Source organism: Nocardia puris, assembly GCF_003315035.1.
Classification (GTDB): domain Bacteria; phylum Actinomycetota; class Actinomycetes; order Mycobacteriales; family Mycobacteriaceae; genus Nocardia; species Nocardia puris.
In genome coordinates, this window is sequence record NZ_QNRE01000018.1 from 56,857 (window position 1) to 100,151 (window position 43,295).

40 protein-coding genes, 1 other RNA gene and 1 pseudogene (1 of these 42 running past the window's edge) are annotated in these 43,295 nt (G+C 69.8%); 16 read left to right on the plus strand and 26 right to left on the minus strand.

Annotated features, from left to right (window positions below):
- A protein-coding gene (locus DFR74_RS31030; RefSeq protein ID WP_067510869.1) for a hypothetical protein crosses the window boundary here: on the minus strand, positions 1 to 396 show its 5' end (the start). The gene continues 747 nt to the left of window position 1, outside the view; the window shows 396 of its 1,143 coding nt (coding positions 1-396); the start codon lies at positions 394 to 396; its stop codon lies off the left edge, out of view.
- Between the two features lie 115 nt (positions 397 to 511).
- Here DFR74_RS31030 and DFR74_RS31035 point away from each other — a divergent pair, with 115 nt between their 5' ends.
- Positions 512 to 1,936: an amidase gene (locus tag DFR74_RS31035; protein ID WP_067510870.1), complete on the plus strand. Its 1,425-nt coding sequence runs from the start codon at positions 512 to 514 to the stop codon at positions 1,934 to 1,936.
- A gap of 123 nt (positions 1,937 to 2,059) precedes the next feature.
- On the opposite strand, the gene DFR74_RS31040 is transcribed toward DFR74_RS31035, so the two are convergent.
- Both DFR74_RS31040 and DFR74_RS31045 read right to left on the minus strand, forming a co-directional pair.
- Positions 2,060 to 3,331 (minus strand): glycosyltransferase 87 family protein, encoded by a 1,272-nt coding sequence (locus DFR74_RS31040; protein ID WP_067510871.1) that lies wholly within the window; start codon positions 3,329 to 3,331, stop codon positions 2,060 to 2,062.
- Positions 3,332 to 3,415: 84 nt separating this feature from the next.
- A complete protein-coding gene (locus DFR74_RS31045) occupies positions 3,416 to 4,297 on the minus strand; it encodes an ADP-ribosylglycohydrolase family protein (protein WP_067510872.1) in 882 nt (293 codons plus the stop codon).
- 124 nt (positions 4,298 to 4,421) lie between these two features.
- Between DFR74_RS31045 and DFR74_RS31050 the strand changes: the two genes are divergently transcribed.
- A complete protein-coding gene (locus DFR74_RS31050; RefSeq protein ID WP_067510873.1) occupies positions 4,422 to 5,231 on the plus strand; it encodes a cyclase family protein in 810 nt (269 codons plus the stop codon).
- Between the two features lie 77 nt (positions 5,232 to 5,308).
- Here the strand turns inward: DFR74_RS31050 and DFR74_RS31055 are convergent, their stop codons facing one another.
- From DFR74_RS31055 to ssrA, 7 genes are all read right to left on the minus strand, one after another.
- On the minus strand, positions 5,309 to 6,871 hold the full coding sequence (locus tag DFR74_RS31055) for an FAD-binding oxidoreductase (protein WP_067510874.1): 1,563 nt from the start codon (positions 6,869 to 6,871) through the stop codon (positions 5,309 to 5,311).
- A 75-nt stretch (positions 6,872 to 6,946) separates the two neighbouring features.
- Entirely contained in the window at positions 6,947 to 7,267 is a 321-nt protein-coding gene (locus DFR74_RS31060) for a hypothetical protein (protein ID WP_067510875.1), read from the minus strand.
- A gap of 144 nt (positions 7,268 to 7,411) precedes the next feature.
- Positions 7,412 to 7,864: an ArsR/SmtB family transcription factor gene (locus DFR74_RS31065; protein WP_067510876.1), complete on the minus strand. Its 453-nt coding sequence runs from the start codon at positions 7,862 to 7,864 to the stop codon at positions 7,412 to 7,414.
- Positions 7,861 to 8,883: a serine hydrolase gene (locus DFR74_RS31070; RefSeq protein WP_067510877.1), complete on the minus strand. Its 1,023-nt coding sequence runs from the start codon at positions 8,881 to 8,883 to the stop codon at positions 7,861 to 7,863. Before DFR74_RS31070 ends, DFR74_RS31065 begins: the two co-directional genes overlap by 4 nt.
- 384 nt (positions 8,884 to 9,267) lie before the next feature.
- The gene (locus tag DFR74_RS31075; RefSeq protein ID WP_198161773.1) at positions 9,268 to 10,335 is read right to left on the minus strand and encodes an alpha/beta hydrolase; all 1,068 of its coding nucleotides are present in this window, start codon (positions 10,333 to 10,335) and stop codon (positions 9,268 to 9,270) included.
- Positions 10,336 to 10,418: 83 nt separating this feature from the next.
- Positions 10,419 to 10,550 (minus strand): hypothetical protein, encoded by a 132-nt coding sequence (locus DFR74_RS37695; protein ID WP_267465315.1) that lies wholly within the window; start codon positions 10,548 to 10,550, stop codon positions 10,419 to 10,421.
- Between the two features lie 683 nt (positions 10,551 to 11,233).
- Positions 11,234 to 11,602: a transfer-messenger RNA gene (gene ssrA / locus DFR74_RS31080) on the minus strand.
- Between the two features lie 574 nt (positions 11,603 to 12,176).
- On the opposite strand from ssrA, the gene DFR74_RS31085 reads away from it, so the two are divergent.
- A complete protein-coding gene (locus DFR74_RS31085; protein WP_067510879.1) occupies positions 12,177 to 13,478 on the plus strand; it encodes an ABC transporter substrate-binding protein in 1,302 nt (433 codons plus the stop codon).
- A gap of 38 nt (positions 13,479 to 13,516) precedes the next feature.
- Positions 13,517 to 14,809 (plus strand): ABC transporter substrate-binding protein, encoded by a 1,293-nt coding sequence (locus DFR74_RS31090; RefSeq protein ID WP_067510880.1) that lies wholly within the window; start codon positions 13,517 to 13,519, stop codon positions 14,807 to 14,809.
- Between the two features lie 43 nt (positions 14,810 to 14,852).
- Here DFR74_RS31090 and smpB read toward each other — a convergent pair whose 3' ends face one another.
- The 9 genes from smpB to DFR74_RS31140 form a co-directional block, all read right to left on the minus strand.
- Complete coding sequence (gene smpB / locus DFR74_RS31095; RefSeq protein ID WP_067510881.1) at positions 14,853 to 15,326, minus strand: SsrA-binding protein SmpB; 474 nt, start codon at positions 15,324 to 15,326, stop codon at positions 14,853 to 14,855.
- A gap of 58 nt (positions 15,327 to 15,384) precedes the next feature.
- Positions 15,385 to 15,615, minus strand: a complete 231-nt coding sequence (locus DFR74_RS31100; RefSeq protein WP_147266002.1) for a hypothetical protein — start codon at positions 15,613 to 15,615, stop codon at positions 15,385 to 15,387.
- A gap of 74 nt (positions 15,616 to 15,689) precedes the next feature.
- On the minus strand, positions 15,690 to 16,763 hold the full coding sequence (locus DFR74_RS31105; protein WP_067510911.1) for a metallophosphoesterase: 1,074 nt from the start codon (positions 16,761 to 16,763) through the stop codon (positions 15,690 to 15,692).
- Between the two features lie 119 nt (positions 16,764 to 16,882).
- Complete coding sequence (gene recQ, locus DFR74_RS31110) at positions 16,883 to 18,748, minus strand: DNA helicase RecQ (protein ID WP_232331791.1); 1,866 nt, start codon at positions 18,746 to 18,748, stop codon at positions 16,883 to 16,885.
- A 150-nt stretch (positions 18,749 to 18,898) separates the two neighbouring features.
- On the minus strand, positions 18,899 to 19,801 hold the full coding sequence (gene ftsX / locus DFR74_RS31115; RefSeq protein WP_067510883.1) for a permease-like cell division protein FtsX: 903 nt from the start codon (positions 19,799 to 19,801) through the stop codon (positions 18,899 to 18,901).
- Positions 19,801 to 20,481, minus strand: coding sequence for a cell division ATP-binding protein FtsE (gene ftsE / locus DFR74_RS31120; RefSeq protein ID WP_228791748.1), 681 nt, complete (start codon positions 20,479 to 20,481; stop codon positions 19,801 to 19,803). Before ftsE ends, ftsX begins: the two co-directional genes overlap by 1 nt.
- A 250-nt stretch (positions 20,482 to 20,731) precedes the next feature.
- Entirely contained in the window at positions 20,732 to 21,577 is an 846-nt protein-coding gene (locus DFR74_RS31130; protein WP_067510886.1) for a mechanosensitive ion channel family protein, read from the minus strand.
- A gap of 48 nt (positions 21,578 to 21,625) precedes the next feature.
- Positions 21,626 to 22,753 (minus strand): peptide chain release factor 2, encoded by a 1,128-nt coding sequence (gene prfB, locus DFR74_RS31135; RefSeq protein ID WP_067510913.1) that lies wholly within the window; start codon positions 22,751 to 22,753, stop codon positions 21,626 to 21,628.
- Positions 22,754 to 22,803: 50 nt separating this feature from the next.
- Positions 22,804 to 23,658 (minus strand): helix-turn-helix transcriptional regulator, encoded by an 855-nt coding sequence (locus DFR74_RS31140; protein ID WP_067510887.1) that lies wholly within the window; start codon positions 23,656 to 23,658, stop codon positions 22,804 to 22,806.
- A gap of 142 nt (positions 23,659 to 23,800) precedes the next feature.
- Between DFR74_RS31140 and DFR74_RS31145 the strand changes: the two genes are divergently transcribed.
- Complete coding sequence (locus DFR74_RS31145) at positions 23,801 to 24,391, plus strand: NADPH-dependent FMN reductase (protein WP_067510888.1); 591 nt, start codon at positions 23,801 to 23,803, stop codon at positions 24,389 to 24,391.
- Between the two features lie 50 nt (positions 24,392 to 24,441).
- Positions 24,442 to 25,230 (plus strand): histidinol-phosphatase, encoded by a 789-nt coding sequence (hisN, locus tag DFR74_RS31150; protein WP_067510889.1) that lies wholly within the window; start codon positions 24,442 to 24,444, stop codon positions 25,228 to 25,230.
- Positions 25,231 to 25,513: 283 nt separating this feature from the next.
- Here hisN and DFR74_RS31155 read toward each other — a convergent pair whose 3' ends face one another.
- The 6 genes from DFR74_RS31155 to DFR74_RS31175 all read right to left on the minus strand — a co-directional run bounded on the left by DFR74_RS31155 (position 25,514) and on the right by DFR74_RS31175 (position 29,479).
- A complete protein-coding gene (locus DFR74_RS31155; protein WP_067510890.1) occupies positions 25,514 to 26,476 on the minus strand; it encodes an SMP-30/gluconolactonase/LRE family protein in 963 nt (320 codons plus the stop codon).
- Between the two features lie 243 nt (positions 26,477 to 26,719).
- Positions 26,720 to 26,842 carry a hypothetical protein gene (locus DFR74_RS37700; RefSeq protein WP_267466148.1) on the minus strand — a complete coding sequence of 41 codons (123 nt, stop codon included), beginning with the start codon at positions 26,840 to 26,842 and terminating at the stop codon, positions 26,720 to 26,722.
- A gap of 5 nt (positions 26,843 to 26,847) precedes the next feature.
- Complete coding sequence (locus DFR74_RS31160) at positions 26,848 to 27,096, minus strand: MerR family transcriptional regulator (RefSeq protein ID WP_067510891.1); 249 nt, start codon at positions 27,094 to 27,096, stop codon at positions 26,848 to 26,850.
- Between the two features lie 140 nt (positions 27,097 to 27,236).
- A complete protein-coding gene (locus DFR74_RS36350; protein ID WP_157115849.1) occupies positions 27,237 to 27,428 on the minus strand; it encodes a hypothetical protein in 192 nt (63 codons plus the stop codon).
- A 248-nt stretch (positions 27,429 to 27,676) separates the two neighbouring features.
- Positions 27,677 to 29,110 (minus strand): glycosyltransferase family 39 protein, encoded by a 1,434-nt coding sequence (locus DFR74_RS31170; RefSeq protein ID WP_067510893.1) that lies wholly within the window; start codon positions 29,108 to 29,110, stop codon positions 27,677 to 27,679.
- 87 nt (positions 29,111 to 29,197) lie between these two features.
- Entirely contained in the window at positions 29,198 to 29,479 is a 282-nt protein-coding gene (locus DFR74_RS31175; protein WP_147266003.1) for a hypothetical protein, read from the minus strand.
- Positions 29,480 to 29,771: 292 nt separating this feature from the next.
- Between DFR74_RS31175 and DFR74_RS31180 the strand changes: the two genes are divergently transcribed.
- The 3 genes from DFR74_RS31180 (at position 29,772) to DFR74_RS36355 (ending at position 32,959) form a co-directional block, all read left to right on the plus strand.
- Complete coding sequence (locus DFR74_RS31180) at positions 29,772 to 31,163, plus strand: acyl-CoA dehydrogenase family protein (protein ID WP_067510895.1); 1,392 nt, start codon at positions 29,772 to 29,774, stop codon at positions 31,161 to 31,163.
- Positions 31,164 to 31,197: 34 nt separating this feature from the next.
- Positions 31,198 to 32,430 (plus strand): acyl-CoA dehydrogenase family protein, encoded by a 1,233-nt coding sequence (locus DFR74_RS31185; protein WP_067510896.1) that lies wholly within the window; start codon positions 31,198 to 31,200, stop codon positions 32,428 to 32,430.
- Positions 32,431 to 32,800: 370 nt separating this feature from the next.
- Positions 32,801 to 32,959, plus strand: a complete 159-nt coding sequence (locus DFR74_RS36355) for a hypothetical protein (protein WP_170160834.1) — start codon at positions 32,801 to 32,803, stop codon at positions 32,957 to 32,959.
- 10 nt (positions 32,960 to 32,969) lie between these two features.
- On the opposite strand, the gene DFR74_RS31190 is transcribed toward DFR74_RS36355, so the two are convergent.
- Positions 32,970 to 34,247 (minus strand): zinc-dependent alcohol dehydrogenase, encoded by a 1,278-nt coding sequence (locus tag DFR74_RS31190; RefSeq protein ID WP_084537835.1) that lies wholly within the window; start codon positions 34,245 to 34,247, stop codon positions 32,970 to 32,972.
- Between the two features lie 225 nt (positions 34,248 to 34,472).
- Between DFR74_RS31190 and DFR74_RS31195 the strand changes: the two genes are divergently transcribed.
- From DFR74_RS31195 to DFR74_RS31225, 7 genes and pseudogenes are all read left to right on the plus strand, one after another.
- Complete coding sequence (locus DFR74_RS31195) at positions 34,473 to 35,108, plus strand: hypothetical protein (protein ID WP_067510897.1); 636 nt, start codon at positions 34,473 to 34,475, stop codon at positions 35,106 to 35,108.
- A gap of 280 nt (positions 35,109 to 35,388) precedes the next feature.
- Positions 35,389 to 37,008 (plus strand): acyl-CoA synthetase, encoded by a 1,620-nt coding sequence (locus tag DFR74_RS31200; RefSeq protein ID WP_067510898.1) that lies wholly within the window; start codon positions 35,389 to 35,391, stop codon positions 37,006 to 37,008.
- Between the two features lie 230 nt (positions 37,009 to 37,238).
- On the plus strand, positions 37,239 to 38,894 hold the full coding sequence (locus tag DFR74_RS31205; protein ID WP_067510899.1) for an acyl-CoA synthetase: 1,656 nt from the start codon (positions 37,239 to 37,241) through the stop codon (positions 38,892 to 38,894).
- A gap of 100 nt (positions 38,895 to 38,994) precedes the next feature.
- Positions 38,995 to 40,560, plus strand: coding sequence for a TerD family protein (locus DFR74_RS31210; RefSeq protein WP_067510900.1), 1,566 nt, complete (start codon positions 38,995 to 38,997; stop codon positions 40,558 to 40,560).
- Between the two features lie 52 nt (positions 40,561 to 40,612).
- Positions 40,613 to 41,176 carry a hypothetical protein gene (locus DFR74_RS31215; protein WP_233444465.1) on the plus strand — a complete coding sequence of 188 codons (564 nt, stop codon included), beginning with the start codon at positions 40,613 to 40,615 and terminating at the stop codon, positions 41,174 to 41,176.
- A 361-nt stretch (positions 41,177 to 41,537) separates the two neighbouring features.
- A complete protein-coding gene (locus DFR74_RS31220; protein ID WP_067514864.1) occupies positions 41,538 to 43,007 on the plus strand; it encodes a PepSY-associated TM helix domain-containing protein in 1,470 nt (489 codons plus the stop codon).
- Between the two features lie 100 nt (positions 43,008 to 43,107).
- Positions 43,108 to 43,295 (plus strand): annotated as a pseudogene (locus DFR74_RS31225) (hypothetical protein); the annotation flags it as partial.

Sequence of the window (43,295 nt, forward strand, 5' to 3'; positions counted from 1 at the left end):
CGGACCGGGCAGCACGCGCACGGTGTACGAGCGGTCGGTGGCGGTGCGATCGGCGCCCGGAAGGAAGGGATTGACGCTGCCCGGGTCCGGCGCGATGCGCAGGTCGTCGAGCCCGTCGAACGTCTGCGCACCGCGATAGCTGGTGAACGAGATGTAGCGGCCGTGCGGGAACCGCCCGCGCAAGGTGACACCCTCCGGCGGCAGCGCGGGGACGGCGGCCACCCAGTAGTTGGCGAACGTGTCGGGCAGCGCGACGTTGAGGGTGTCGGCCCCGACCCGCCCGCTCCACCCGCACTCCGACAGCGGTGCCGCCTGCGCGGACGTCATCGGCAGCACGCCCAGCGTCACGAAGGTCAACACGGCGAGCGCGCGGCGCAGCGCGGAAGAGGCGATCACGCACCGAGTATCGCCGATCGATCGGGGGTGCGCGCCCTTGACACCATCCGGCGGGGCGGCATGTAATCAGGACCCCTGATCAGGCGTCCACTTCGGGCGCGGGAGAGGAGCGCGCATGACCTCGCACGGCGACCGGCCCCGGTTCACCGGGGTGATCGGCCAGGCCGACGCCGTGCGCGAGGGCTTGATCTCGGCGCGCGAACTCACCGAGCAGACCCTCGCCCGCATCGAGCGAATCCAGCCGCGCCTCAACGCCTTCACCACGGTCCTCGGCGAGGAGGCGCTCGCCGAGGCCGACGCGCGCGACGCCGCGGACGCTCCGCTGGGCCCACTGCACGGCGTCCCGATCGCGATCAAGGACGAGGCCGACGTGGCGGGCGCGCGCACCACCTACGGCGGCGCGGCCGTCACCACGCCGGCCGCCGCGGACTCCGAGATCGTGCGGCGGCTGCGGGCGGCGGGCGCGATCATCGTCGGCAAGACCGCGATGCCCGAGTTCGGCGCCTGGCCCTACACCGAATCCGCCGCGCACGGCTACACCCGCAACCCGTGGGACCCCACGCGCGGCACCGGCGGCTCCAGCGGTGGTTCGGCGGCCGCGGTCGCCTCGGGCGCGGTGGCCGCGGCGACCGGTGGCGACGGCGGCGGCTCCTTGCGCATCCCGGCGGCGAGCTGCGGCCTCTTCGCGGTCAAACCCCAGCGCGGGCGCGTGAGCACGGCGCCGCACCGCGATCTGTGGCGCGCGCTCGGCGTGCTGGGCGTGCTCACCCGGTCGGTGGCCGATAGCGCGCTGCTCCTCGACGTGATCAGCGGCAACCAGCAGACCGACCGCTGGCGGCCCGCACCACCCGCCACGCCGTTCGCGGACGCCCCCGAATCCGGCCCGCTGCGCATCGCGGTTTCCGTGCGGCCCGCCGTCCGGTTCGTCCGGCCCGATCCGGAATGCGTGTCGGCCGTGCACTCGATCGCCGACACGCTCGCCGGCCTCGGCCACCACGTCGAGGAGTTCGAGCTCCCCTATCCCGAGGCCGCCCCCGCGTTCCTGCCGCAATTCGTCGGCGGGCTCGCGGAGGAAGCCGCGCGTGTGGACCGGCCCGACCTGCTCGAGCGGCGCACCCGTCGTATCGCGACGGCGGCTCGACTGTTCACCCCGGAGCGGGTGCTGCGCGCGGCCGAGGCGCGGGGCGACCGCATCGCGGAGCGCGTCAACACCGTGTTCGACCGGTTCGACCTCGTCCTCACCCCGGTGCTGCCCACGCTGGCGCCGACGCTCGGCAAGCTCGACGGCGCGGGCGTACTGCGCGCCGCCCTTCGCGGCCTGCCGTTCACCGCGTACACGGCGATGTGGAATCTGTGCGGCAATCCGGCGGCGGCGGTGCCCGCGGGCTGGTCGCGCGACGGTCTTCCGCTGAGCGTGCAGCTCGTCGGCCGCCCCGGTGACGAACTCGGAATCCTGGGCGTCGCACGGCAACTCGAAACGGCGCGGCCGTGGGCGGACCGTTGGCCGGACGAATCAGTCATTTCCGGCGCGCCGCACTGATCCTCAGGCGACTCTCAGACAACAACGGGTGCGCGGCTCAGGTAGACGCCGTTGAATCCAGGGTGGCTGCCCCGCCCGGTTCCCTCTACATCGGGCGGTAGGCAGCGCCAAATCCCTTGGCCGTCAGTGCGGCACCAGCTCCGCGCGCTCGGGCACGCTGACCTTCTCGACAGCGGTCGAGCGCCGCGCCGTCACCAGGTACGCCACCACCAGCAGCACGCTCAACCACACGTAGGTGTTGCCGATGAAGTGCTGCCACGGCGTCCACAGCGACTCCTTGTCCTCACCGCTCGGCAGCCAGTTCTGCGGCCCGTAGACGAACACCGCCGCCGTCGCCGTGGCCACCGTGAGCCAGACCAGCGCCGTGCGCCACGGCATCCGCACCGCGTAACCGACCATCGCGAACAGCGCGGGCGCGATCCAGATCCAGTGGTGCGACCACGAGATCGGCGAAACCAGCAGCGTGAACACCGCGTTGATGGACAGCGCCAGCGCGGGCAGGTGCTGCGCCTGGCGCATCGCGGCCACCACCAGCACCAGCAACGCCGCGCCGGCCGCCAGCCAGATCAGGGTGAACGCGGGCTCGGGCACCCGCAATCGCGCCAGCACCGCCTGGATGGACTGATTGGTGTGGAAGGCCGAGCCGCTGAGCCCGTCCACGTTGAGGCCGCCGAACCAGTACTTCATCGACATGCTCGGCAGCACGGCGAAACTCAGGCCTGTCGCGACCGCCCCGGTGACGGCGGCCGTCGCCGCGGCCTTGTAGTCCTTGCGCACCAGGAAATAGAGAACGAACGCGGCGGGCGTGAGCTTGATGGCCGCCGCGATGCCGACCAGCATGCCGCGCCGCCACTTCGGTTTCTCGGTGAGGCAGTCGGCCGCCACCAACGCCATCAGCAGCAGGTTGACCTGCCCGAAGTCCAGCGTGGAGCGGGTCGGTTCGAGCAGCATCGCCAGCGGTGCGGCGCACGCGGTGGCGAACAGCGCGGTGCGGCGCACGTTCTCCTCCGGCCAGACGCGGCGCGCCACCAGGTAGAGCGTGAGCGTCAGCGCGGCGGTCGAGGTGATGAAGAAGGCGAACGCGGCGACATCCCACGGCAGCAGCGCGAACGGCGCCAGCACCAGCGCGGCGAACGGCGGATAGATGAAGGGCAGTCCGATGCCCAGCGTGGTCTGCGGGAGCTGGCCGTACATATCGCCGCCGTGGCGCAGCGTCTCCACCCCGAGCCGATACACCTGCAGGTCGATGAAACCGCCGCTGATCTCCTTGAACGGCCACAGCGGGGTCCGTAGACAGACGGTGGTGAAGACGACGAGCAGCGCGGGCACGAGCCACACCACGCGCTGCATGCGGCGGCTCGACGACTTCGGCACATCACGGACGGAACTACTCATCCGCGGCGACTATACCGATCGAGTCGCCCGCGTTCGAACCACAGGCGGAGGATCGGCGCAGATCAGCACGTTGCCTAGCGATTGCTAGGCGCCGGTCAGGCGCACTCCGGACCAGTCGGGCAGCTCTTCGCAAGAGGCCCGCCACGCGGCGGGCACCAGCGACTCGCCGAGGATGCCGCCGACGATCGCGCAGGTGGTGTCGACGTCGCCGCCCACGCTCGCGGTGACCCAGTTCGCGGTCGCGAAGTCGAGGTGGTGCGCGGCCACCCACAGGCAGAACGGGACGGTGTCGGGCGCCGACACGTCGCGTCCGTTCCCGAGGGCCGCGGCGGCCGCTTCGGGGTCTCCCGCCAACGCGCGCGCCGCCAGGATGCCCTCGTGCACCGCGCCCGCCGGCGTGCGTGCGGCGACCGCATCCAGGAACTCGGGTCCGCGCAGCTCGGGTTCGGCCGCACGCAGGGCGGTGGCGAGGCCGACCGCGACGGCGCCCGCCACGCCTTCCGGATGCGCGTGCGTCACCTCCGCCGACGCCGCCGATTCGGCGACTACCCGGTCGAGATCGTCGGCGAAGTACGCCCCGATCGGCGCCACCCGCATGGCCGCGCCGTTGCCCCAGGACCCCTGCCCGCCGAACGCGGCGGTGGCCAGCGTCCGCCAGTCCCCGCCCTCCTGGCGGATGAGCCGCAGCATCCGGTTGACGCCCGGCCCGTATCCGCGATCGAAGTCGTGGCGCTCGGCGAACGACGCGGCCAGCGCGTCCTGCTCGATCGTGCCGAGCCGCGCCAGCACCGTGACGACCGAGCACGCCATCTCGGTGTCGTCGGTCCACGGCCACACCGGCGGCGGGAGGGTGCGCTCCCGCAGCGCGGGGAGATTGGCGGGAACGAAGAAGTTGGCGCCGAACGCGTCGCCCACGGCAAGGCCGCGGAGGGACGCGACGGCGCGGGCGAGGCGGTCGGTGGTCATGGCCGCGATTCTGCCGGGAGGTGTCGGATTTCGCCATGAGCCGACGTGGTCGCGCGATCACCGGGCTGCGGAGTCCCGGAAAGGTATTGTCGCAGCGCACTGTTCCACCCACGGGAGGCATGACATGTGCGCACCGAGAATCGTTCAGGTCGCCCACGAGCGGGCGCGGCCGAATCGGCGGGCCGTGCTCGCGGCGGCGGGGGTGGCGGCGCTGGCCGCGACAGCCGCGCCCGCGCGGGCGGTCCCGACGGCCACGGGGGTCGTGGATCTCACGCACACGCTGCATCCCGGGTTGCCGACGTGGCCGGGCAGTCCGCCGTTCACGTCGATTCCGGTGTCGTGGCACGCGATCAGCGGGTTCGACCAGAACGCGCTGGCGTACTGGGAGCATTCCGGCACGCACGTCGACGCGCCCGTGCACCGCATCCCGGGCGGGGCGACGGTCGACGCGCTGCCCGTCGCGGATCTCGTCGCGCCGCTGGTGGTCATCGATATCAGCGCGAAGGCCGAGACCGACGCCGACGCCGCGCTCACCGTCGACGACATCGACCGCTGGGAGGACGAGCACGGCCGCGTCCCCGACCGCGCGCTGGTCACCCTGTACTCCGGCTGGGAGCGCCGCCTCGCCGACCCGGCCGCCTTCCTCAACCTGCGCGACGGCGTCCCGCACGCACCCGGCATCGACCCGGCGGCGGCGGAACACCTTGTCGCCCATCGGAATGTGGTCGGCGTGGGCGTCGACACGCTCAGTCTCGACACCGGACGCAGCCGCGACTACGGCGCCCACACCACCATCCTCGGCGCGGGCCGCTACGGGGTGGAGATGCTGGCCAACCTCGCCGCCGTGCCGCCGTCGGGTGCGACCGTGGTGGTGGGGGCGCCGAAACATGCGGGCGGCACGGGTGGTCCGTGCCGCGTGCTGGCGCTGGTGTGACCTGATATCGCGGACGCCGTCCCGGACGAATCCGCAACCGCCCGGCTTCTCGGTGGAGCGGGCGAACAGCGGCTCGCTCAGCCGGGCCGGCCGATCGACAGCGCGTGCCGGAAGACTCCTCGTGGGTCCCAGGTCTCTTTGGCGCGCAACAACTTCGGATAGTTGTCGCCGTAGTAGAAGTGGTGCCACGGCAGGCCGGACCGGTTCCACCGGGGGTCCGCCAGATCGGGGTCCGGGTAGTTGATGTAGCTGCCGCCGTTGCGCTCGTTCGGCACGGGAACCCCGCCCGTCTCGGCGTAGACATCGCTGTAAAGCTCACGCGCCCAAGCGATATGGCGCTCATCGCCCTCGGGCAACCGCCACGCCGTGTGGATGAGCATCTTCATGAAGGAGTCCCGCACGGGCATGGCGGTGGCGTCGGGCGCGACGGCGTTGATCGCGCCGCCGAACGGCAGGAACTCCAATTCGGTCTCGCCCAGCACCGACAGGTCCGTGATGTGGCGGTAGAAGGTACGCAGCTGGCCCTCGGTGTAGGCGCGGCGCAGATAGCCCGTCTTCACCTTCACGCGCGGCGGCAGCGGCGCCTTCGCGTAGTAGACCTGGGACACCGTGTCGGCGTAGGAGGTTGTGGTGATGGGCTGGGTGACCGGCAGCGCGTCGACACCGTCCAGCACGGCCGCGACGAACTCGTCGTAGCGGGTGCGGGCATCCGGTGCGTCGGCGTCGAGCAGTATCAGCAGTTGCGCGAAACCGGTGCCCGTGGTTCGAAAGCTCAGCGGCGCATACAAACCCGCAAACCTGTTGCCGGGTGCGCTGTACCGCTCGAAGAAGGCGATGTAGTTGCCGAGCAACCGCACGAACGCTGATTCGCTCAGCGCGGGGACGACCAAGCGCGAATGCATCACGAGGCCGGGCGGTTTGGGCAAGGCCGTCGCGGGGTGGGCACCGTCCGAATCCGGCGAGCGGAACAGGAACCGCGTCACCACACCGAAATTGCCGCCACCCCCGCCGGTGTGCGCCCACCACAGGTCGGCGTGCGGGCCGTCCTTCGTCGCCAAGACGATGCGAGGTTCGCCGTCGGCGCCGACGATGACCACCTCCACTCCGTACAGGTAGTCGGCCACCAACCCGAATCGCCGTGACAGCGCGCCGTATCCGCCGCCGGGCACATGCCCGCCCATCCCCACCCCGAGGCAGATCCCGGCGGGCAAAGTCACTCCCCAACGATGCAGCGCCTCGTACACGCCCTTCAATTCGGCTCCGGCGTCCACGGAGAACGCGCGGTGCTCGGCGTCCCACCGCACCCCGTTCAGTTGGCCGAGGTCGATGATCGACCGCGTTCCAGCGTTGTCGACGAAATCCTCGAAGCAGTGCCCACCGGACCGAACCGCGAACCCCTTCCCCGTCGACAGCGCTCGCGCCAACGCCTCCCGCACTTGCTCCCCGGCGCTCGGCAGGAACACATTGTCCGGCCGCACCCCGTAGCGCCGGTTGTAGCCCCGCAACACCAGCGGCAGGTATTCCGACTCCCCCGCCCCAACGACTCTCAACCCCTCGGCCCGCGCGACCGGCATCCCGGCGATCGCCGCCGCACCACCCAGCGCCGACACACCGATGAACCGCCGACGCGTAACTCCCATGTGATTCCCTCGAATTGGCTGACGCAAAACAGGGTCACCGTAGCCGGATGCGCGCGGCCGGCCAAGCTTATGGCGTCATCCGCGCGTGAGCTGTCGAACCGCCACCGCACCGGCGGCGACGCCGATGATCAGGAACGCGCCGGCCATGATCATCGATGTCTGCCGCTTCTCGGCACGGGTGTGACCACGGTAGGGCCCCACCGATTCGTCGGACGGGCGCACCAATTCCTCGCCGGGATCGGTGTCCAGGAGGCAGATGTCCTGTTCGCCCATCACCTCACCACCGCATCGATCGGCGGTGAACATCACGTAGGCCGCCGCGAGGAACAGGAACACCATGAGCGCGAGCGGCACCACCACGGCGGAACGCCAGACGTCGCGCCAGCCGAACCACATGAATCCGATTGTCCCAGCGCGGTGCTCGTCCGTCAGCCCGCAAGAACTGGTGTCCCCGGCCGAATCCAGCGGCGCTGTCGAGACCGGTGCGATGCGGGCGAGGCCGGGTGGTGGCACCGCGGAGCGAATCGGAGAAAACTACCGCTACCGCAGGACTTCGGCGATATCGGCGGCGGCGGTCATGATGATCAGCAGCGGCACGAGCTTCTGAGCCGGGATCCGGTACGCCCCACGCCCGTGCTGTTCGACGATCTTGGCCGAACTCAGCGCCCGCACATGGTGGTACAGCTGCCCCTGCGAGGTGAGCCCCACGGCCTCGGCCAGCTCCGCACCGGTGTGCGGGCCGTCGAGCAGCACCTCGACCAGCGCCCTGCGCACCGGATGACCGAGGGCCGCAAGCACATCCACGCGCGCCTGGGCGGGCAGGTCCACGACGGCGGCGGCGCTGTAGCGGATGGTCCAGTCCACCGGTCCGCCGAAATCGACGCTGCCGCCGTACTCCACGAAACCGCGTTCGGCCGGGGCGGTCTCGGGCCGTCCCTCCAACGCCTCGATCCGCGCCTCCAGTTCGGCCAGTTTGGCCGCCACATCGGTCATACGACGCAGGCTAGCCGCCGGAACATCTCCGGCTCCATCATGGCCCGGACCAGCACCCCCTGTTCACTGAGCGTCGTGACAGCCTCGGCCCAGGTCTCGACGGGCATGCGGCGATTCAGCAGGACCGCCGTCGCGACCGTACCGTCGGCACCGCGCAGGTAGATCGCGTCGGCGAGCACGCCGGGCAATGCGCCTCCCTTGAATCCGATCGCCTCGTAGCCGGGGGGCGCGGGCTGCCATTCCAGGTGCGCGCGGGCGATATCCACGCCCGAACCGAAGCTGCCGTCCGCGATCGAGCGGTGCATGTCGGACAGCTGCCGCGCCGACGCCGTCCCGGTCTTCTCGGCCCATTCGGACTGAATCTCCAACGGGGGCAATGCTTTCGACTGGACCGAGGCGCGATATCCGGGATCGTTCGCGTAGCGCCGCGCCGTCTCCCATTCGTCGCCACCGGGCTCGATCAACCGGATGAGTTCGCCCAGCTTGCTGGAGGGCCGGTAGTCGTCCCAGCCGCCGGCCGCCGCGGCCTCGATCAGCGCCCGGTCGCCGAGCCGGTCGCGCAGGTAGTCGGGCACCGCGTTATCGCTCTCCTGGACCATCGCGCTCACCATCTGGTCCAGGGTGACCGAGTCTCCACCGAGCCGGGCGCGAGCTTGCTCGTGCGCACCCCCATCCGTGCCGGGGAGATACCACCGCTCCCACTCCGCGACCGGCACCACCTCGCCTTGATCGAGGTCCCCCACCGCGACGGCCCGCGCGTAAGCGGCCAGCGCGACCACCTTCGTCGCCGACGCCACCGGCTGCTGCTCCTGCGCCCGTCGCGCGAGCACCTGCCCCTGCCCGTCGTCCACCAGGACCGAAATGTTCTGCGGCTCAGCGTGAATGCGCCCGAGCCAGCCGTCCGACGACGTGACGCCCGCCGGCGGAACCGGCCCGCACCCTTCCGCCTCGGACTCCGCCCCGGAACATCCCGCCACCAACGGCACCAGCACCGCGGCCGCGATCATCGCCCTCCACATCAACCAACCTCCAAAATTCCGGAATTACGAAACTACGGATATCGGCGACTGTACCGGATGGATCGACCGAATCGCACACCTCGGTGAACACGAATCGACAGTTGGCGCCGACAAGGCGAGCCGACGGCGAGCCTCTTGTCCGATCCGGAGACGATGTCGGGCAAGGGATGGTGGCTGATGACCCCGCCCACGCACCGCCACGTCGAGCGCGTGCGGTCTGCCTTCCGGTTCGGCAGGGCTCGGCAGCGGCTCGTCCGGGCTGCCCAGCGGTTCGTCCGGTCGGTGAGCCGCGCCGGCACGCCGCACCAACCCGGTTGCGGGTTGGTGCGGCGTGCCCGGCGTTGCGCGGCGCCGCACACTCGAATCACATTGTGAGACAGGCTTTCACAGCCGCGCGGCGAGTCCGTCCCGCAGCGCGTGCGCGGCATCGAGGGTCGCCACGTACGGCCGGCTGCCGACGCCCAGGAAGTTCAGGTAGCCGTGCGGCAGGTCGGTGAAGCGGCGGTGGCTCACCGGAATGCCCGCGGCCGAGAGCTTTTCGGCGTAGGCGTCGCCTTCGTCGCGGAGCGGGTCGAAACCCGCCGTCGCCACGTACGCGGGCGCGACACCGGTGACATCGCCGAACAGCGGTGACAACCGGGGATCGGTCAGGTCGACGCCCTGCGGCACGTAATTGGCGGTGGCCCAACGGGTGTGCTCTCTCGTGAGGAAGAATCCCTCGGCGAACAAGCTCCGGGAGCGATGCTCGCCGGTCTGATCCGTGGTCGGGTAGATCAGCAGCTGGAACGCCGGAGCCGGTCCGGGCCCCTGCGCGGTGTGCTGCGCGACGACGGCCGCCAGATTCCCGCCGGCACTGTCACCGCCGACGGCGATGCGCGCCGGATCCGCCCCGAGATCGGACGCTTTCGCGATCGCGTAGCCGAACGCGGCCACCGCATCTTCGACGGCAGCCGGGAACGGATTCTCGGGAGCGAGCCGGTACTCCACCGAGAGCACCCGCACACCCGCGTGTACAGCCAGGAAACGCGCGACAGGGTCATGGCTCTTGCGCGATCCGACGCAGAACCCACCCCCGTGATAGAAGACGAGCAAGCCCGCGTCCTCGGGCAACCCCGGCGGCGCGTACAGCGTCGCCGGAACATCGTGATCGCCCACCGGGATCACGAACTCACTCGTCTCCACCGGCCCGGCCAGCTCCCCACCGGTCACCGCCGCGTTCTCATCGGCGTTCACCCGCGACCGCGCGAGCGGTTCCCCGAGCACCCGCACCCCCGACAGCCGCTGTAACCGCGTGACGAGCTGCACGTCGAGATCGTGCTCCTGCCCATCGATCCGCGCCGGCGGCCCCGCCAACACCCGCCGCACCCGCTCCGGAAGTCTCAACGCCCCACCCACCGTCACCGTCTTGACCGGCACCGGCATGTTCCCAAGCAACGCAGCTCGAACGTCCATCCGCCGACCCTACTGCCCGGTACGCACCGAGGGTAGAGAACTCCGGTCAGAGCCTCCGGCACGCCCCGGTCGCGCGGCGATAATCATTCGGCGAGACCGGCGGCTTGCAGCCCGGGAACGACCGAGACCGCATCGGCCAGCGAATCGGTTCGCACGCTGTGGTGAGCGGCCTGCGCCGCCAGCGCCGACGCGTTCAGCGCGACGGCGAACCCCACGCCCGATTCATCACAAATCGATCACCGAGCAACAATCAAGTTTCGATTGCATTCGAAATGAGCCTCACGAATCGACTACCTACCCCGGCAGCAACACCGAGCCGGTCGGCACCCACACCCGAAACAGACGCACCGGGCCAGGACAGTATCGAGTGTCCGGCAGGCACAGAAGATCACCCGGGAGGCCCGGCGTGTGAAGTGACACCAGGTCGGCGAACCGGAGCCTCACAGTCCCGATCACACGAACACAGGTAGCCCACGTCTCATCACATGGCCGGACCCGTGAAAGCCGCACTCGAGCCGACCGCACCCCGGTGTTGACAGCGCGCCTATGTCGGGGCGGCACCGGCGTCGCGCAACCAGTCGCGCAAGGAGGCCCGGGACGCGACAGTAGATGCGCGAGCCGGCGTGCGCGCCTGCACCGCGCACGCCACTGGACAACCAGACCTGGGGGCGAGTCCGGGGGCACAGCATTGACGTAGGCAAATCCGAAACGGGGCCTGGGAGGACGGCACCGAGTAGGCACACCGGAAGTAGGGGGTCGGAGGCGCGGCATTGGGTAGGCACACCCCAAGCGGGGTCCGGGGGCGAAGCCCGCCGGGTGGGGTGTGGGGGCTGCGCCCCCACACAACACGCGGAACCCACAAAGAAGGCGAGCGCTCTGCGCGAGCACTCGCCTCCGTTGGTGGAGCTGCCGGGAATCGAACCCGGGTCCTCCGCCGTGTCTTCAGGACTTCTCCGTGTGCAGTTCGCTGTGTCTCTGCTCGGATCTCTCGGTCACGCGAACAAGCCGAGATGACGATCCCAGTCGCTGTTTGATGTCCCGTCCGACTCCGCGACCGAGGCGGACGGTGAGCCCTCTAGCTGATGCCGGCACCGGGACCGAGGGCGTATCCCGGGCCGACAGAGACGCTGTCGCTTAGGCAGCGAGAGCGTACTCGCGCTGATGAGAATCGGCGCTTAATTGGTTGCAACGACGCTTACGGTGGTCTCTTGCCTGCACCGACACGCTTCCCCTGAATCAACGTACGCAGTCGAAACCGTTCAGCCCCGTACGTACCCGCACCTTGCGGGCCAGTAATGTTAACACTACACCGGCACCGGATCATTCCCATTTTCCACCGCGATGTTCGCGCTGGTCAGGGGAAGAATCGAAGATCGCGGACAGGTCGCCCGGGCGACCGGCATCTGGGACCTACTCGCAGCGACCGTGACGGGGAGCCTTCCCCACGGACACCAGGGCACCGCACCATCTCGCCGGCGAACACCAGCGCACCCACGGTCCGCAACCCCTGAGCACACCATCCACCGCCCACCTCACCCACAAACCCCGGTCCGCACGCCCCGGAACGGGAAACTCGCACGGCACCCCAACCCCACACCGGTACGACGCAGTACATCACCCCGAACCATCCCAACCGGAACCTTCTGCCCCCGTTGGCGATTCGCGACAACAGCGCACAGATACCGCACCACGAATAACTGAAACGAATACGCTCCGAATCACCTGCCGGCGAAACCGCGGCAAACCGCGGATTCCACCCTCGTCCCGAGTTACCGACAGGTACTGTTCCTGTTCGGCCGTACCGGAATTCGGATCATCCGGCGGCCTGACAGGGAGCGAAAATGGGCAGCACAGACAGGCGGCATCGCCGTCTGTTCCACTCCGCGGCGATACCGGTCCTGCTCGGACTGATCTTGACCGCGGCGTGTTCCACTCCGGTGGACACCACCGGACCCGGCGTCACGGACGCGCCGTGCCCGGAGGCAATCGACGAGAACAACGGGTGCGTCTACCTGGGCGTTCTGTCCGATCTCGGCGACGGACCGTTCGCCGCGCTCGGCACCGCCATGCAGGACGGGCAGCGGGCGTTCTGGACGGAGGTCAACAAGGCGGGCGGCATCGGCGGGTACGAGATCGACGTATCGACCTACGCCAGGGACACCGCCTTCGACCCGCACCGCCACCTCACCGAACTGCGGGCGATCGAACCGCACGTGCTCGCGCTGGCGATGAGCCTGGGCACGGCGCAGACTTTGTCGGTGCTGCGAGAGATGGACGATGCCGACATGGTGACCGCGGCGGGCACCATGTGGTCGGGGTGGGAGTACCCCGAATCCGATATGAATCTCGTGCTGGACAGCGGATATTCGTACTGCACCGAGGCGATCATGGGCGTGGACTGGTTCGCCGAGCACCAGTACCGCCCCCGCACGCTCGCCGTCATCGCCTTCCGCGGGAACTACGGCGGCGACTACGCGGGCGGCGCGATCCACTGGGCGGTGCACAATCACGCGATCGTCACCGCGCGCATCGACACCGGGCCGAACACCGAGGTCGGCAACCAGGACCGCCCGGTCGCCGAGATCATGGCCAATCCACCCGACCTGGTGATGCTGGCCACCGGCCCCGCCGAGACCGCCGAGATCGTCGGCAAGCTGGTCGCCGCGGGCTATCAGGGCAGGTTCCTGGGTTCGGCGCCCACCTGGAACGGCGCGCTGCTGAAAACACCGGCGGCGCAGGCGATCTCGGAGTTGTACAACTACACCTCGCCGGTCGAGGGCTGGAACGGGCAGAGCGTCGGCGCGCAACGCGCGAGGGCCGCGGCCCTGTCGGAGCCCACGAACTGGGGTTACAGCCTGGGCTGGGCGGTGTCGTACACGATGCGGGCGCTGCTCGAGCGCGCCGTGGAGGCCGGGCCGTTGAGCCGCCGGAGCATGCGCCGCGCGCAGGACGCGCTGACCGTCGACTTCGAAGGCATGGCGCCGCCGCACACCTACGGATCGGGACCGGACTACGCCGCGCAACGCGCCACCATCGGCGCGCCCGACGCGACGGCCGCGCTGGGCTCGCGCGACGTGGCCACCCACTACGCCGGGCCGACCCTGCCGCAGCTCACCCTGCACGGTCCGTGCGCTCGGCTCTGAGTCGCCCTCCGATCGAAATAGCAACGAGGAGAAGAACTTTGGCAGCATCTCGCCGCTCGCTGAGGCGCGGCGCAACAGCCCTGATCGCGGCGAGCCTGGCCCTGGCGGGCTGTTCGACCTCGACGCCAGAGTCGGTGCCGGGCGTCACCGCCGAGCCGTGTCCGGCGGCGATCGACCCCGACAAGGGCTGCGTCTACCTCGGCGTACTGTCCGACCTGGTCGACGGGCCGTTCTCGCCGCTCGGCAAGGCTGTCCAGGACGGGCAGGCCGCGTTCTGGAACGCGGTCAACAAGGCGGGCGGCATCGGCGGCTACGAGATCGACGTCACCACCTACGCCAGGGACACCTTCTACGATCCGCACCGGCACGGCGAGCAGTTCCGCGATATCGAACCGCACGTGCTCGCGCTGGCGATGAGCCTCGGCACCGCGCAGACGCTGTCGGTGCTGCCGGAGATGGACGCCGCCGACGTCGTCACGGGAGCGGGCACGCTGTGGTCGGGCTGGCAGTATCGCGAGACCGATCGGAACCTGGTGCTCGACTCCAGCTACTCCTACTGCACCGAGGCGATACTTGGGCTGGACTGGTTCGCGCAGAACAAGACCAACCCCGGCAAGCTCGCGGTGATCGCCTTCCGCGGCAACTACGGCGGCGACTACGCCAACGGCGCGCTGCGGTGGGCCTCGGACAACGGCGCGGTGGTCACCGCCCGCGTCGACACCGGACCCAACGCCGAGGTCGGCAACCAGGACGGGCCGGTCGCCGAGATCATGGCCGACCCGCCCGACGTGGTGCTGCTGGCGACCGGTCCCGCCGAGACCGCCGAGATCGTGGCCAAACTCGTCGCGCGCGGCTATGAGGGCCGGTTCCTCGGCTCGACGCCGACCTGGAACGGCGCGCTGCTGAAGACGGCGGCCGGGCCGAGCCTGGCCGAGCTGTACAACTACACCTCACCGTACGATCTGTGGGACGGCGCCAGCGAGGGCGCGCGCAACGCCAGGGCCGCGGCCCCGCAGGTGCCCGCGAACTGGGGTTACAACCTCGGCTACGCGGTGTCGTTCCCGATGAAGGCGCTGCTCACCAGGGCGTCGAGCATGGGGATGCTCACCAGGAAGGGGCTGCGCGAGGCGCTGGACGGACTGTCCGTCGACTCCGAAGGCATGACCGCCGTGCACAACTACGGTGCGGACGGACCGGATTTCGCGGCGCAGCGCGCCTTCATCGGCGCGCCCGACGCGAGCTCACCGCTCGGATCACGCACCGTCACCGCGGATTACCACGGGCCCACGCTGGACCGCATCACCCTGCACGGTCCGTGTGTGAGTCATTGACCGGCACCGGCTTTCGCGCACCGGGCGCGAAAGCCGGTGCGGCTCAGCGCATGCCCTTGACGCGGCGGCCGATCTCGCGGGTGACCTCGCGCTCGGCCGTGCGGCGGGCCAGATCCTGCCGCTTGTCGTAGTCCTGCTTACCGCGGGCCAGCGCCAGTTCCACCTTGACCTTGCCGTCGGAGAAGTACATCGACAGCGGCACCAGCGTCTGGTTGCCCTCGCGCGATTTGCCGACCAGGCGCTCGATCTCGCGCTTGTGCAGCAGCAGTTTGCGCACGCGACGCGGCGAGTGGTTGGTCCAGGTACCGTGGCTGAACTCGGGGATGTGCAGCCCGCGCAGCCACACCTCGCCGTTGTCCACCGTGGCGAACGCGTCCACCAGGGATGCCTTGCCCTCGCGCAGGCTCTTCACTTCGGTGCCCACCAGCGCGATCCCGGCCTCGTAGGTGTCCAGGATCGTGTAGTTGTGCCGCGCCCGGCGGTTGGTCGCGATGACCTTGCGCCCCTTCTCCTTCATAACGATCCACTCTAAGTGACGCGGCAACCGGATTATTCCGTGCGTCGGCCGCGCCGGATCAACCCCCGGGGCGCAGCGCGACGTACAGGCTGAGCAGGGCGATGAACACCGTCACCAGCAGGACGGTCGACAGGCGCGGCCTGCCCAGGTGGGCCGGGGTGCGGCGCCTGCCGAGCCACACCGAATCCACCGCCGGGTCGAGCCGGCCGCGGGGCAGCACGGGGTCCGGTGGGTCGGGCTGTGTGCCGTCCATCGTCTCGATCTCGTCCCCGTCGTCCCCTGCAGCCATGCCTGCACGGTAACCGCGAAAACCGCGCACGGCGCCGCCCGTGACCGGGGTGTTGTGATTCGGTGACGTACCGGTCAGGCGAGCCTGCGGCGGAAGACCTCCGTGCCCGGGCCGCCCGCCGGGTCTACGGTGACCACGCCCAGGTCCATCGCCGAGGCCGTGAGATCGAGCGTCATGAAGCCGAGCTGGTCGTAGTTCTCGTAGAGCGCGGGGACGGCGGCGCCGCCGCTGCGCTTGCCGCCGACGGTCTTGGCGGCCGCGCCGGAGATGAGCTGGCGGGTGCCCTTGCTCTCGATCGTGGGCTCGAGCACCTGGAGCGAATGGTCGTGGCCGGAGAGGATGAGGTGGCACCGGCCGACCACGTGGTCTTCGAAGAACTGCTTGGCGTGCACGCCGTTGATCGGCGGGATCGGGATGCCGTCGTACTCCCCGGCGCTGCCGTGCGGACCGTTATTGAGGTACGGGTGGTGGGTGCAGGCGATCTTCCACGGCGCGGGCGACTCGGCGAGCGCGCGGTCGAGCCAGGCGCGCTGTTCGTTCATGTACTGGCCGTCGACCGCCCAGTAAGGCACGAGCAGCGGGGGCAGGTACGCGGCCAGCGGGTTGAGATCGAGCACGAAGAACTCGACCACCGGCTGTTCCTGCGGCACCCGCACCGAGTAGTAGCGGCTCGGCATCCACCACCGCCGCGAGACGGCGTGGTAGGCCACCTCGTGATCGCCGCGCAGCAGCCAGCCGCCGTCGCCGGGCCACACCGAGCTGGTGTCGTGGTTGCCCAGCACCATCGCCCAGGGGAAGTCCAGTCCGGTGTTGGGATCCTCGAACTTGGTGCGGAACTGTTCGTCGTCGACGCCGTCGGGGCCGCTCTCGTAGATGTTGTCGCCGAGCCCGAGCGCCAGCGTGAACGGCTGGCTCGTGTGCAGGGCGCGGGCCGCGTCGGCGACCGCCCATTGCGCCGGTTTGCCGGTGCCCGCGTCACCGGTGACGAGCACCCGCACGTTCCGGCCGCCCGGCAGGCCGAACTTCTCGACGCCCTCCCGCACGGGTACCGCCTGTGCCGGGGTGAGCCCGAGCAGCGTCGCACCCGCCGCGACGGCCGCCGCCCCCGTCAGCAGATCCCTGCGCCCGATACCGTGCGCGCCGCTCATCGCCACCTCCATGTCATTCGATCAGCACAGTCCCGCACCATACTGGACCATTGACCAGTTGGTAGTCGATCCGCGGAATGGACAGTTCACAGCCTGTACATCGGCCGGTCGAGCACCGGTCATCCGGCGCCGAGCACCTCGAGCACCTGCTCGCCGTACTTCGCCAGCTTGTTCTCCCCGACCCCGCCGACCGACGCCAGCGCGGCCATATCGGCGGGTTTGCGCGCGGCGATCTCGCGCAAGGTGGCGTCGTGGAAGATGACGTAGGCGGGCACGCCCTGCTCCTTGGCCTGCGCCGCGCGCCATTCGCGCAGTTTCTCGAACACCGGCACGTCGGCGGCGGCCAGATCGGCGGGCGCGGCCTTGGCGGACCGCGCGGACCTGGCCGGTTTGGCCGCGCGCTCCGGCTCCCGGCGCAACCGCACCTGCCTGCCGTCGAACAGCACCTCCTGGCTGGCCTCGGTCAGGGTGAGCACGCCGTACTCGCCGTGTACCGCGAGCATGCCCTGCGCGAGCAGCTGACGGACCACCCCGCGCCACTCGTTCTCCCGCAGGTCGGTGCCGATGCCGAACACCTTGAGCTCGTCGTGGCCGTGCTGGAGCACCTTCGGATTGCGCTTGCCGAGCAGGATGTCGATCACCTGGCCCGCGCCGAACCGCTGGCCGCGTTCGCGCTCCAGCCGCAGCACCGCGGAGAGCAGCTTCTGCGCGGCGACGGTGCCGTCCCAGGATTCGGGCGGATTCAGGCAGGTGTCGCAGTTGCCGCAGGGCAGACCGGGTTCGCCGAAGTAGGCCAGCAGCTGGGTGCGGCGGCAGCTCACGGTCTCGCACAGCGCGAGCATGGCGTCCAGGTGCAGCTGCAACTGGCGGCGGTGCGCGGCGTCGCCCTCCGAGGAGTCGATCATCTTGCGCTGTTGCACCACGTCGTTGAGCCCGTAGACCATCCACGCGGTGGACGGCAGCCCGTCGCGTCCCGCGCGGCCGGTCTCCTGGTAGTAGCCCTCGACCGACTTCGGCAGGTCCAGGTGCGCGACGAACCGCACGTCGGGCTTGTCGATCCCCATGCCGAACGCGATGGTGGCGACCACCACGAGCCCGTCCTCGCGCAGGAACCGCGCCTGGTTCGTGGCGCGGGTCCGGTTGTCCAAGCCCGCGTGGTAGGGCACCGCGCCGATGCCGTTCTCGTTGAGGAACGCGGCGGTCTTCTCCACCGAGTTGCGCGACAGGCAGTACACGATGCCCGCGTCACCGGCGTGCTCGGTGCGGATGAACTCGAGCAGCTGGTGGTCGGGACGGTTCTTCGGCTCGATCCGGTACTGGATGTTGGGCCGGTCGAAACTGGAGACGAACCGGCGCGCCCCACCCAGATCGAGCCGCTGCACGATCTCCTCGCGCGTCTTCTCGGTGGCGGTCGCGGTGAGCGCGATACGCGGCACGTCGGGCCAGCGCTCGTGCAGCATCGACAGCTCGAGATAGTGCGGCCGGAAGTCGTGGCCCCACTGCGAGACGCAGTGCGCCTCGTCGATGGCGAACAGCGCGATCTCGCCGCGGTCGAGCAGATCGGCCGTGGCCTGCACCCGCAACCGCTCCGGGGCGAGGTAGAGCAGGTCGAGCTCGCCGGCCAGAAACTGCGCCTCCACGGTGCGGCGCTCGTCGGGGAACTGCGTCGAGTTGAGGAACCCGGCGCGCACGCCCAGCGCGCTGAGCGCGTCGACCTGGTCCTGCATGAGCGCGATGAGCGGCGAGACGACCACGCCGACGCCGGGCCGCACCAGCGCGGGCACCTGGTAGCACAGCGATTTACCGCCGCCGGTGGGCATGAGCACCAGCGCGTCACCGCCCGACACCACGTGGTCGACGATGGCGGCCTGGTCGCCGCGGAAGCTGTCGTACCCGAAGACGCGGCGTAGAACCTCTTGCGCCGCACCGGTTTCGGTACGTACGGGGGCGGACGGATCGGCCTGGATCGCGGCGTCTGGAGTCACGGGGCCCATCCTACGAGCGCACCCCGACGCTCACCCGGCGCTCGCGCATCACCGTCCTGGGCGAACGCCGGAGTTGTCCACATGGGGATGAACGACTTCCACCCGCGCACGCGGAGTTCCCTCGGACATAGGTACGCACGCGCGCGGCGTTCACTCGCGCACGTAATAGCGCAGCGTCGCGTACGCGGCCACCGCGGCGACCACCACGCCGACCGGGGCGATGGTCAGCGCCACCACCGCGATGTCGTCGCCGGTGATGCGCGGGAACACATTGCTGTCGAACAGCGGCCCGAGCGCCCGGTCGATGACCAGCGGACGCGCGATGAGCAGGCCCGCGATCGCCAGCAACGAGCCCGCCACGGCCGCGACCACCGCCTCCAGCAGGAACGGCAGCTGTGTGTACCAGCGCGTGGCGCCGACCAGCCGCATGATGCCCACCTCGGTGCGCCGGGTGAACGCCGCGATCTGCATCATGTTCGCGATCAGCAGCAGCGCCGCCAGCGCCATCACCGTGGCCAGGCCGAACGCCGCGTTGCGCAACCCGTCGAACAGGCGCAGCAGCCGGTCCACGAACTCTTGGTCGTTGGCCACGGTCCGCACGCCCTCGCGCAGCGCGAACGTCTCGTAGATGTGCTCGTACTGGTCGCCGTCGGTCATCTTGACCCGCATGGACGCGGGCAGCGGCGTCTCGGAGATGTACTGCACCATCTCCGGCTGATCCTCGAACAGCGTCTTGGCCTCCTCCAGCGCGGCGGCGCGGTTGAGGAACTGCACACTCTCCACACCGGAGGTGTTCTTCATGTCCGCCAGCAGCGATTTGCAGGGCTCGGCCGCGCAATCCGGATCGTTGTCGGAGATGTTCTCGTCGAGGTAGAAGCGCACCTCGAGCCGTCCGGTGAAGTACTGCTCGGTCTTGTCGGCCATGCGCACCGACAGCAGACCGCCGCCGAGCATGGCCAGCGACACCGCGGTGGTGAGGATCATCGCGATCGTCATGGTCAAGTTGCGGCGCAGGCCGGTGCCGACCTCGTTCGCCAGGAAGCTGCCGCGCATCAGCGATCCACCCCGTACACGCCGGTCGCCTCGTCGCGCACCATGCGGCCGTGATCGAGTTCGATCACCCGCCTGCGCATCGCGTCGACGATGTGGTTGTCGTGGGTGGCCATCAGCACCGTGGTACCGGTGCGGTTGATCCGCTCCAGCAGCATCATGATGTCTCCGCTGGTGTCGGGGTCGAGGTTGCCGGTGGGTTCGTCGGCGAGCAGCACCAGCGGCCGGTTGACGAACGCGCGCGCGATCGCGACTCGCTGCTGTTCACCGCCGGAGAGCTCGCCCGGCAGCCGGTCGGCCTTGCCGCCGAGCCCGACCATGTCGAGGACCTCGGGCACCGTGCGGTCGATCATCTCGCGGCGTTTGCCGATCACCTCCAGCGCGAACGCGACGTTCTGCTGGACCGTCTTCTGCTGGAGCAGGCGGAAGTCCTGGAACACACAGCCGATGCGCTGACGCAGCTTGGGCACCTTGCGACCGGGCAGTCGGTCGACCCGGAAGTCGGCGACCCGGATCTCGCCCGTGGTGGGCGTCTCCTCCTTGAGGAGCAGGCGCATGAAGGTCGACTTCCCGGAACCGGACGGTCCGATGATGAAGACGAACTCGCCCTTGTCCACATCGACGGTGATGTTGTCCAGCGCGGGTCGCGTCGAGGTCTTGTACGACTTGCTGACGTTCCGCATGGTGATCACGGCAAGCCAGTGTAAGGGGGCCGCCGCGCGCCGCCGCGCCGACCGGGCCGGTGCGAGCCCTTCAGCGATCCGTCAGTTACCGGCAGGAGCCTGCGGTTCGCCGCTCGGCGGCGCCGAATCCACCGGCGCGGGCACGGTATTCACGACCGGCCTGATCGCCGGGGGCGCCGGAGTTTCCGGCTTGACGAACAAGTAGAGCACGAATGTCCCGACCCAGATCAGGCCGAGGACCGCGGTCGATCTACGTGGTTTCACTGATACCTTCCCTGCGCAGAGCCGCCGCCACGCGCACCCGCAGTTCGCGCCCGACCTCGAACTGCTTGCCCGGCAACGTTCTGGCAACCATTCGTATGTTCATCTGGTCCATGGTGAGATCGTCCACACCCATCACGGTGGGCTCGTCGAGCAGCAGCGGCTCGAGCTTGCGGTCGCGATAGGCCTCCGCGCCCACCTTGTGCAGGATCTCGTTCACCTTCGTGATGTCGGCGGTGGCCGCCACCGGCACGTCGATCGCGGCGCGCGCCCAGTCCTTGGACAGGTTGCTCACCTTCACGATCTGCCCGTTCGGCACGGTGATCACCTCGCCGTCGGCGTTGCGCAGCGTGGTGATCCGCAGCGTGACGTCCTCGACGGTACCTTCGGCGATCTCCGCCGATCCGGTCACCGAGATGCGCACCACATCACCGAAGCCGTACTGGCGCTCGGTGATGAGGAAGAACCCGGCCAGGATGTCCTGCACAATGCGCTGCGCGCCGAAACCGAGCGCGGCGCCCAGCACCGCGGCGGGCGCGACCAGGCCCGTGACCTGGAAGCCGAGCCGCTGCAGCACCTCCATGCCGACCAGCACGTAGACGATCGTCAGCACCACCCAGGTGATCACCTGGGCCAGGGCGTGCCGGTGTTTGGCCGCCTCGGTGCGCACCAGCGCGTCGCTGCTGCGGAAGCCGGCGTCGATCTTCGACGTCACCCGGTCGCGCACGAACGTGGCGAACCGGCTGAACAGCACGGCCCCCAGCACCAACAGCACGATCTCGAGGCCGTTGGAGCGCAGCCAGGCGGTGGGTTCGGCGGCGGCGAGCACGGTCATCGCACCCACCACCGTATCGGACGATCCTCGAAACGCACGCCAGACAGGTTACAGCGCAACCTGATTCGCCTGCTCGCGCATGCGCCAGCGGATTCCGGACTCGATGAACGCGTCGATGTCGCCGTCGAGCACCGCGGTCGGGTTGTTGACCTCGTAGTTCGTGCGCAGGTCCTTGACCATCTGGTAGGGGTGCAGCACGTAGGAGCGCATCTGGTTGCCCCAGGAGGCGCCCTCGTTGGTCTTGAGCGCGTCCATCTGGGCGCGCTCCTCCTGGCGCTTGCGCTCGAGCAGTTTGGCCTGCAGCACCCGCATCGCCGAGATCTTGTTCTGCAGCTGCGACTTCTCGTTCTGACAGGTCACCACGATGCCGGTGGGGATGTGGGTGATGCGCACCGCGGAGTCGGTGGTGTTGACGCTCTGGCCACCCGGGCCCGAGGAGCGGTACACGTCGACGCGGATCTCGGTCTCGGGGACCTCGATGTGGTCGGTGGTCTCCACCACGGGCAGCACCTCGACCTCGGCGAACGAGGTCTGGCGGCGGCCCTGGTTGTCGAACGGGCTGATGCGCACCAGGCGGTGGGTGCCCATCTCGACCGAGAGCGTGCCGTAGGCGTAGGGCGTCTTGACCGCGAAGGTGGCGCTCTTGATGCCCGCCTCCTCGGCGTAGGAGATGTCGTAGACCTCGGTCGGATAGCCGTGCCGGTCGGCCCAGCGGATGTACATGCGCATCAGCTTCTCGGCCCAGTCGGCCGCGTCCACGCCGCCCGCGCCGGAGCGGATGTTGACCAGCGCCTCGCGCTTGTCGTACTCGCCCGAGAGCAGGGTGCGGACCTCCATGGCCTCCACGTCGGCGTGCAGGGACGCGCGCTCGGCGTCGGCCTCGGCGAGGGCGGCCTCGCGGGCCTCGCCCTCCTCGCCCTCGGCCAGTTCGTAGAGGACCGGCAGGTCGTCGAGCCGCTGGCGCAGCTCCTCGGCGCGGCGCAGTTCGCCCTGCGCGTGCGAGAGCTCGCTGGTCACCTGCTGGGCGTGCTCCTGGTCGTTCCACAGGTCGGGATCGGCCGCCTGGTGCTCGAGTTCATCGATGCGGCGGCGCAGTTCCTCGATGTCGAGGACCGACTCGACCGTCTTGAGCGTGGTGTCGAGTTCGGCGAGATCAGCGGAAACGTCAGGATGCACGATCTCCAAGGTTACCGGTCCCGCCGTCGACCACGAAACAGCGCGCGGGCTCAGCCCGAGACCGCGCGCAGTCCGCCGGGCCTGCGGCCGGTCAGCGCGTCGAGCGCGGCGGCCGTGGCGGCATCGGCGGGCAGGTGGACGACGATCTGCTGGTCGTCGTCGGCGGAGAGGTCGAGTTTCTCGTAGGCCAGGCGCAGCGGGCCCGCCTCGGGGTGCGCCAGCCGCGTGACGCCGGTGGCCGCGGGCAGGCTGGGCACGGTCTCCACCCGGCGGGTGAACTCGGCGCCCGCCACGACGGTGAGATGGTCGGCGAGCACCGCGACGGCGGGGTCGGCGCGGAACGGGCCTTGCTTTATGGTGGCGACCCACTCGTCGGCCACGTGGTCCCAGTCCGGGTAGAGGGCGCGGGCCCTCGGGTCGGTGAAGACGTAGAGGGGGAAGCTGGCGGGGTCGTCGTCGAGCAGGCCGGTCGGACCCATCAAGCGGTGGTAGCCCTCGGTGCAGGCCAGCACTTCGCCGACCCGGTTCACGACCGCCGCGGGCGCGGGATCCAGTTGCTGCAGCACCGCGCGCACGGTGACGCGCACCTCGCGGTTCGGGGCGACTCCCCCGGTGCAGCTGAATCCGGGATCGGCGCCTTTGGTGAGCCGATACAGGTGAACGCGCTCGACGGGGGTGAGGCGGAGAGCGTCACCGAGTGCCGAAAGAACCGAAGGCGAGGGATGACGATCACGCCCCTGTTCCAACCGGGTGAGGTATTCGACGCTCACGCCGGCGAGTGTGGCGAGTTCGGAGCGACGTAATCCGGGAGTGCGGCGGCGCGGGCCCGCGGGCAGGCCGACCAGCGCGGGCGGCACCGCTTCACGTCTGCTGCGCAGGAACAGACCCAGCTCGTTCTCGCTCACCCTTCGACCGTACAAGCGGTTGCGCGCGCGAGGGTGTCCCTGCCACTACCACCCTCCACGCGGCCTCCCCGGCATGGCCGACCGGCGACAGAGTTGATCTCGGCGGCGCTCGTGCCGCCGGAGACCAGCAGGAGGGAACACCATGTCGTCATTGAAACTCGCGGTGATCATCGGCAGCGTCCGGGAGGGGCGCTTCGCGCCGACGGTCGCCGCCTGGTTCGCCGACCAGGCCGCCGCGCACGGCGGATTCGAGGTCGACGTGATCGACCTCGCCGAGGCCGATCTGCCGCTCGCGCTGCCCGCGGTGCCGCCCGCGCTGGAGCCGGACCCGCCGCGCCCGGCCGGGATGCTCGACCTCACCGCCCGGCTGGCCGCGGCCGACGCGTTCGTCGTCGTCACTCCCGACTACAACCGCAGCTACCCGGCCGCGCTGAAATCGGCCATCGACTGGCACTTCACCCAGTGGCAGGGCAAGGCGATCGGCTTCGTCGGCTACAGCGGGGCCAGCGGCGGACTGCTCGCCATCGAGCACCTGCGCCAGGTGTTCGGCGAACTCGACGCGCACACGGTGCGAGAATACGTCGCGTTCCCGCGCTACTACCTGCTGTTCGACGACGAGGGAAAGCTGCGCGAGCCCGACGAGCCGGTGGCCGCCGCGGCGGTCATGCTGGACCGGTTGCATTGGTGGAGCACGGCGCTGGCGGCGGCGCGGGGTGCGCGCGTGGGGGTCTGAGCGGACAGCCGTCTGCCCGTCCTCGCTCACGGGCGCTAGGGTTTGCGATCGTGGCTGCTCACTCCTCCGATCTCGAACTCGCGCTGCGGCTGGCCGACGAGGCCGATGCGATCACCAAGGCGCGGTTCGGCGCGCTGGACCTGAAGGTGGACGCGAAGCCGGACCTCACGCCGGTGTCCGACGCCGATCTCGCCGTGGAGCGGGAGCTGCGGCGGGTGCTGGGCGCCGAACGTCCCGGTGACGCGGTGCTGGGCGAGGAGTTCGGGGGTGACGCGGAGTTCACCGGCCGCCAGTGGGTGATCGACCCGATCGACGGCACCAAGAACTTCGTGCGCGGCGTGCCGATCTGGGCCAGCCTCATCGCCCTGCTGGAGGACGGCGTGCCGGTGGTGGGTGTGGTGAGCGCGCCTGCGCTGGCGCGGCGCTGGTGGGCGGCCACCGGTTCCGGCGCCTGGTCGAGCTTCCATCCCGGTGCGCCCCAGCCGATCTCGGTGTCGGCGGTGCCGGACCTGGGGTCGGCGAGCCTGGCGTTCTCCAGCTTGTCCGGGTGGCGCGAGCGCGGCCTGCGCGAGAACTTCCTCGCGCTCACCGACGAGGTGTGGCGGGTGCGCGGCTACGGCGACTTCTTCAGCTACTGTCTGCTCGCCGAGGGCGCCCTGGACATCGCGACCGAACCCGAAGTGTCGCTGTGGGATCTGGCCGCGCTCGACGTCCTCGTCCGCGAAGCGGGCGGCACCTTCACCTCCCTGTCCGGCGAGCCCGGCCCGCACGGTGGCGACGCCGTCGCCACCAACGGCCTGCTCCACGACACGGTCCTCGCCCGCCTCGGCGCGGACTGACGGGCGGCCGACCGGGGGCCAACCGCGCCCAGGCAGCCACAAACTCCGCGAACCGTGATCCGATCTCGCGCATCCCACTGCTGCCCGGCCACGCAGTGACACGTCCTCCGGGTACGGGTGCCACCCGCGCCGCAGTGCAATTCACCACGCGCCCGAACCCGGACCCGACTCCGGATGCCGACTCGGCCGCGGTCGCGCCCGAGCTCGCACACTCCAGGCGAATTCGGCGGCATGGCCGAGGCGTACACGGCAGACTACGCCGCCACCCGCCCGGGCCGAGCCTCTACCGGCGCCGTTCGTCGGCCGGGGTCAGATCGATGCCCGCCGGTGGGGTCAGGCGGCGCAAGGTGCCGTCCATGCTGGTGACGTACAGCGCCCACCCCGTGCCGTCGCGGTCGATGCGGACCGAGGTTGCGCCGTCGGGCGGGTTGCGGGTGGGACCGGGTTTGATCAGGCCGGAGATGATCGCGCAGGCCGCGCCCGTGGCCGTGTCCACCTGGAACACCGCGCCGTGCAGGTGGTCGGCGACGAAGAGGGTGCCGTCGCTGGTCGCCTCCATGTCGTCGAACATGCCCAGCGTGCGTGGGGCGCCGGCGATGACGGTGTGCTCGCCCGGGGCGTCGAGCGGGATGCGGTAGATCCGCATGGTGAGGTCGTCGGCGAAGATCGATCGGCCGTCGGGGGCGAGGGCGATGCCGTTGCTGAGCGGCAGCGCCGACCACGTCTCGGTGTACTCGCCGGTCGACGGGCGATAGCGGGAGATGCCGGTGGGCGTCCCGCGCACGCCGATGGTGGTGAACAGCAGGTCGCCGTCGGGGAGCAGCAGGAGCCCGTTCGGACCGTTGAGCCCGGTCAGCAGCACCTCCACCGCACCGGTATCGATGTCGTAGCGCTGGAGCGTGCCCGGCGCCTCGGCCAAGCCGTCACCGGTGAGAAAGTACACCGATCGTCCCGAAACACGCACGCCCGCAGGGTGATCGAGCCCTGTGACCGGCTTGTGGAACTGTCCGTCGGCGTCCACGTGGGCCAGGTAGCCGTCGAGGAGGCCCGTGACATAGAAGCCGCCCGCGCCGTCGCTGTCGAGGTTCTCCAGGTTGCCGACGCCCTCGACCACCGTCTCCGAGGTCCACCCGTCCGAGCACGTCGCGGGCTCGAAAACCGCACCCGCCGTGGGCGTTCCGCACAGCACGGCCGTCGCCGCGACCACGGCGACGCCGAACCGCTTGCTCCCCATCCCTTTACGCATACGCACAAAGCTAACAGCGCCGGGCCGGGTCCCGGAGTCGGCCGGGAGGTATCCGGGACTCGGAGCGCTGCGCGGCAAGACGGAGTAGACGCCGATACCGGATTTCGCCGACAGCGCGGCCGATGGCGATCGAGTCCGGGCGGTATCGGAGTGACGGGCGCGCTCTCCTGTGCGACCGCGTCACGAAGGAGGTCATCGAGACGGCCCGCGATACCGCGCGCCAACACGCCGGAGGGGCACCGCCTACGCCTGTACCACCTGCCCAGCGAGGTAGTCGCGGATCGCGTCGCGCTGCGCGCCGAGCCGGTCCCGCTGCGCGACCAGCTCCGCGATCCGCTCCTCGGTCTCGGCGTGGCGCCGCTCCACCAGCGCTAGCGCCTCCTCGCAGGAGACACCCACCGCCCGGGATCGAGCGGGCACGGCATCAGCCCGCGGATGTCGTCGGTCGACCGTCCCGCGGCGAGCAGTTCGCGGATGCGCGAGACGAGGTCGACCGCGCCGGGATCATAGGTGCGATAACCCTTCCCGTCGCGGCCCGGCCGCAACAGTCCCTGCTCCTCGTAATAGCGCAGCAGGCGCGCGGGCACCCCGCTGGCGCGCGACAACTCCCCGATCAGCATATGACTCCGATCACACATCGTTGGCCTTCACCTCCAGGCGTAGGGCCATGCCAAGGCGACCACTGACCGCCCCTATGGCGTTCGGCACAATATGCCGAGCAATACGCCGAAGGCGTTGGCTTTCACACCCATGTCAAGCCCTAACTTCGGCCCATGGCAGAGATACCCTTGCGCACCTCGGTGACCGGCTCCGGTCCCGGCATCGTCCTGGCCCACGGGGCGGGCGGCACCATCGACACCAACGCGCGCTGGCCGCCGCGATCCCCGGTGCGGAGTACACCGAGATCGAGGCGGGACACGTCCTCGTGGCCGAGCAGCCGGACCGATGGCACGAGACGGTGCTGGACTTCCTGGCCCGCCACGGGCTGTAGGGCCTTGGCCGACCTGCTGTCCTCGATCGGCGTGCAAGTCTTCGGCCGCGATGCCTACGAGGGCGTGACTGCACCGGAGTCACAGTCGGCTCTTCCGTGGTTCGGATCACCCCTGGCCGCGTTGTCGTCGTCGCCGAGACAACCCCGGCTCCCCCGCCTTGCCAGACGATCCGAACCACGGCTGCTCCGGCCGGACTCCGAGACAGCCCCTACCCGAGCCGGCGGACCTCCGGCCAGAGCTGCGACCACGGCGCGCGGGTGCCGCGGCAGACGAACAGCGGCGCGCCCTGTTCGTCGTTGTCGATGCCGAGCCCGTTGTCGAGGTGACCGGCCGGTTCGATACTCGCGCACAATGATTCGAGCCGGTCGCGGTCGATCCCGACGGTGATCAGCTCGGCGGTGTCGGGCGGCGGCCCCCACCACCAGTACGAGTTGTGCCCGGAGTGCGGTGTCGGCAGATCGTATGGCGCACCGTATCTTTCGATCGCACCCGCTTCCCCGTAGTTGTCGGTGAGCACGGCGACATCGGGGCCGAGTCCCGCACGCACCGCGCCGATCTGACGCACGAATTCGGGCCATCCGACGGTCTCCCCGGCGTCGTAATTGACCGCGAGCACCGGTGTCTCGGGCAGCGATTCGACCGGGAACACCGGAAGGAACAGCAGCGCCGAACCGACCGCGTTCACCGCGACCACGGCACCCACTCCCGCCCACCGAATCCGATGCCCGTCGAGCACCCGCGCGAGCCCGACCGCACCGGCCGCCAACAGAATCGGATACATCCCGCCCAGGTAGTAGGCCTTGCCCCCGGCGAACAGGAACACCACGAGCAGCACGACATAGGTCACGACGAAAGCGCGATAGCGCACTCCCCGCCACAACCACCACAGCCCATAGATCCACAGGGGTACCAGCAACGGACCCATCAGCCCGAATTGCAGCAGCACAAACATCACCGGGGAGTCCGAGGTCCCCGACGAGCCGCCCGCGATTGCGCGGCTCAACTCCCACTGCGGCCAACCATTGCGCGCCTGCCACACCAGATACGGCAGCCAAAGCAACCCAGCCACCCCGACGGCGACCGGAAAATACTTGCTCGCGAACACCTTTCGCGGTCCCACCACGGCCAACGACACCGCCAGCACCCCTACCGGCGCGACCAGCAGAAACTTGTTCAACAGGCCGATCCCCACCACCGCACCGATCGCCGGCCATAGATATCCCGGCGTCGCCCCCTCGCGCAGCAACCGCAACACCAACACCGTCAGCACCGACCACACCGCGAGTTCGAACCCCGCCGTGCTCAACATATGCCCGACGCCCTGCACCATCGCGGCACTCGCCACCGCACCGGCCGCCAGCGCCTGCGCGCCTCGCCCGCCGCCGAGTTCGCGCGCCATCAACCCCGCGCAGATCACCACGACGACCGCCGCCAGCACCGCGGGCATCCGCAGCAACACCAGCGAATCGGCATCGATCGCCGACATCGCCCGCGCCACCGCCGGGGTCAGCGGCGGCTGATCGGCGTATCCCCAGGACAGGTGACGGCCCGCCGCGAGGAAATACAGCTCGTCCCGGTGGTAGCCGTACCTATTGGAGAAGGCGACCAGAACGACGGCGAGCACCCCCGCGACCCAATACATGCCGTCACCATCGCATACGGCCACTCACCCTGCTGGATGCTTCGCCCCGGGGGTGGGGGCGCGCGTCACGCGCACGCCCCCAGTCGGTCAGCGTCCCGAACCGGTGCCCGAGCCCGAGGCCGAACCGGAACCGCCGGAGCCGGAGGACGACCCCGAGGGGAACCCGAACTCACCGGAACCGAGGTCGATGCCGAAGCCGCCCTCACCCGACCCGAAGTCGAGCACCGGTGCGCCCGAACCGAAGTCGAGCACCGGACCGCCGGGATCCACGTCGACGGGTATCAACGGCAAACCGGGCGCCGCGGCGGCGGGCGCGGCCCCCAGCCCCACCACCGCCGCGATTCCCGCCATACAAACAAGGCGTTTCATGAACAAGACCTCCATCCAGGGGGCAGACAACGTGCCGACACGGTAGCGAACCCCGACACTTTGTGAAGTAGATTCGTTTCACTATTTGGCAATCGTGACTCTTCACCAGAAAAACGGCCCGCGACCGGGGTTGCGCAACGAAAATCCCACCCATCCGGCCCGCGCGGCAGTCAAGCGGCAGCATCGAGACCGTAGACCCCTCGACTGTCTTCTTACTCTGGAGTAAGATAGCCTTACTCAGGAGTAAGATAGCTGGGGCCAGACCTCACCCACCCACCCGAGAAAACAGGTGATGATGAGCACTCGAGACAGCGCAACGAAGCGACGTCAAGACACGTCCGCCGTCGGCCTCTCCCAGCCCAAGCGGGACTGGATGGGCGCCGCGATGCGGGTCATGACGACTCTCACCGGGTCGGAGCTCGCCGAGAAGTACAACCTGCGCAAGCCGATCGAGCGAGTCACCTACGAGAGCACCAAGACCGGTTTCCGCACCCTCGGCGCGGCCACCCGCGCGTTCAACAAGGTCGCGGGCGGCGGCCAGCCGAAGCGGCTCGCGGACAACGAGTCCAAGGGCAAGGATCTCTTCGACATCACGCCGTCGGACGAACAGCAGATGATCGTCGAGACGGTGAAGGAGTTCGCCGCCGAGATCCTGCGCCCGGCCGCCTACGAGGCCGACAACTCCGCCAAGGCCCCGCGCGATCTGCTCGAGCGCGCCGCCGAACTGGGCATCACGCTCATCAACGTGCCCGAGGAGCTCGAGGGCGCGGCCTCCGAGCGCGGTGCGGTGACCAACTCCATGGTCGCCGAGGCGCTCGCGCACGGCGATATGGGCCTGGCGCTGCCGATCCTGGCGCCCAGCGGTGTCGCGGTGGCGCTGTCGCAGTGGGGCACCGACGCGCAGCAGCAGACCTACCTGCCCGCCTTCACCGGCGAGAACGTGCCGCAGGCGTCCGTGGTGATCAGCGAGCCGCGCGCCCTGTTCGACCCGTTCGCCCTGCGGACCAAGGCCACCCGCTCCCCCAGCGGCTACCGCCTCAACGGCGTGAAGAGCCTGGTCCCCGCCGCGGCCGACGCCGAACTGTTCCTGATCGCCGCCGAACTCGACGGCCGCCCGGCGCTGTTCATCGTGCCGTCGGACAGCAAGGGCCTGGTGGTGGAGGCCGACCCGAGCATGGGTCTGCGCGCCGCGGGCCTGGGCCGCCTGGTACTCGAGGACGTCGCGGTGCCCACCGACGCGATCCTGGGCGAGGGCGACGCCAAGTCCCGCGCCGAGGACTACGCCGACGCGGTGCGCCTGGCGCGCCTGGGCTGGGCCTCGCTCGCCGCGGGCACCGGCCAGGCCGTGCTCGACTACGTCATCCCTTACGTCAACGAGCGCGAGGCGTTCGGCGAGCCCATCTCGCACCGCCAGGCGGTGGCGTTCATGGTCGCCAATATCGCCATCGAGCTCGACGGCCTGCGCCTGGTGACGCTGCGCGGCGCCTCCCGCGCCGAGCAGGGCCTGTCCTTCGCCCGCGAGGCGGCGCTGGCCCGCAAGCTGGCCACCGACAAGGGCATGCAGATCGGCCTGGACGGCGTGCAGCTGCTGGGCGGACACGGCTTCACCAAGGAACACCCGGTCGAGCGCTGGTACCGCGATCTGCGTGCCATCGGCGTCGCCGAGGGTGTCGTGCTCATCTGACCGGCCCGTTCCTTACTCCAGGAGAGACCTGAACATGATCAACCTCGAACTCCCCAAGAAGCTGCGGGCCAGCGCCAACCAGGCCCACCAGGTCGCCGCGGAGATCTTCCGCCCGATCTCGCGCAAGTACGACCTCGCCGAGCACGCCTACCCGGTCGAGCTGGACACCATGGCCGCCATGGTGGAGGGTCTGGCCGACTCCGGCACCCAGAAGATCGGCGGCGCCGCGGGCGGCCGCGAGGACGGCGGCGAGAAGAAGGACCCGCACGCCACCGAGCTGCTCGGCAACACCAACGGCGGCAACATGTCCGCGCTGCTGAACGCGCTCGAGACCTCGTGGGGCGACGTCGGCCTGATGCTGTCGATCCCCTACCAGGGCCTCGGCAACGCCGCCATCGCGGCCGTCGCCACCGACGAGCAGCTCGAGCGCTTCGGCAAGGTGTGGGCCTCGATGGCCATCACCGAGCCGTCGTTCGGCTCCGACTCCGCGGCCGTCACCACCACCGCCGTGCTGGACGGCGACGAGTGGGTCCTCAACGGCGAGAAGATCTTCGTCACCGCGGGCGAGCGCTCCACCCACGTCGTGGTGTGGGCCAGCGTCGACCGCAGCCTGGGCCGCGCGGCGATCAAGTCCTTCGTCGTGCCGCGCGACGCTCCCGGCCTGTCGGTGGCGCGCCTCGAGCACAAGCTCGGCATCAAGGCGTCCGACACCGCCGTGCTGCTGCTGCAGGACTGCCGCATCCCGAAGGACAACATCCTCGGCAGCCCGGAAGTCAACGTGGAGAAGGGTTTCGCGGGGGTCATGCAGACCTTCGACAACACCCGTCCGCTGGTCGCGGCGATGGCCGTCGGCGTCGCGCGGGCCGCACTCGAGGAGCTGCGCGCCATCCTCACCGACGCGGGCATCGAGATCTCCTACGACACCCCGGCGATCAACCAGCACGCCGCCGCCGCCGAATTCCTGCGGCTGGAGGCCGATTACGAGGCGTCCTACCTGCTGTCGCTGCGCGCGGCGTGGATGGCCGACAACAAGAAGCTCAACTCGCTCGAGGCGTCGATGTCGAAGGCGAAGGCGGGCCGCACCGGCACCGACGTCACCCTCAAGGCCGTCGAACTGGCCGGCACCATCGGCTACTCGCAGCGCACCCTGCTGGAGAAGTGGGGCCGCGACTCGAAGATCCTCGACATCTTCGAAGGCACCCAGCAGATCCAGCAGCTCATCGTGGCCCGGCGCGTCCTCGGCAAGACCAGCGCCGAGCTGAAGTGAGCTGATAAACTCGGATCCGTCACACAAGTGATGCCGGGAGGTGAAGCGCCGCGCGAACGACGCTCCACCGGTGGGACTAGCTAGCCCGCACGACTCGGCGGACCACTATGAGCGCCCCGGCGACCACGGCAGCACAGGTCAAGATGATGCCGTAGTCGACCGGGGCTTTGCTCTTTTTCCGGCGATGTTTCGCCATCCCCCACCACCTCCTCTCTGGGCGCGGTGTGTGGACCGAGTCCACCGCCCCTCGACAGGAGGTGCGACGACCATACGTCATGGCGGCGACCGGTTTCTTTGCCCCGCACCGTGTTCCGTGCGTGGCCGGCGACGACGCCGGGCGCCTCGTGGGCGACGTGGTTATCGTGGGGATATGGGCATCATGGGTGAGCTCTTCCCCGGGAAGAAGCTGAACAACGAGGAGAGCGGGGACAGCAACGGCCAGGAGGAGCGCCCGCGGCTGGAACTGGATCTCGACTCGGGCGTGGTGCGGTTGTCACCGCGGGGTGCGAGCACCGAACAGGGCGAGTAGCGCCGGCGATTCACTCGACGAGGATCGTCTTGGTCGCCTCGCCGCGCACATGATCGGTGATGTGGCGGTCGGCGCGGTCGAACGCGCCGAGGTGGGTGGTCACGTCCTGCGGGGCCAGGCGCCCGTCGCGCATGAGATCGAGGACGGCGGGGATGTGGGCGCGGGCGTGCGACCGGGCCAGCTCGAGGGTGATATTGCGCCCGTACATGAGCGCGGTGGGGATCCGGCTGATCCGGTGCAGCGACGCCAGCGACAGGCACACACCGTCGGGCGCCGTCTGCCGGACCGCCATGTTCAGGCCCGCCGAGACCCCGCTCGTATCCACCACCAGGGCGGCCCGCCCGATACTCCTGCGGCCCTCGAGCTGGTGCGCGTGCAGACCCAGCGCCTCGGCGTGCCGGCGGACGTGCGGGCGCCGGTCCACCAGGTGCACGGTGCGGGCACCCAGCGCACGGGCGACGAGCCCCGCGTACAGCGCCACGCTGGCGCTGAACGGCGGCCTGCGCGCCACATCGGCGAAGACCACCACCTGGGCGTCGGCGTCGCGCGCGAGCAACTCCGGTAGGCGCGGCGCGATCGCCCGGTACCCGTCGGTGACGTTGTCGGCCACCGACGCCGCGGCCGCCGGATCGATCCCGTCGGGTAGCGGCACCAGCATCGCGTCGGCGAAGGGCACGGCGAGCAGATCCGAGAAGGTACCGCCCCAGTGCCCGCCCGTGAGCCCGAACCCGAACATGGAAATAGGCGGCACACCAACGCAATTCGCGGTGAGTCCGGACGTACACGGCCCGCACGTTCCGCAATTGATCTGGAACGGGACGACGACCCGGTCACCGGGACGAACGGTGGTGACCTCCTCGCCGATCTCCACCACCTCCGCGACGCACTCGTGCCCGAAGTGCATCGGCAGCGGGAACGGCGTGCGCCCCAGCGCCATCGGCCGGTCCAGATCGCAGGTCGCCGCGGCGATCGGATGCACAAGGGCCGCACCGGGTCCCGGCAGCCGCGGCCGGGCGACGTCACGCCAGCGCAACCGCCCGCCGGGACTCGCGACGAGCGCCCGCATGGTGCCGCGCGATCGGTCCCCGCGCTCGGCCACGGCGCCGCGCAACCGCCGGAACCGTTCGCGCGCCGAATGTTCCAGCATGATCCGCGCGGCGGGTATCGCCGAGCCGGAGGTCGCCACGGCCGCGAGGTGCCCCGGCCAGCCGCGCGGCCGATGCCGGTTGCCCTCCGGAATACCGCAGACGCGGGCCGCGGGCGTGATCGTCTCGGACTCCACCGTCATCGCCGTCCACCTTTTCGGGGTCGTGGCCGAACGTTCTACTACAGACTGTAGTTGACAATCGGGGGCGCGGGGGCGGAAATCGCCCGAATCTCGAATTCGCGGCTCCCCCGGGATTGCCACAGGTTGTCCCGGCGATCGGCTATGGTCCCGGGTGGCATGTCCGCGTCGATTCAGCGGACGAATTCAGCAAGGGCAGTACCAAGGATTCTCTGAGGAGCATTGGTTATGCGTGGTCTGAGCTTCATACGTCATCTCACCGCGGTCGCGGCCGCGTCGGCACTGTTCGCGGGGGTGTTCAGCGGCAGCGCGACGGCCGAGCCCGCCGCGCTGGACTGGGTGTCGGCTGTGCAGCAGCTGCGCGTGGCCGCCGAGGGCAACCCCGACGCGGAGGCGGCCGTCGATCGTTTGCTGGCCGAGCCCGAGCGGCTGGCCGAGGCGGGCGAAATCGCCCTGCCCGCACAGCCTTTCCAGGTTCCGGCCAACTCCGATATCGGCCGCGGCCAGGGCCCCGGCGTGTACGGGTCGGGCATCGCGCTGGGCATCGACGGGTTCCGCTTCGGCTTCTTCGGCGGCCCCGGCACCATCTCGCCGAACCAGACCGGCGCCAAGCTCGAGGTCGTGTGGCTGAACCTGGCCAACGGCCGCAGCGGCACCGACCTGCTCATCGAGCACCAGGACATCCCGGTCGACACCACCATCCGCACCCGGGTCCTCGACACCGGCGCGGGCCCGGTGGTGGCGGCGGTCTACGGCTCGCTGTGGCACCGCTGGTCGGTCCCGGTCAGCGACGATCACCCGGACGGCTTCCAGTACCAGCTGGGCACCATCTCGTTCCCCTCGCTGGGCGCCGTCTACAACTGACCGAGACCGTGCTGCGGAGCACCTCCGCGCACGGGTCCGTATCACCGGGAGAGCTAGGGTTGGCACTGCGTGCCAACCCTAGCTCTTCGCATCACGCCGTCATCGACGCAGGTCCGGCGACCATTACCGCGTCCGGCGCGGCCGCGACGCCCACAGTCGACTGTCCGGTTTGTCGTCTTTACCTGTGATGACGCACACGTTCACTGCTACGGTAAGCATCCACACAAGATAGAGATCGCGGGTCGTCCGGCTGCGCGACAGTTCAGTGGAGGTGTTGTAGGTGACGCGTGTGCTGGAAACCCTGAAGGCGTTGGGGGTGTTGCGGTCCCGCGGAGTCAGCGATCCCAAGGCCCCGCTGGAGACGCTGAAGACCATGAAGGAGACCCGGATCTACGGCCCGCACGCGGCCCTGGTCCGGCACTCGGCCCGTATCGCGCCCGATCAGGCCGCCCTGGCCGACGAGCGCGGCGAACTCACCTACCGCGAACTCGACGAGCAGTCCACCGCCGTCGCGCGCGGCCTGCAGGCGGCCGGCATCACCGAGGGACAGGTCATCGCCGTCCTCGCCCGTGACCACCGCGGCCTCATCATGTCCAAGATCGCCGCGGGCAAGCTGGGCGTGCGCATCGCGCTGATGAACACCGGTTTCGCCAAGCCGCAGTTCGCCGAGGTCTGCGCTCGCGAGAATGTCACCGCCGTCCTGCATGACAGCGAGTTCCTGGACCTGCTCGACGCGCTGCCCGCCGATCTGCCGCGCTTCCTGACCTGGGTGGACGAAGGCACCGCACTCCCCGAGGGCGCGCAGACCTTCGACGACCTGATCGCGGCCAACAGCACCGAACCGCTGCCCGCGCCCAGCAAGCCCGGCGGCTTCATCATCCTCACCAGCGGCACCACCGGCCTGCCCAAGGGCGCGCCGCGCACCAAGGTCACGCCGATGGCCACCGCCCAGTTCGTGGACCGGGTGCCGTTCCCGCGCCGCGGCGCCATGGTGATCGTGTCCCCGATCTTCCACAGCACCGGCCTGGGCACCTGGCTGGTCGGCACCGTGCTGACCAACAAGATCGTCATGCGCCGCCGCTTCGACGCCGAGGCCACGCTGAAGATGATCAGCGACCACAAGGCCGAGATGCTGGTCGCGGTGCCCACCATGCTGCACCGCATGACCGAGCTGCCGCCCGAGGTGCGCGCCAAGTACGACCTGTCCTCGCTGCGGGTGATCCTGCTGGCGGGTTCGGCGCTGGCGCCGGAACTGTGCATCAAGGCCACCGAGGCGTTCGGCCCGGTGCTGTACAACCTGTACGGCTCCACCGAGGTCGCCATCGCCTCCATCGGCACGCCGGAAGAATTGGCCATCGCGCCGGGCACCGTCGGCCGCCCGCCCATCACCTGCGACGTACGTCTCTACGACGACAACGACCAGCTGGTGGAGGGCAAGAACGTCACCGGCCGCATCTTCGTGCGCAGCGGCGCGCCGTTCGAGGGCTACACCGACGGCAGGAACAAGCAGATCATCGACGGCTACATGTCGAGCGGCGATGTGGGCCACTTCAACGACGAAGGCCTGCTCATGGTGGACGGCCGCGATGACGACATGATCGTCTCCGGCGGCGAGAACGTCTTCCCGCAAGAGGTGGAGAACCTGCTGCTCGAGCGCGACGACGTGTTCGACGCCGCCGTCATCGGCGTGGACGACGTGGAATTCGGCAAGCGCCTGCGCGCGTTCATAGTCCCCGAGCCGGGCCACAACCCGGACGGCGAGGAGATCAAGAGCTACGTCAAGAACAACCTCGCCCGCTACAAGGTGCCGCGTGAGGTGATCTTCCTCGACGACCTGCCACGCAACCCGACCGGCAAGCTGCTGCGCCGGGTGCTCGTGGAGTACGACGTCACCGCCTGACCGGGTCAGGCCCTCCAGGAGGCAGCGCAGCGTCACCACGTAGGGCCCCTGGTCAGGCACGATTCGATACCGCCTGACATCCCGGACCTCACCGCCCCGAATCGGGGCGGTGAGAGACAGGACACATCGAGTGACAGTTGCTTGCTATTGTCAGCAGCAGCACTGGATCTCGAAGTTGCGGTCCACACCACCCCCGTCTCGGTGCGTGGATCGCGGAAGGTTGTTCCCTGATGTCTTTGTCCCTTCCCGGGCTGGGTGGCCCCGTGCGCAAGGCCGGCGAGCTGGCCCAGAGCGTGCGCGTCATGACCAAGCGGGGCCTGTTCAACCCGCTGCGGCCCGATCACGCGGCCCGGTCGGCCGTCAACGTCCTCAAGTTCGGTCCGTTCGCCGGCGTCGTCATGCACGCCGCGCAGACCAGGCCGCACGCCGCCGCCATCGTCGACGAACGCGGTGAGCTGACCTACGGGCAGCTCGACGAGCAGTCCAACGCGTTCGCGCGCGGCCTGCGCGCCCAGGGCGTCGCGCCGGGCGACGTGGTCGCCCTGCTGGCGCGCGACCACCGCGGCATGGTGCTGAGCATGCTGGCCGCGGGCAAGCTCGGCGTGCGGGTGGTGCTGATGAACACCGGTTTCGCCAAACCCCAGTTCGCCGATGTGGCCGCACGCGAGAAGGTCAAGGTCGTCCTGCACGACAGCGAGTTCCTCGACCTGATGAACGCCATCCCCGCCGAGATCCCCCGCGTGCTCACGTGGGTGGACGACAAGGACGGCGCCGACCCGTCGATCCCGACGGTGGAGTCGCTCTCGGCCGGTCGCGCCACCGATCCGCTGCCCGCCCCGGCCAAGCCGGGCGGCATGGTCATCCTGACCAGCGGCACCACCGGCACCCCGAAGGGCGCGCCGCGCGACCGGGTGAGCCCCTTCGCCTCCGCGCAGTTCCTCGACCGGGTCCCGCTGCCCAACGGCGGCACCATGGTGATGGCCGCGCCGATCTTCCACGGCACCGGCCTGTCCCAGTTCACGCTCGGGCTCGCGCTGGGCAACCGGGTGATCTTCCAGCAGCGCCGCTTCAACCCGGAGCAGACACTGGCGAATATCCAACGCTACAAAGCGGATTCGCTGGTCGTGGTGCCGACGATGTTGCAGCGCATCCTGGATCTGGACGAGCGGGTGCTCGATTCCTATGACGTGAGCACCATCAAGGTGATCTTCGCGGCGGGCTCGGCGATCCCGCCCGACGTGGTGACCCGCACCCTGGACCGGTTCAACGACAGCCTCTACAACCTGTACGGGTCCACCGAGTGCGCGGTGATGACCGTCGCGACTCCGGCCGACATGCGCAAGTCCCCCACCACGGCCGGCCGCCCGCCGGTGGGCATCCGCATCGTCCTGCTCGACGAGAACCGCAAGCCGATCACCGAGCCGAACGTCACCGGAACCATCTTCGTGGACAACGGTTTCGCCTTCGGCGGGTACACCGACGGCCGCAACAAGGAGATCGTCGACGGCATGATGTCCAGCGGCGACGTGGGACATTTCGACGCCGACGGCCTGCTCTACATCGACGGCCGCGACGACGACATGATCGTCTCCGGCGGCGAGAACGTCTTCCCGCTCGAGGTGGAGAACCTGATCGCCGGGCGCGAGGACGTGTTCGAGGCCGCGGTGGTCGGCGTGGACGACCGCGAGTTCGGCAAGCGCCTGCGCGCGTTCGTGGTGCCCGGCCCGGAATCCGCGCGCGACGCGCAGGAGATCAAGGACTACGTCAAGGCGAACCTGGCGCGCTACAAGGTGCCGCGCGAGGTGGTCTTCCTGGACGAGTTGCCCCGCAACGCCACCGGCAAACTGCTGCGCAAGCCGCTGGTGGAGATGGAGATCGAGGCCTGACCTGCCGCGACGCCGTGCGGCCCGCACCACGTGAGCCGCACGGCGGGCACCCGGCGTACTAGGCTGTCGCCCGAGAGGCAGTTCGAGTGACAGGGGACCGATGTCCAGCGTGATCGGCAAAGGTGGAAACGTCACTCTCGGCGGGGGCAGGCTGCACGTCGCGGCGACACCCGCGGGCATCGATCTCACCGTGCTGTGCCTGCGCGAGGACGGCAAGGTGGGCGGCGACGAGGACTTCGTCTTCTACAACCAGCCCACCTCCCCCGACGGCGCCGTGCGACTGGCCGAAGGCGCGGTGAGCATCGACCTGCCGCGCGTCGCGGGCAGCACCGACCGGCTGGTGGTGTCGGCCTCGGTCGACAACGGCGTGTTCGGCGGCATCCCGCTGGCGGTGCGCATCACCGAAGACGGTGGGCTCGCGCACGATCTGCCGATCACCGGGCTCACCTCGGAGACCACCGTGATCCTCGCCGAGGTGTACCGGCGGTCGAACACGTGGAAGCTGCGCAACGTCGGTCAGGGGTACGCGGCCGGGCTGGCCGGGCTCGCGACCGATTTCGGCATCGCCGTGGACGAGGAACCCGCTGCCGCGCACCAGATTCCGGTTCCCCCGCCACCTGCCACGCCTTACGCCGCGCAGTCCCACCCGCAGGGCGGAGCCCCTCCCCAGCAGTTCGGCGCGCCCTATCCGCCCGCCGCACCCGTGCCGCCGCACCCGGTTCCGCCGTCGCAGTACGGTGCGCCGAATCCGGGATCGCCGGCGCCCCAGCACCTTCCGCCCAACACCGCGTACCCGGCGCCGCCGAACGCCACCCACCAGGTGCCGCCTCACGCCGCTCACCATGGGTCGCCCGCTCCCGGATCGCCGCTGCCGCACCAGGTTCGGCCCGGTGCGATGGACCCGGTCGAGATTCCGTCGAGCCCGCCGCCACCGGCGTTCTTCCCGCCGTACCCGGGCTCGGCGCAACAGACGGCGCCGCAACAGGATCCGGCTCCGCCGCCGACACCACCGCCACCACTCGGCCCGTTGAAGTCCGGCGTGAACTTCGCCAAAGGCGCTGTCACGCTGATGAAGAACGCGCCGCCGGTGCTGCTGGAGAAGACGCCGGTGATCCGCCTTCGAGTGGCCTGGGAGAGCGGCACCGACTACGAGGCGTACGCGCTGGTAGTGCTGACCAGCGGTGATGTGGTGCACGTCGCCACCTTCGACGCCAAGGGCACCCCCGCCAATCCCCGTTTCCGGGACCTGGTGCGCCACCTGGGTGACCGCGGGCGCGGCGACGTGACGCGCGGCGGCGGGCGCGCCGAGGAGATCATCGAGATCGGGTTCGCGCCCGAGATCGCGGCCGTCATCCCGGTGGCGTACTCGGCCATCAATAACGGCACCGGATCGTTCCACAAGTACAAGGTGACGCTGTCCATCGAGAACGGCGGCGACCAGGTGGTCATCCCCGCCGACCAGGCCAAGAAGTCCAGCTGGATCTTCACCTGCGTGCCCGGCATCATCTACAACCGGCCGGAGGGCGTGCTCATCGAACGGCTCGAGTACTACAGCAGGCGGTTCTCCGAACACCGTCCCGCGGCCGTGCTGCACCCCGACGGGCGGGTCGAGGTGCGGATGGACAAGGGCCCGGTGAACGAGTTCAAGGCCGATCGCACCCGGTAGCGGGCGTTCGGGCCGGTCGGGGGTGGTGATCGCCTCGGGCTATCATCAGCGGGTGAGTATCGAGTTCGGCCGGTCCGCTGCGGGACGTCGCAGCGCCGTCGCGCGGTTGCGCGGCGGGTCGGCCGGAGCGATCTCGGGAACCGCCGCCATCGCCGCGCACGGCTGGGCCTCCGGCGGCGCCGCCCCCGACAGCACCACCCTCGCGCTGCTGACCGCGGCGTCCGCCGTCGTCGGCGCGCTGGTGGCCGGGCTCGCGCCGCTGCGCGACACCGCGGCCGGACTCGTGGCCGCGCTCGTCGGCGGGCAACTGCTCGGGCACGTGGCGATGGGCATCGGTTCCGGGCACCTGCATCACGGCGACGCTCAACTCACGCCGCAGATGCTCACGGCCCACGTGCTCGCCGCCCTCGCCGCGGCGGTCGTCATTCGCGGTGCCGAAGCGGCCTATCGGATCGCCACCGCGGTGCTCGCGCGCGTGCTTCCGGTGCGCCATCGCGCGCCGACGATCCCCGACCCGGCGCCGTTGCGGACCGCGCACCGCGACCGGGTCGTGCTGCGGATTCTCGCGGCGGAGACGCTGCGCACCCGGGGTCCGCCGGTCGCGGTCGTCGTCTGATTCCTTTCACCCGGTGCGCGAATGTGTTCGCGTGTCGTTGATGTGTGCCGAGATGGGTTGCGGTGTCCTCGTTTACGCGGGTGTCGCGTCGTTGGTCGGCGATCCACCGACCGTGCGAGCGTGTCCGAATGCGCTTCGCGCCCACGCGGACCCGGCCGACCGCTGAACGGTGATGCGCCGGGCCCACACGGCTTCCACGACGGTCGGCTCGACCATCGGTGTGCCCCGCCGAGACATCGATCGCGGTGTCATGGGCGAGGTCGCCGAAGGGCGTTCCCACCCGCCACGCCGAACGCACACCGACGTCGCCGTATCGCGCGCCAGCACCGGGTGTTCTCCGAACCTCCGAAACGAAAAGACCGTGAGCACAACAGAAACGATCACCCCGGACGCCGGTACGTCGGCGTCACCACCCGAACCCGCCCGTCGCGGGCCGGGCCGCAACGGCGTGCAGGCGCTCGCCATGCGGCTGCATTTCTACGCGGGCGTCTTCGTGGCGCCGTTCATTCTCATCGCGGCCGTCACGGGCGCGCTGTACGCCCTGTCCCCCACGCTGGAATCCTTCGTCTCGCGCGACCTGCTGACGGTCACGCCCGGCGAGGCCACCCGGCCGCTGTCCGAACAGGTCGCGGCCGCCGTCGCCACGCGGCCCGATCTGGCGCTGGCCGCGGTCTCCCCCGCGCCCGGCGCCGAGGACACCACGCGGGTGATGTTCACCGATCCCACGCTCGGCGCTTCCGAGCGGCGCGCGGTGTTCGTCGACCCCTACACCGCGCAGCCGGTGGGCGAGTCCGTCGTGTACGGCAGTTCCGGTGCGCTGCCGATGCGCACCTGGATCGACCGCCTGCACCGCGACCTGCACCTGGGCGAGCCCGGCCGGCTCTACGCCGAACTCGCCGCGTCCTGGTTGTGGATCATCGCCCTGGCCGGTCTGGTGCTGTGGTGGCGGCGGGTGCGATCCCGGCGGGCGAAGAACTCCGTGGGGCGGCTGTTCGTCCCGGATCGCACCAAGGGCGGCCGTCTGCGGAATGTGAACTGGCACGGCGCGATCGGCGCGTGGGTGCTGCCGCTGGCGCTGCTGCTGTCGGTGACCGGCATGACCTGGTCCACCTACGCGGGCGCGAACATCGGCGACCTGCGAAAGCAGATGAGCTGGACCACGCCCGCCGTGGACGCCACCCTGCCCGGCGCGGCCGCACCCGCCCCGTCGAGCGGTGGCGACCACCATCACGGTGGCGATCACTCGCCCGCACCGGCGCCCGCCGATCAGAACGACCGTGTCGCGCAACTGGATCGGGTGCTCGAGGCGTCGCGCGCGGCCGGGATCGACGAGGCCGTCGAAATCGCCGTTCCCGCAACGCCGGACGCCGCGTTCACGGTGAAAGAGCGTCGTATGCCGGGCATTCTGACCATCGACGCGGTCGCGGTGGACGGACGCAGCGGCTCCCTCACCGACCGGCTGCCGTACGCGGAGTGGCCGCTGATGGCCAAGCTCACCAACTGGGGCATCCAGTTCCACATGGGCCTGATGTTCGGGCTGGCGAACCAATTGCTGCTGTTCGCGGCCATGGTCGGGCTGATCGTGATGATCGTGCTCGGCTACCGCATGTGGTGGCAGCGCCGTCCTGCGCGCGCGACCGGGCTGCGGCCGGGCCGTGCCCCGCGACGCGGCGCGCTGCGCGCCACCACGCCGTGGATCGTGGTGCCGCTGCTCGGGGCGGCGCTGGTGGTCGGGTGGTTCGTCCCGCTGGTCGGGCTGAGCCTGCTCGCCTTCCTCGCCCTCGACGTGCTCCTCGGCGCGATCGGTAAGTTCCGCACGGCGAACCGGTAGTCCCCTGCGCGTGTGACAACGGCCTGCCCGGGCACGGCCGTCGTCCCGCCGTGCGCTCCCCCGGTTCGAACCTCTACTGACACAAGGAATTCCAAGCACAATGAAGAGCACGAAGCTCGCCCTCGCCACCATCCTCACCACGGCCGCCCTGGCCGCCACCACAGGCACGAGCGCCGCCTCGCCCGATGTGGGCGTGATCAATTTTTCGGCGTCGGCTACCGAGACGTCGTCGATCATCTCGATTGATGCGGGGTCGTTGGTGGTCGAGGATCAGGTGGTGAAGATCAA

Bases quoted from the DNA above. Each gene is read 5' to 3' on its own strand.
- DFR74_RS31145 (WP_067510888.1), top strand. From the start codon at position 23,801: ATGTCGTCATTGAAACTCGCGGTGATCATCGGCAGCGTCCGGGAGGGG.
- DFR74_RS31040 (WP_067510871.1), bottom strand. From the start codon at position 3,331: ATGAGTAGTTCCGTCCGTGATGTGCCGAAGTCGTCGAGCCGCCGCATG.
- DFR74_RS31155 (WP_067510890.1), bottom strand. From the start codon at position 26,476: ATGCGTAAAGGGATGGGGAGCAAGCGGTTCGGCGTCGCCGTGGTCGCG.
- DFR74_RS31170 (WP_067510893.1), bottom strand. From the start codon at position 29,110: ATGTATTGGGTCGCGGGGGTGCTCGCCGTCGTTCTGGTCGCCTTCTCC.
- DFR74_RS31205 (WP_067510899.1), top strand. From the start codon at position 37,239: ATGTCTTTGTCCCTTCCCGGGCTGGGTGGCCCCGTGCGCAAGGCCGGC.
- DFR74_RS31105 (WP_067510911.1), bottom strand. From the start codon at position 16,763: ATGAGCGGCGCGCACGGTATCGGGCGCAGGGATCTGCTGACGGGGGCG.
- ftsE (WP_228791748.1), bottom strand. From the start codon at position 20,481: ATGCGGAACGTCAGCAAGTCGTACAAGACCTCGACGCGACCCGCGCTG.
- DFR74_RS31035 (WP_067510870.1), top strand. From the start codon at position 512: ATGACCTCGCACGGCGACCGGCCCCGGTTCACCGGGGTGATCGGCCAG.
- DFR74_RS31085 (WP_067510879.1), top strand. From the start codon at position 12,177: ATGGGCAGCACAGACAGGCGGCATCGCCGTCTGTTCCACTCCGCGGCG.
- DFR74_RS31190 (WP_084537835.1), bottom strand. From the start codon at position 34,247: ATGACGGTGGAGTCCGAGACGATCACGCCCGCGGCCCGCGTCTGCGGT.
- DFR74_RS31065 (WP_067510876.1), bottom strand. From the start codon at position 7,864: ATGACCGATGTGGCGGCCAAACTGGCCGAACTGGAGGCGCGGATCGAG.
- DFR74_RS31160 (WP_067510891.1), bottom strand. From the start codon at position 27,096: ATGCTGATCGGGGAGTTGTCGCGCGCCAGCGGGGTGCCCGCGCGCCTG.
- DFR74_RS31195 (WP_067510897.1), top strand. From the start codon at position 34,473: ATGCGTGGTCTGAGCTTCATACGTCATCTCACCGCGGTCGCGGCCGCG.
- DFR74_RS31045 (WP_067510872.1), bottom strand. From the start codon at position 4,297: ATGACCACCGACCGCCTCGCCCGCGCCGTCGCGTCCCTCCGCGGCCTT.
- DFR74_RS31180 (WP_067510895.1), top strand. From the start codon at position 29,772: ATGATGAGCACTCGAGACAGCGCAACGAAGCGACGTCAAGACACGTCC.
- DFR74_RS31070 (WP_067510877.1), bottom strand. From the start codon at position 8,883: ATGTGGAGGGCGATGATCGCGGCCGCGGTGCTGGTGCCGTTGGTGGCG.
- DFR74_RS31185 (WP_067510896.1), top strand. From the start codon at position 31,198: ATGATCAACCTCGAACTCCCCAAGAAGCTGCGGGCCAGCGCCAACCAG.
- DFR74_RS31075 (WP_198161773.1), bottom strand. From the start codon at position 10,335: ATGGACGTTCGAGCTGCGTTGCTTGGGAACATGCCGGTGCCGGTCAAG.
- DFR74_RS31055 (WP_067510874.1), bottom strand. From the start codon at position 6,871: ATGGGAGTTACGCGTCGGCGGTTCATCGGTGTGTCGGCGCTGGGTGGT.
- smpB (WP_067510881.1), bottom strand. From the start codon at position 15,326: ATGAAGGAGAAGGGGCGCAAGGTCATCGCGACCAACCGCCGGGCGCGG.
- DFR74_RS31210 (WP_067510900.1), top strand. From the start codon at position 38,995: ATGTCCAGCGTGATCGGCAAAGGTGGAAACGTCACTCTCGGCGGGGGC.
- DFR74_RS36355 (WP_170160834.1), top strand. From the start codon at position 32,801: ATGGGCATCATGGGTGAGCTCTTCCCCGGGAAGAAGCTGAACAACGAG.
- DFR74_RS31050 (WP_067510873.1), top strand. From the start codon at position 4,422: ATGTGCGCACCGAGAATCGTTCAGGTCGCCCACGAGCGGGCGCGGCCG.
- ftsX (WP_067510883.1), bottom strand. From the start codon at position 19,801: ATGCGCGGCAGCTTCCTGGCGAACGAGGTCGGCACCGGCCTGCGCCGC.
- DFR74_RS31100 (WP_147266002.1), bottom strand. From the start codon at position 15,615: ATGGCTGCAGGGGACGACGGGGACGAGATCGAGACGATGGACGGCACA.
- DFR74_RS31060 (WP_067510875.1), bottom strand. From the start codon at position 7,267: ATGTGGTTCGGCTGGCGCGACGTCTGGCGTTCCGCCGTGGTGGTGCCG.
- DFR74_RS31130 (WP_067510886.1), bottom strand. From the start codon at position 21,577: ATGACCGTGCTCGCCGCCGCCGAACCCACCGCCTGGCTGCGCTCCAAC.
- DFR74_RS31175 (WP_147266003.1), bottom strand. From the start codon at position 29,479: ATGAAACGCCTTGTTTGTATGGCGGGAATCGCGGCGGTGGTGGGGCTG.